The sequence below is a fragment of the Pseudomonas sp. F01002 genome (assembly GCF_004402115.1).
Classification (GTDB): Bacteria; Pseudomonadota; Gammaproteobacteria; order Pseudomonadales; family Pseudomonadaceae; genus Aquipseudomonas; species Aquipseudomonas frigoris.
Genome location: NZ_SOPU01000018.1, coordinates 675823 through 719021, shown reverse-complemented (window position 1 = coordinate 719021; position 43199 = coordinate 675823). Strand labels below are relative to the sequence as shown.

General features: G+C 59.2%; 40 protein-coding genes and 1 pseudogene. 18 read left to right on the top strand and 23 right to left on the bottom strand.

Annotated elements, in window-relative coordinates; all coding sequences use genetic code 11:
- Positions 1-17 precede the first annotated feature (17 nt).
- The 4 genes from E3W21_RS17205 to zur are packed head-to-tail and all read right to left on the bottom strand — an operon-like array spanning position 18 to position 2820.
- Positions 18-734, bottom strand: coding sequence for a PA5502 family lipoprotein (locus E3W21_RS17205; RefSeq protein ID WP_134421167.1), 717 nt, complete (start codon positions 732-734; stop codon positions 18-20).
- A 37-nt stretch (positions 735-771) separates the two neighbouring features.
- Positions 772-1560, bottom strand: coding sequence for a zinc ABC transporter permease subunit ZnuB (znuB, locus tag E3W21_RS17200; protein WP_056738429.1), 789 nt, complete (start codon positions 1558-1560; stop codon positions 772-774).
- A complete protein-coding gene (gene znuC / locus E3W21_RS17195; RefSeq protein ID WP_129439657.1) occupies positions 1553-2338 on the bottom strand; it encodes a zinc ABC transporter ATP-binding protein ZnuC in 786 nt (261 codons plus the stop codon). The genes znuB and znuC overlap by 8 nt, the downstream gene beginning before the upstream one ends.
- Positions 2338-2820, bottom strand: coding sequence for a zinc uptake transcriptional repressor Zur (gene zur / locus E3W21_RS17190; RefSeq protein WP_129439659.1), 483 nt, complete (start codon positions 2818-2820; stop codon positions 2338-2340). Before zur ends, znuC begins: the two co-directional genes overlap by 1 nt.
- A 66-nt stretch (positions 2821-2886) precedes the next feature.
- Here zur and E3W21_RS17185 point away from each other — a divergent pair, with 66 nt between their 5' ends.
- Positions 2887-3807, top strand: coding sequence for a zinc ABC transporter substrate-binding protein (locus E3W21_RS17185; RefSeq protein WP_134421165.1), 921 nt, complete (start codon positions 2887-2889; stop codon positions 3805-3807).
- 89 nt (positions 3808-3896) lie between these two features.
- On the opposite strand, the gene E3W21_RS17180 is transcribed toward E3W21_RS17185, so the two are convergent.
- Positions 3897-4847, bottom strand: coding sequence for a homoserine kinase (locus tag E3W21_RS17180; RefSeq protein WP_134421163.1), 951 nt, complete (start codon positions 4845-4847; stop codon positions 3897-3899).
- 58 nt (positions 4848-4905) lie between these two features.
- A complete protein-coding gene (locus E3W21_RS17175; protein ID WP_134421161.1) occupies positions 4906-5196 on the bottom strand; it encodes a DUF2782 domain-containing protein in 291 nt (96 codons plus the stop codon).
- Between the two features lie 74 nt (positions 5197-5270).
- On the opposite strand from E3W21_RS17175, the gene polA reads away from it, so the two are divergent.
- Positions 5271-8042, top strand: a complete 2772-nt coding sequence (polA, locus tag E3W21_RS17170; RefSeq protein WP_134421159.1) for a DNA polymerase I — start codon at positions 5271-5273, stop codon at positions 8040-8042.
- Between the two features lie 290 nt (positions 8043-8332).
- On the opposite strand, the gene yihA is transcribed toward polA, so the two are convergent.
- Positions 8333-8974, bottom strand: a complete 642-nt coding sequence (gene yihA, locus E3W21_RS17165) for a ribosome biogenesis GTP-binding protein YihA/YsxC (RefSeq protein ID WP_129439666.1) — start codon at positions 8972-8974, stop codon at positions 8333-8335.
- Positions 8975-9165: 191 nt separating this feature from the next.
- On the opposite strand from yihA, the gene E3W21_RS17160 reads away from it, so the two are divergent.
- The 7 genes from E3W21_RS17160 to E3W21_RS17130 all read left to right on the top strand — a co-directional run bounded on the left by E3W21_RS17160 (position 9166) and on the right by E3W21_RS17130 (position 16502).
- Positions 9166-9456 (top strand): cytochrome c5 family protein, encoded by a 291-nt coding sequence (locus E3W21_RS17160; RefSeq protein WP_129439668.1) that lies wholly within the window; start codon positions 9166-9168, stop codon positions 9454-9456.
- A 46-nt stretch (positions 9457-9502) separates the two neighbouring features.
- Complete coding sequence (locus tag E3W21_RS17155) at positions 9503-10114, top strand: cytochrome c4 (protein ID WP_129439670.1); 612 nt, start codon at positions 9503-9505, stop codon at positions 10112-10114.
- 200 nt (positions 10115-10314) lie between these two features.
- Positions 10315-10956 carry a thiol:disulfide interchange protein DsbA/DsbL gene (locus tag E3W21_RS17150; RefSeq protein ID WP_134421157.1) on the top strand — a complete coding sequence of 214 codons (642 nt, stop codon included), beginning with the start codon at positions 10315-10317 and terminating at the stop codon, positions 10954-10956.
- Between the two features lie 14 nt (positions 10957-10970).
- The gene (locus tag E3W21_RS17145) at positions 10971-11849 is read left to right on the top strand and encodes an endonuclease/exonuclease/phosphatase family protein (RefSeq protein ID WP_033059783.1); all 879 of its coding nucleotides are present in this window, start codon (positions 10971-10973) and stop codon (positions 11847-11849) included.
- A complete protein-coding gene (locus E3W21_RS17140) occupies positions 11846-13930 on the top strand; it encodes a GGDEF domain-containing protein (protein ID WP_134421155.1) in 2085 nt (694 codons plus the stop codon). Before E3W21_RS17145 ends, E3W21_RS17140 begins: the two co-directional genes overlap by 4 nt.
- 103 nt (positions 13931-14033) lie before the next feature.
- Positions 14034-14813, top strand: a complete 780-nt coding sequence (locus tag E3W21_RS17135; RefSeq protein WP_134421153.1) for an N-acetylmuramoyl-L-alanine amidase — start codon at positions 14034-14036, stop codon at positions 14811-14813.
- A 75-nt stretch (positions 14814-14888) separates the two neighbouring features.
- The gene (locus tag E3W21_RS17130; RefSeq protein WP_134421151.1) at positions 14889-16502 is read left to right on the top strand and encodes an EAL domain-containing protein; all 1614 of its coding nucleotides are present in this window, start codon (positions 14889-14891) and stop codon (positions 16500-16502) included.
- 12 nt (positions 16503-16514) lie between these two features.
- On the opposite strand, the gene E3W21_RS17125 is transcribed toward E3W21_RS17130, so the two are convergent.
- Positions 16515-18305: a KinB sensor domain-containing domain gene (locus E3W21_RS17125; RefSeq protein ID WP_134421149.1), complete on the bottom strand. Its 1791-nt coding sequence runs from the start codon at positions 18303-18305 to the stop codon at positions 16515-16517.
- A gap of 10 nt (positions 18306-18315) precedes the next feature.
- Positions 18316-19662 (bottom strand): sigma-54-dependent response regulator transcription factor AlgB, encoded by a 1347-nt coding sequence (gene algB / locus E3W21_RS17120; RefSeq protein WP_134421147.1) that lies wholly within the window; start codon positions 19660-19662, stop codon positions 18316-18318.
- Positions 19663-20096: 434 nt separating this feature from the next.
- Between algB and E3W21_RS17115 the strand changes: the two genes are divergently transcribed.
- The 4 genes from E3W21_RS17115 to E3W21_RS17095 all read left to right on the top strand — a co-directional run bounded on the left by E3W21_RS17115 (position 20097) and on the right by E3W21_RS17095 (position 24173).
- On the top strand, positions 20097-20384 hold the full coding sequence (locus E3W21_RS17115; RefSeq protein ID WP_134421145.1) for a hypothetical protein: 288 nt from the start codon (positions 20097-20099) through the stop codon (positions 20382-20384).
- Between the two features lie 81 nt (positions 20385-20465).
- Positions 20466-20630: a DUF1328 domain-containing protein gene (locus E3W21_RS17110; protein WP_009041538.1), complete on the top strand. Its 165-nt coding sequence runs from the start codon at positions 20466-20468 to the stop codon at positions 20628-20630.
- Positions 20631-21409: 779 nt separating this feature from the next.
- Positions 21410-22741, top strand: a complete 1332-nt coding sequence (gene gltP, locus E3W21_RS17100; protein WP_134421143.1) for a glutamate/aspartate:proton symporter GltP — start codon at positions 21410-21412, stop codon at positions 22739-22741.
- Between the two features lie 202 nt (positions 22742-22943).
- Entirely contained in the window at positions 22944-24173 is a 1230-nt protein-coding gene (locus E3W21_RS17095; RefSeq protein ID WP_134421142.1) for a nucleoside recognition domain-containing protein, read from the top strand.
- 57 nt (positions 24174-24230) lie between these two features.
- Here E3W21_RS17095 and E3W21_RS17090 read toward each other — a convergent pair whose 3' ends face one another.
- The 10 genes and pseudogenes from E3W21_RS17090 to E3W21_RS17045 form a co-directional block, all read right to left on the bottom strand.
- Positions 24231-24857, bottom strand: a complete 627-nt coding sequence (locus E3W21_RS17090) for an ABC-type transport auxiliary lipoprotein family protein (protein WP_134421140.1) — start codon at positions 24855-24857, stop codon at positions 24231-24233.
- On the bottom strand, positions 24854-25792 hold the full coding sequence (locus tag E3W21_RS17085) for an MlaD family protein (RefSeq protein ID WP_134421138.1): 939 nt from the start codon (positions 25790-25792) through the stop codon (positions 24854-24856). The genes E3W21_RS17090 and E3W21_RS17085 overlap by 4 nt, the downstream gene beginning before the upstream one ends.
- Position 25793: 1 nt before the next feature.
- A complete protein-coding gene (locus tag E3W21_RS17080) occupies positions 25794-26597 on the bottom strand; it encodes an ABC transporter ATP-binding protein (RefSeq protein ID WP_134421136.1) in 804 nt (267 codons plus the stop codon).
- On the bottom strand, positions 26594-27742 hold the full coding sequence (locus tag E3W21_RS17075) for an ABC transporter permease (protein WP_134421134.1): 1149 nt from the start codon (positions 27740-27742) through the stop codon (positions 26594-26596). Before E3W21_RS17075 ends, E3W21_RS17080 begins: the two co-directional genes overlap by 4 nt.
- Positions 27743-27795: 53 nt before the next feature.
- Positions 27796-28827 (bottom strand): DUF5924 family protein, encoded by a 1032-nt coding sequence (locus tag E3W21_RS17070; protein ID WP_134421132.1) that lies wholly within the window; start codon positions 28825-28827, stop codon positions 27796-27798.
- 220 nt (positions 28828-29047) lie between these two features.
- Positions 29048-30436, bottom strand: a complete 1389-nt coding sequence (locus E3W21_RS17065) for a pitrilysin family protein (RefSeq protein ID WP_134421130.1) — start codon at positions 30434-30436, stop codon at positions 29048-29050.
- Positions 30437-30631: 195 nt separating this feature from the next.
- The gene (locus E3W21_RS17060; RefSeq protein ID WP_134421128.1) at positions 30632-32290 is read right to left on the bottom strand and encodes a Na/Pi cotransporter family protein; all 1659 of its coding nucleotides are present in this window, start codon (positions 32288-32290) and stop codon (positions 30632-30634) included.
- A 284-nt stretch (positions 32291-32574) separates the two neighbouring features.
- Positions 32575-33210, bottom strand: a complete 636-nt coding sequence (locus E3W21_RS17055) for a hypothetical protein (protein ID WP_256661574.1) — start codon at positions 33208-33210, stop codon at positions 32575-32577.
- Positions 33210-34367, bottom strand: coding sequence for a DUF2515 family protein (locus tag E3W21_RS17050; RefSeq protein WP_134421126.1), 1158 nt, complete (start codon positions 34365-34367; stop codon positions 33210-33212). The genes E3W21_RS17055 and E3W21_RS17050 overlap by 1 nt, the downstream gene beginning before the upstream one ends.
- Before the next feature lie 19 nt (positions 34368-34386).
- Positions 34387-34868, bottom strand: a pseudogene (locus E3W21_RS17045) (PAAR domain-containing protein); the annotation flags it as partial.
- A gap of 439 nt (positions 34869-35307) precedes the next feature.
- Here E3W21_RS17045 and E3W21_RS17040 point away from each other — a divergent pair.
- Entirely contained in the window at positions 35308-35589 is a 282-nt protein-coding gene (locus E3W21_RS17040; protein ID WP_134421124.1) for a DUF6124 family protein, read from the top strand.
- A 153-nt stretch (positions 35590-35742) separates the two neighbouring features.
- On the opposite strand, the gene E3W21_RS17035 is transcribed toward E3W21_RS17040, so the two are convergent.
- Positions 35743-36510, bottom strand: coding sequence for a TerC family protein (locus E3W21_RS17035; protein ID WP_046044900.1), 768 nt, complete (start codon positions 36508-36510; stop codon positions 35743-35745).
- An 85-nt stretch (positions 36511-36595) separates the two neighbouring features.
- The gene (locus E3W21_RS17030; RefSeq protein ID WP_134421122.1) at positions 36596-37903 is read right to left on the bottom strand and encodes a CitMHS family transporter; all 1308 of its coding nucleotides are present in this window, start codon (positions 37901-37903) and stop codon (positions 36596-36598) included.
- A gap of 319 nt (positions 37904-38222) precedes the next feature.
- Here E3W21_RS17030 and E3W21_RS17025 point away from each other — a divergent pair, with 319 nt between their 5' ends.
- Positions 38223-38624, top strand: coding sequence for a GFA family protein (locus E3W21_RS17025; protein ID WP_134421120.1), 402 nt, complete (start codon positions 38223-38225; stop codon positions 38622-38624).
- Between the two features lie 5 nt (positions 38625-38629).
- Here E3W21_RS17025 and E3W21_RS17020 read toward each other — a convergent pair whose 3' ends face one another.
- Complete coding sequence (locus E3W21_RS17020; RefSeq protein WP_134421118.1) at positions 38630-38956, bottom strand: DOPA 4,5-dioxygenase family protein; 327 nt, start codon at positions 38954-38956, stop codon at positions 38630-38632.
- An 82-nt stretch (positions 38957-39038) separates the two neighbouring features.
- Here E3W21_RS17020 and E3W21_RS17015 point away from each other — a divergent pair, with 82 nt between their 5' ends.
- Positions 39039-39704 carry an NAD(P)-dependent oxidoreductase gene (locus tag E3W21_RS17015; protein WP_134421116.1) on the top strand — a complete coding sequence of 222 codons (666 nt, stop codon included), beginning with the start codon at positions 39039-39041 and terminating at the stop codon, positions 39702-39704.
- Positions 39705-39809: 105 nt separating this feature from the next.
- Here the strand turns inward: E3W21_RS17015 and E3W21_RS17010 are convergent, their stop codons facing one another.
- The gene (locus tag E3W21_RS17010; RefSeq protein ID WP_095126794.1) at positions 39810-40760 is read right to left on the bottom strand and encodes a LysR family transcriptional regulator; all 951 of its coding nucleotides are present in this window, start codon (positions 40758-40760) and stop codon (positions 39810-39812) included.
- Between the two features lie 114 nt (positions 40761-40874).
- On the opposite strand from E3W21_RS17010, the gene betC reads away from it, so the two are divergent.
- Both betC and E3W21_RS17000 read left to right on the top strand, forming a co-directional pair.
- Positions 40875-42389 (top strand): choline-sulfatase, encoded by a 1515-nt coding sequence (gene betC / locus E3W21_RS17005; protein ID WP_134421114.1) that lies wholly within the window; start codon positions 40875-40877, stop codon positions 42387-42389.
- Between the two features lie 15 nt (positions 42390-42404).
- Positions 42405-43199 (top strand): glycine betaine ABC transporter substrate-binding protein (locus E3W21_RS17000; protein WP_256661573.1); only part of this gene is annotated, 795 nt, incomplete at its 3' end.

The following is a 43199-nucleotide window of genomic DNA, read 5'->3' as shown; positions in this document are numbered from 1 at the left end:
GCTTGCTCGCGATGCTTTTAGGGTTTGCGAGGACTCAGAACCATCTGCGCCGGCACGTTGCGCAGAATCTGCTTCTCCAGGTTCAGGTCAAAATCCGCATCGAGCTTCTTCACTCGCTTGGTCAGCAACGTGGTCAACCAAGGGAAGTCCTGGGTGCGTGGCGCCTGAATACTCACATCGCACTGGTAATTCACCACATCGGCGGCGATCGCATCCAGTTGACGACGAAGCTTGGTCATATCAGTCAGGTTCAACGCAACCGTGGTGCTTTCAGCCGTCGGATCAATGACTTTGGCCTGTGGCTTGGCTTCGGCAGCCATGAGCGCAGCTTCGGCTCTATCCAGCTCAGCTTTACGGGCATTAACGATGGCGTTGTTGACCCCACCGGTCAGCGCCGGAGCCTTGGGCATCAACGCCCGGGCCCGGGCCAGCGCCGTCGCGGCAGCATTCACATCACCTTTTTGCAGCACGATCTGACTGCGGCGCAGATAGGCTTCGGCCAGTTGCCGCTGGTATTGCACAAGGGATTGATCGTTGGGCGACTCGGCCTGCAAGGCGGCGAGTTGATCTTCGGCAGTCGCAAGCTCACTGCTGGCGAGGCTTTGTTCCAGCTGCGCGATGGCCGTGGCCCGTGCACCGGTAGCCTCGGTGGCCGCCGGTGGCGTGCTTTGGCAAGCGCCCAGTAGCAGCGAAAATGCAACAAGGAGCAGATAACGGGAGGCGAACGGCTTCATTCCTGCGACTCTCTATTTGCGCAAAAAACGAGCAAGTCTACACCCCTCGACGGGGCAGGACAAAACTCAGCAGAAACAGTGCGGCGGCCGTCACCACAATCGATGGGCCCGCCGGGGTGTCCTTGAACCACGACAGCGACAGCCCGCCACAGACCGCGAGCATGCCCAGCAGGCTCGCGCCCAGTGCCATCTGCTCCGGTGACCGGGCGTGACGTTGTGCCGCAGCCGCCGGGATGATCAGCAAGGACGTAATCAGCAACACACCGACGATTTTCATCGCCACAGCGATCACCACGGCGATCAACAACATCAGGGTCAAGCGCAACGCTGCCACCGGCAGACCTTCAACCCTGGCCAGTTCTTCATGCACCGTGATTGCCAGCAATGGCCGCCACAACGTCACCAGCAAGGCCAGAACGGCCGCGCTGCCGCCGAGTATCCAGGCCAGATCGGTCGGGCTGATCGCCAGCAAGTCGCCGAACAGATAAGCCATCAGGTCGATCCGCACTTCGTGCATGAAGCTTAGTACGACCAAGCCCAAAGAGAGCGTGCTCGGTGCGAGAATTCCCAAAAGCGTGTCGGACGCCAGCGGTTGGCGCTGTTGCAAGGTCACCAGCAACACCGCTAACAGCAGGCAGCCTACGGTGACCGCAACGGTCGGACTGACATCCAGCAGAAAACCCAGCGCCACGCCGAGTAGCGCGGCATGGGAAAGGGTGTCGCCGAAATAGGCCATGCGCCGCCAGACCACGAACGAACCCAGCGGGCCCGCGACCAATGCCAGGGCCAGACCTGCAAGCAGGGCGTAGAGCAGAAAATCAGCCATGCTTGCAGCTATCTCCGTGAACGTGGGTAGGGGCCGACGGGGCGGCGCTGACCACCGAGCCATGCAGGTCATGGGCGTGGTCGTGATGGTGGTGATAAATCGCCAGGCTTTGTGCGTTCTTTCCGAACAGCTCGACGAAAGCCGGATCACTGCTGACCTGCTCGGGATGCCCCGAGCAGCAAACGTGGCGGTTGAGGCAGACCACCTGGTCGGTGGTGCTCATCACCAGATGCAGGTCGTGGGACACCATCAACACGCCGCAACCGTGGCGGTCGCGCAATCGTGTAATCAGGCTGTAGAGCTCGGCCTGACCGGCCACATCGACGCCTTGCACAGGTTCATCGAGTACCAGCAATTCCGGCTCGCGCAGCAATGCCCGGGCCAGTAGCACCCGCTGCATTTCGCCTCCGGAAACACTTTGCACCGGGCTGTCGATCACCTGTTCGGCGCCGACTTCCTTGAGTGCCGCCAAGGCCATGGCGCGGTCCACGCCCGGCACCAGACGCAAAAAACGCAGCACCGACAGCGGCAGCGTCGGATCGACGTGAAGTTTTTGCGGCATGTAACCGACCCGCAGCTTCGGTTTGCGCCATACGCTGCCCCTGTCCGGCTTCAACAGACCGAGTACCGCGCGCACCAGCGTGGTCTTGCCGGCACCGTTAGGGCCGATCAGGGTGACGATCTGTCCGGGCTCGACGCTCAGCTCGATGTTATCCAGCACGTTTTGCCCGGCAAAGGTGACGGCAACCTGCTCGAGGCGGATCAGCGCGTTGCTCATCAAACCCCCTGGCAACCTGAGCAGAGGCCGACCACTTCAACGGTCTGGCCTTCCACGACAAATCCGACATCCTTGGCGCTGCCGATGATCGCGTCGCTGATGGATTTCTGTTCGAGCTCAATGGCGGCGTGGCATTCGCGGCAAATCAGGAACTGGCCCTGGTGGGCATGTTCCGGGTGATTGCAGCCGACGAAGGCGTTCAGCGAGGAGATGCGGTGTACCAGGCCGTTTTCCAGCAGAAAGTCCAGCGCACGGTACACGGTCGGCGGCGCCGCGCGGCGGCCGTCCTGCTCGCTGAGCACCGCGAGAATGTCATAGGCACCCAACGGTTTGTGGCTTTGCCATACCAGTTCCAGCACCCGCCGGCGCAAGGCGGTCAGGCGCAGGCCTTGACGTGCGCACAGAACATCGGCCTCAGACAATGCGCTATGGACGCAATGAGAGTGGTCGTGGGGACGGCTGGCAATCGGTGTTTTAGGCATGAGCGGCGACGAGTTTTGTGAGAGACGTTATTATGTTACCTGTTCTCGCCTCTTCGAGTGATCATCGTGTCCCGACTTTTTTCTATCTTTGTCGCATTTGTCGCCAGTTTTCTGCTGATGGGTTCAGCTCACGCCGAAGTCAAAGTTCTCACCAGTATCAAGCCTCTACAGCTGATTGCCGCTGCGGTGCAGGACGGTGTGGCGATTCCGGAAGTCTTACTGCCGCCCGGCGCCTCCCCGCATAACTATGCCTTGCGCCCATCCGACGTACGGAAGGTGCAATCGGTGGATCTGGTGTACTGGATCGGTCCGGGCATGGAAGGTTTCCTGCCCCGCGTGCTGAATGGTCGTACGCTGCCCAGCGTCGCCGTGCAGGATTTACCGGGCCTGAAACTGCGACATTTCGCCGAAGATAGCCACTCCCACGCCGAAGAAGCCGACGAGCATGATCACGATCACCGTCCCGGCAGTCTGGACGCGCACTTGTGGCTTTCGCCGGTCAACGCCCGCGTCATCGCCACAAAAATGGCCGCAGACCTGAGCGCAGCCGATCCGACCAATGCCACGCGTTATCAGAGCAACCTCAAGGCGTTCGATGAGCGTCTGGATGCAATGGATCTTCGCTTGAAAGCACGTCTGGCCGGCATCGCGGGCAAACCGTACTTCGTATTCCACGAGGCCTTCGACTACTTCGAAGACGCCTACGGCCTCAAGCACGCGGGCGTATTCAGCGTCGCCGCCGAGGTCCAGCCCGGTGCCCAGCACGTCGCGGCGATGCGCAATCGCTTGCAGGAAGTTGGCAAAACTTGCGTGTTCAGCGAACCGCCTCTGCGTCCGCGCCTGGCGGAAACCCTGGTGGCGGGTCTGCCCGTCAAGCTGGCGGAACTGGACGCGCTGGGCGGGTACACGCCAGCGACCGCTCAGGGGTATGAGCAGGTGCTGGAGAAATTGGGGAGTGATTTGGCGGGGTGCCTGGAGTCGTTGTAATTCGAAAATTGCGGCGCCCCATTCGCGAGCAAGCCCGCTCACACATGGACCGCATAAATCCTGTGGGAGCGGGCTTGCTCGCGAAGCTTTTAAAGGGCGAACGGCAGCGGCGTGCTGACCTTCTGCCGCTGCGCCAGTCGCTGCTGAAACTCCATCGGATCGTGAATCAGCACGTCCTGCCCGGCAAACGACTCGGCGGCGATCAACCGCGACAGCCAGAACCGCACACACGCTACCCGCAGCATGGTCGGCCACAACCCCGCCTCGGCCGCCGTGAACGGTCGCAGCGCTGCATAAGCGCCAAGCAATGCCCTCGCCCGCGGCCCGTCGATCAACCCGCTTTCGTCCGAACACCAGTCGTTCAAGGCGATCGCCACGTCGTAGAGCATCGGCCCCGAACAGGCGTTGTAGAAGTCGATCAACCCGGTCAGGTGAGTGCCTTCAAACATCGCGTTATCGCGGAACAGGTCGGCGTGGATGTTGGCTCGCGGCAGCGCCAGAATTTTCGTCTTCTGCTGTGTGATTTCGTCCAGAGCCCGTTGCAGCAGATCGCTTTGCTCGGCATTGAGGTGCGACAGCAACTGCGTGCCCTCTTCCAGCATCCAGTCCAGGCCGCGATCGGTCTTGCGCTTGATCATGTTGGCCTGGGTCGCCAGATGCAGATGGCCGAGCAACTCGCCCACCTGAGCGCAATGCTGCGCATTGGCTTCCTTGATGTGCTTGCCGGCCAGGCGTGGCTGCAACAGCGCAGGTTTGCCGGCCAGTTCGCGCAAGGCGACGCCGTCGGTGGTGCGCAAGGCATAAGGCACTGGCAGGTCGGCGTCATGCAGCACGTCGAGCAACTCGATGAAGAATGGCATTTCCTGAACCGGACCACGCTCAATCAGGGTCAGGACAAATTCGCCCTGCTCCAGGCTGATGAAGAAATTGGTGTTTTCGCTACCGGCGGCAATCCCCTGGAAATCAAGCAGGCGGCCGAGCCCGTAAGGGGCGAGAAAGGTTTCCAGCTCGGGCCGAGCCAGCGGGGTGAACACAGACATGTTTGAACTGCCAGTACGGGCGCCGCTGCTTGAGCCAGCGCCGATTGAAATTAAGAAGCTACTTCCACTCAAAAATCTTCCACGACGGAATCAGCATATCCGGCTGATCCGAGCGGATGTAGTTTGCATCGGTCCCGTCAGCGCGCACCAGAAAATACGGCGGCGCGCCCTTCGGCGTGACCTTGATCGCGTACAGGAAACCGTTTTGGCGGTACTCCTGGATGGTTTTGTCCCCTTCCGTGCGGATCGTGACTTCTGGCTCCGGTGTCGGTGCATCGTCCGCCGCCATGACGGCCAACGGAGCGGATGCAAACAACCCAGCCAGCAACAGGCGATTTAGTGTGCGCATGATAACCTTGTCCCTTTGTCGTCAACGGTCCCGCTATTCTAGCGCCGGACCCGCCGAAAAGGTTGATCCTGCTCATGAGCCAAGCCCCCCTCGTCCTGGTGGACGGTTCTTCTTACCTGTACCGCGCCTTTCACGCCCTGCCGCCGCTGACCACTTCCAAAGGTTTGCCGACCGGTGCGGTCAAAGGCGTGCTGAACATGCTCAAGAGTCTGCGCAAGCAGTACCCGGAAAGTCCGTTCGCCGTGGTGTTCGACGCCAAGGGTGGGACTTTTCGCGATGACATGTACGCCGAATACAAGGCCAACCGCCCGAGCATGCCCGACGATATGCGTGTTCAGATCGAGCCGCTGCACCAAAGCGTGATCGCCCTGGGCTTTCCACTGTTGTGCGTCGAAGGCGTCGAAGCCGATGATGTGATCGGCACCCTGGCCCGCAGCAGCGCGGCGGCCGACCGCCCGGTGGTGATCTCCACCGGCGACAAGGACATGGCGCAGCTGGTCGACGGCCACATTACCTTGGTCAATACCATGACCGGTAGCGCGCTGGACGTGGAGGGCGTGAAGGAGAAATTCGGCGTCGCTCCCGAGCAGATCATCGATTACCTGGCACTCATGGGCGATTCTTCCGACAACATTCCGGGCGTTCCGGGCATTGGCCCGAAGACCGCTTCCGGCCTGTTGGTCGGCGTGAACGGCGGCCTGACCGAGCTCTATGCACAGCTCGACATCGTCCCGACCCTGCCGATTCGCGGGGCCAAAACCCTGCCGGCCAAGCTCGAAGAGCACAAGGAGATGGCGTTTCTCTCCTATCAATTGGCAACCATCAAGATCGACGTGCCGCTGGATATCGGCCTCGACGACCTGCAAATGGGCAACCCGGATCACGACAAACTCGCCGAGCTCTATACCCTGCTGGAGTTCAAGAGCTGGTTCGAAGAGAACCAGCGCGACGCCAAGCGTTCCGGCCAGGAAGTCGCCGCTCCGGTGGCTGAAGAAGCGGCCGTCGATACCGAACTCAAGTACACCACCATCCTCACCCAGGCTGATTTCGACCTGTGGCTGAAGAAGCTCAACGACGCCAAGTTGATTGCCTTCGACACCGAAACCACCGGCATCGATGCGCAGCAGGCACAACTGGTGGGCCTGTCTTTCGCTGTACAAGCCAACGAAGCGGCCTACATCCCGCTGACCCATTCCTACATGGGCGTGCCGGATCAGCTCGATCGCGACACCGTGCTGCGCGCGCTGAAACCGATCCTGGAAGACCCGAGCAAACTCAAGGTTGGCCAGCACGCCAAGTTCGACATGAACATCCTGGCCAACTGCGCTATCGGTGGCGATCAGAGCTGCGGCATCACCGTGCAAGGCGTCGCTTTCGACACAATGCTCGAATCCTACGTGCTGGACTCCACCGCGACCCGCCACGACATGGACAGCCTGGCGCTCAAGTACCTGAATCACACCACTACCAGTTTTCAGGACATCGCCGGCAAGGGCGCCAAGCAGCTGACGTTCGATCAGATATCCCTGGAACTGGCTGGGCCTTACGCTGCCGAAGACGCCGACGTAACGCTGCGCCTGCATCAAACCCTGCTGGAAAAACTCAACGCCATCCCGAGCCTGAGCAAGGTCGTGAGCGAAATCGAAATGCCGTTGGTGCCGGTGCTGGCACGGATTGAACGCCAAGGCGCGCTGGTCGATGCCAACCTGCTGGGCATTCAGAGCGTCGAACTGGGCGAGAAAATGGTCGCCCTCGAGCGTGAGGCGTTCGCCATTGCCGGGGAAGAATTCAACCTCGGCTCGCCGAAGCAATTGGGCGTGATCCTGTACGAAAAACTCGGCCTGCCAATCCTCAGCAAAACCGCCAAGGGCCAGGCGTCCACCGCCGAAGCCGTGCTGGCGGAACTGGCTGAACAGGATTTCCCGCTGCCCAAAGTGCTGATGCAGTACCGCTCGATGAGCAAGCTGAAAAGTACCTACACCGATCGCCTGCCAGAGCAGATCAACCCGCGCACCGGGCGGATTCATACCTCTTACCACCAAGCCGTAACGGCGACCGGGCGTTTGTCGTCCAGCGATCCAAACCTGCAGAACATTCCGATCCGCACCGCTGAAGGGCGTCGGATTCGTCAGGCGTTCGTCGCGCCAAAAGGCTACAAGCTGCTGGCAGCGGACTATTCGCAAATCGAACTGCGAATCATGGCTCACCTGGCCAAGGACGAAGGTTTGCTGCACGCGTTCCGCAATGATCTGGACGTGCACAAGGCCACTGCCGCCGAAGTTTTCGGCGTTGAACTGGCAGCGGTCACCACTGATCAGCGTCGTAGCGCCAAGGCGATCAACTTCGGCTTGATCTACGGCATGAGCGCGTTTGGCCTGGCCAAACAGATTGGTGTTGATCGCAAGCAATCCCAGGCCTACATCGACCGTTACTTCGCCCGTTACCCAGGCGTGCTGGAATACATGGAGCGCACCCGTGCCCAGGCTGCCGAACAAGGTTTCGTCGAAACCATCTTCGGTCGTCGCTTGTACCTGCCGGAAATCAACGCGAAAAACCCGGCCCTGCGCAAAGGTGCCGAACGCACGGCGATCAACGCCCCGATGCAAGGCACCGCGGCGGACATCATCAAGAAAGCCATGATTGCCGTGGATAGCTGGCTGACAGCATCAGGCCTCGACGCCAAAGTCATCCTGCAGGTGCACGATGAATTGGTTCTGGAAGTGCGTGAAGATTTGGTCGACCAGGTCCGTGATGAAATTCGCGTGCACATGAGCGATGCAGCGAAGCTTGATGTGCCGCTGTTGGTCGAGGTTGGCGTAGGAAATAACTGGGATGAGGCTCACTGAGCCGTGTGAAAAGGCGTTTTCCGCTGCGGCATAGTGCCGCAGCAGAAAGGACGAAGGGCTCTTAGTTCGGAAAATTCGAGGGGCTATTCCAAAGGCTTTTTAAAAAATTATGAACTAATCTCCTGAATCGCCACTCAGAGTTACTGAATGGGTGGTGAAGCCCTTCGATGCTCCTAATGTTGTGTTAAGTGTTGGCAGATATCTGGACCCCGCCCTAGCGGTCCGGAACTTGAACCCCGGAACTTCCCCCTCCCCATAAGAAGTCCGGGGTTTTTTTTGCCCGCGGTTTATTAATCCGCGAGCTCGGCGCCCTTGTCCGCCAGTTCCATCCAGCCTGCCAGTACAGTGTAGGCGTCTTCTAGGCCCATGCGTTTTGGCGCCGAGAACAACTGGATGCTGATCGCATCTCCCCAACCCTTGCGGATGTCTGCCTGAACCTTGAGCAGGACGTTTTTCGCCGCGCCGTAGGTCAGCTTGTCGGCTTTGGTCAGCAAAATGTGCATCGGCATGCCGCTGGCGACAGCCCAGTCGAGCATCAGCAGGTCGAAGTCGGTCATTGGATGACGGATGTCCATCATCAAGATCAGACCCTTCAAACTCTCCCGACCACCCAGATAGGCTTCCAGGTGACGCTGCCAGTGCAGCTTCAACGGGATAGGCACTTTCGCGTAACCGTAACCCGGCAGGTCGACCAGACGACGATCATCGTCTAGCTTGAAGAAGTTCAAGAGCTGCGTGCGACCCGGAGTTTTCGAGGTCCGCGCAAGGCTGGCGTGCGTCAGGGTGTTCAGCGCACTGGACTTGCCGGCGTTGGAACGCCCGGCGAAGGCCACTTCAAAGCCTTCGTCGTCGGGACATTGATCGACTTTGGCAGCGCTGAGCATGAAGGTGGACTGTTGGCACAGGCCGAGGATGGGGTTCTTGAGTTGCATGGGATTTCCGATGTGGGCGGCGCCGGGAATGGACGCGGCGAGCAGTGTCGTTTCCGTTTCAGTGACGCCAGTATATAATGCCGCAGATTTTGTGTGCGCTTTGTCCCAGCGTAGGATGAAGTTCACGAGAGCGATTGACCTTGATTGCGCACTAGAACGCAGAACGCTCTCAACCCTGAAAAGGTCGTTTTATGACGAAATGGCTGCTAGCTGCCGGTGTCTTGATGCCGCTTTACAGCGCTCAGGCTACACAGGATCCGGAAGCTGTGTACAACCGTGTTTGTGGTGCCTGTCATTCCGGCCAACTACCCATGGCGCCCAAAAAGGGCGATCAGGATGCTTGGACGCCGAGGTTGGCGAAAGGTATGGAGACGCTGGTGCAACACGTGACCCAGGGTTTCAAGGCGATGCCGCCGCGTGGTTTGTGCATGGACTGCAGTGCCGAGGATTACCAAGCAATCATCCAGTGGATGAGCGAGTGATCCCGGTCCATAACTCTTTAACCCTTAGCCGTAGTTGGATTAGCTGATGAACAAATTGATCGTGAGTCTGCTGTTGACCGTGGGGATCTCCGGCATTGCCCATGCTGCAGGTGATGCGACTGCTGGTCAGGCGAAAGCCGCAGTATGTGGCGCCTGTCATGGCCCGGATGGCAACAGTATGGCGCCTAACTTTCCGAAACTGGCAGGCCAGGGCGAGCGTTATCTGAACAAGCAGCTACACGACATCAAGTCCGGCAAACGCACGGTACTGGAAATGACCGGCCTGCTGACCAACCTGAGCGATCAGGATCTGGCCGATATCGCCGCCTACTTCGCCAGCCAGAAAGGCAGCGTTGGCGCCGCCGACCCGAAAGTCGTTTCTCGCGGTGAAGCATTGTTCCGCGGCGGCGATCTGGCCAAGGGCCTGCCAGCCTGCACCGGTTGCCACTCGCCAAATGGCGCGGGCAACGCAGCCGCCGGCTTCCCGCACCTGGGCGGCCAGCACGCTCAGTATGTAGCCAAGCAACTGACCGACTTCCGCAAGGAAGAAGGCGGTCGCAGCAACGATGGCGACACCAAAACCATGCAGACCATTGCAAAAAGGCTGAGCGACGAAGATATCGCAGCAGTGTCCAGCTACATTCAAGGCCTGCACTAAGGCCGGCGAATCGGGCGTCGCGCGAGGCTTACATCTCCTGCAACGTTAACGCTCTATTAATCCGTCGCAGCAAGTATAAAAAGGGTGGCTTAGGCCGCCCTTTTTTGTGGCCGCTGCCGTTACACTACAGAACTCAAGCCCGCCAGTACCTGTCTGAAAACAGGTCGCGCGAGGCGACCAAAATTGTCCAGGAGTAAAGCATGCGTAATCTGATCATCAGCGCCGCACTCGTCGCTGCCAGCCTGTTCGGCATGACCGCCCAAGCGGCTGAAGCACCCGCAGCGCCTTATGTCGAATTGAGCAATCCCGTCCCGGTAGCGGTGCCTGGCAAGATCGAAGTGGTGGAGCTGTTCTGGTACGGCTGCCCGCACTGCTACGCTTTCGAACCCGTGATCAATCCATGGGTTGAGAAACTGCCTTCCGACGTGAACTTCGTCCGCATTCCGGCCATGTTCGGCGGCCCGTGGAACGCACACGGCCAGATGTTCCTGACCCTTGAAGCCATGGGCGTCGAAAACAAGGTTCACGCTGCGGTGTTCAACGCAATTCAGAAAGAACACAAGAAGCTGGTCGACAAGAATGAAATGGCAGACTTCCTGGCCACTCAGGGCGTAGACAAGGACAAGTTCCTGGCCACCTTCGACTCCTTCGCCATCAAGGGCCAGATCGTCAAGGCCACTGACCTGGCCAAAAAGTACGAAATCTCCGGCGTTCCGACCATGATCGTCAACGGCAAGTATCGCTTCGACGTGGGCTCTGCCGGCGGCGCCGAGCAAGCATTGCAACTGGCCGACAAGCTGATCGACAAAGAGCGAGCGGCTAGCAAGGCTGCTGCCAACTAAGCGCGGCGACTGCCATGCGCCGCTGGGGTACTGAACGCGTCGTTGGCCTGCATGATCCGCGGGTCAACGAGCATCATCTGGAGTCGACGGGCCTGCCCGCAGACAGTCGTCTGCGCTTGCTCAGTTTCAATATCCAGGTTGGCATCAGTACCGAGCGCTATCACCACTACCTGACCCGAGGCTGGCAGCATCTGTTGCCGCACACCGGGCGTGCCGACAATCTGCAAAAGATCGGCAATCTGCTGGGCGACTTCGATCTGGTCGCCTTGCAGGAAGCCGATGGCGGCAGCTTGCGATCAGGCTACGTCAACCAGGTCGAACACCTGGCCCAGCTCGGCGCATTCCCCTACTGGTATCAACAACTCAATCGCAATCTCGGACGCCTCGGCCAGCACAGCAATGGTGTGCTCAGCCGCCTGCGTCCGTGGGCGATTGAAGATCATCCGCTACCGGGGCCCAAGGGTCGCGGGGCGATTCTGGTGCGCTTTGGCGAAGGTCCTGAGGCGCTGGTGGTGGTCATGATGCACCTGGCATTGGGCGCTCGCGCCCGCAGCATGCAACTGGCTTACATCCGCGAGTTGATCGGCGGCTATAAACACCAGGTGCTGATGGGCGACATGAATACCCATGCCAGTGACTTGCTGCAAAACTCCCCGTTGCGTGACCTCGGCCTGCTCGCGCCGCAACTGGAAGCGACGTTCCCTAGCTGGCGCCCGCAGCGCTGTCTGGACCATATTCTGCTGAGCCCCACCCTGACCCTTGAAAAGGTCGAGGTGCTGGCACAACCCATTTCCGATCACCTGCCGGTCGCGGTAGAGATTCGTCTGCCGGGTTCGCTCACGGCCGATGCATTGCCCGCGTTGAGTCCTGCCCCTCGCGGATCCCATGAATGAGCGACGAAGCACAGCGCTGGAAAGAAAAATACCTCAAAAGCATCGAACAACAGGAAAAGCTCGAACGTCGATGGGACGCCCGGCTCGATCTGCTGCGTCGTGGCCTGGTGCGCAGCACGCTGGCAGCCGAGGGCACCGACCGCGTCGTTGACCAATGCATGAAGGAAATGCGTGAAGTCGTGCGCACCGACGACATGGACGCCGGCCTGGCCGCCCTGCTTCCGCGGCTGGAAAAAGCCGTGCTTGACTCCGAACAACGCCGGGAAACCCGGGTTAATCAGACCAGCGCTGCATTGACCGCGCTGGTCTCGCAGCTGCAAACATTACCGCTGCCCCGCGAAGTAAGCCGGCCGCTGAAAAACTTCGCCAAGCATCTGGAGGCAAGAGTCGGGCAGGCGCGCGAAATTCCGTTGCTGCTCAGCGAACTGAGCGGCCTGCAAGGCAAAGCCCTGAATCAGCTTGAAAACCCGGCAGAACCCGGTCGCCTTGGTTTGCTGCAGCGACTGTTTGGTAGCCGTGAAGCGGATGAAGCGGCATCACAGATTGCCTCCGGCACCTTCCCGACAACCGCCCCGCAGCCAGCCGAAGCGGTTGCTGTGCCTCATGCCGAGACACCACAGGTAACCGTCGATCTCGCGCCAGAGATCGATAAGCCGCAAGTGGCGGTCGCACAAGTTGCCGCGCCCGCTACTGCATCCGAGCCAACGACGATCGAGGCTCCACCCGCAGCAGCGCCTTCTCCTGCAGTTGTAGCGTTTGTCCCGCCGGTGCTTGAGCCGGAGCGAGCACCCGCCCAGACTCCAGAGACGCAACCGCAACCGCAACCGGACATAGAACATCCAGAAGAACCCGCTCCATCAATCATCGAGCCAGAAATACAGGCTCAACCGGCTATCAATCCCGACGAACTGACCCCGGTGGTCTATCTCGACAGCCTGCCGTTGCCCCCGGCCCTGGCCGAAGTGTTGGCAGCCGTAGACACTGAACAATCCGAGCCGGATGTCCTCTACGCCCTGCCGGACTCACCCGAGCCGTCCTACAGCTCGGTGGCCAAGCATATCGAAGACACGCTACTGGGCCTGCTCGACGACCTGACGCTGCCCGAGCGTCATCGTCCGCAAGCCGAAGCGATGCGTGATCGCCTGCAAAACGGTTTGAATTGGTACGAACTGCTGCCAATCCTCGACGATCTGGCAACCTTGATGCTGGCAATCACCGACAGTGGCCAGCATGAATTCGAAGCCTACTTGCAACAGCTAAACGAACGCCTCGAGTCGTTCCAAAGCAACTTGCAAGCCGCCAGCGAAGGCCATGCCGACAACCGTTCCGCCGCACGTGAGATGGACACGCAGATCCGCGAGCAGGTCGACGGCTTGCAGAGCAGCATGCAGGAAGCCGCCGACCTGGACGATCTCAAGCACGTCCTGGAAAACCATCTGGAAGGCCTGCTCGGCACCATGGACCAGCACCAGAAACAGCGTGACGAGCGCGAGCAGGAAGTCGCAGCCCGCCTCCATGGTCTGGCCGAACGCGTTGCGCACATGGAGCAGGAAGCCCTGGGCTACCGCGAGCATCTTGAAGAGCAGCGTCAGAAGGCGTTGATCGACCCGCTGACCGGTCTGCCTAACCGGGCCGCCTGGAGCGAACGGCTGGATCACGAAATCAACCAATGGCAGCAACACGACAACACCCTGTTGCTGGCAATGCTCGACCTCGACCATTTCAAACGCATTAACGATAACTATGGCCACCTGGCGGGCGACAAAGTACTGAAAATCATTGCCAGCGTGCTACGCAAGCGCCTGCGTGGGACGGATTTCATCGCCCGGTTCGGCGGTGAGGAGTTTGTCCTGTTGATGCCAGACACAGTGCCAGCTGCTGGTGCGAAACTGCTGGAAAAGCTGCGCGCCTCGATCGAAGCCTGCCCTTTCCACTTCAAGGGCGAGCCAGTAACCATCACCATTTCCATGGGCCTGACTGCATTCAAACCCGGCGAACATAGCGATCTGGTCCTTAAAAGAGCCGATCAGGCTCTATATCGCGCGAAACATGCCGGCCGTAACCAAGTGGCACTGGGCTGACGGTCAATTGTTCCATTTTGTTTAAAACTTCGCGTCGGCCTTCTGCGCGCAAGACAGTACGTTACACTGTTGCATTACTGTCCTGCGTGTATTGCCTTCTGCCATGAAATACTTAGCTCTCATCGTGTCGCTGATTCTGTTGGCCGGTTGTGCCAGCGGCCCCCGGTTCGACACCCGTCACCCTTCAGCCAATTACGACAGCCGCATTCAGTTCGTGGTGGTGCACTACACCAACGCTTCACTGGAACGCTCGCTGCAACTGCTGACCCACGGCGACGTCAGCAGCCACTATCTGATTGGCGACGACAAGGGCGCCACCATCTACAAGCTGATGGATGAAAACCTCCGAGCCTGGCACGCCGGGGAAAGCGAATGGCAGGGCCGGACCTGGTTGAACTCCAGCTCCATCGGTATCGAAATCGTCAATCCGGGTTTTAAAGACACCCCTACCGGGCGCCTTTGGTACCCCTACAGCGAAGACCAGGTCCAGTCCCTGATCGTCCTGCTCAAGGACATCAGCAAGCGTTACGCCATCAATCCCCGCAGCATCATCGGCCACAGCGACATCGCCCCGCTGCGCAAGCTTGATCCGGGGCCGCTGTTCCCCTGGAAGCGTCTGGCTGCCGAAGGCCTGGGAATCTGGCCGAACGAGCAGGCCGTAACGCGTCAACTAGCACAGTTCGAAGTACAACTGCCAACCATCAGCTGGTTTCAGGCACAGCTGGCCCGCGCGGGTTATCCCACGCCGCAAACCGGCGAACTGGATGTTGCGACACGTCATGTGATTGCGGCCTTCCAGATGCATTTCCGACCGTCACGTTTCGACGGCACCCCGGATGCGCAAACCGCGGCGCTTATACAAGTCTTGAACCAGACAAAATAATGACGCCCGCCCGACGGTCAGGGCTTTTTTCCAATCAGCAGCTATAACTCATTGGTAATTCTTCGGATATTCCCTATGCCTGCTGCTCGAGAGACACTACGTAGTTGGTTCTTTCGCCCTTGGTTTTTGGCGATACTAGCTGCTGCCTTGAGCGCGACACTCCTGATGGCCGGCAGCCTGTTCGTGGCCATGCATCAAGTCGAGCAGAGCGAAAGCGAAGAAATGAATGCCCAGGGCGAGCGCTTCCTTGCTCGTCTGGAGCAACTTTTCGGGCAGTTGCGTGAAAGCCTCGACGACCTGGAAGCCCAGCCGTTACGCGGCTGCGATGACGAAATGATCGCGACCTTGCAACAGGTCAGCTTCAATTATCGCTTCGTTTACGAAGCCGCTTATATGGACGCCTCGCGGATCTGTTCCAACCGCCCCCGCCAGGAAGGGCTGTCGATGATAAGGCCGCCAGACATCAAGGGGCCGACCTACAGCTACTGGCTGAACACCACCACCGAACCCGATGAAAACCGCGCCGCGCTGATGCTCGGACGCGGCAATTTTCGTGTCGCGACGTCTCGCGGGCATTTGACCGACATGGTCGACTTGCCACCGGGAAGCAGCCTGCTGGTGGTGCTCGACCACGGTACGCGCGCGATTCCGGTGCTGGGTGTCTCGCAGGTCTGGCCACCAACCGAACCCTGGCCCCCGAAAAACCTCGACGCGCTACAAGTGACGCATACCCGCTTGATTTACCGCATGCCCACCAACAATCCGGAATACCAATTGGTGCTGATCAGCCCGCGCACCGGTATGCATGTACCCGCAGTCTGGTGGTGGTTGCTGCCGGCCAGCCTGGCACTCGCCTTATGCGTGGGTTTTCTGGTGCTTTTGCTGGTGCGCCAGCGACAGTCGCTGGACGCCGAACTGAGTGGCGCCATACGACGAGGCGAATTGCAGGTGCTGTATCAACCGATCTTCGACCTCGACAGCCGTAACTGTGTCGGGGCAGAAGCCTTGCTGCGCTGGCGAAGGCCGGACGGCACCCTGACCAGCCCCGACCTGTTTATTCCGATGGCGGAGAACACCGGCCAGATCCGCCAGATGACCGACTTCGTCCTGCAACGCCTGCTTGAGCAGCTAGGTCAATTGTTGCGAGCCAATCCGCAACTTTACATCTCGGTCAACCTGGCGGCCTGCGACGTCATGGTGCCGCGTATCGGTCAGGTAATGGCGCGACTGCTGACCTTGCACCGCGTCGCGGCAAAGCAAATTGCCTTTGAGGTCACCGAACGGGGATTGATCGATGTCGTGGTAGCCCGGGAAAACCTGCAAGCCTTGCGGGACGTCGGGCATCAGGTGCTGATTGATGACTTTGGCACCGGCTATTGCAGCCTCGCCTATCTGCAAACCCTGCCAGTCGATTGCCTGAAAATCGACAAGGCGTTTATCGATGCGCTGGGTCATGACGCTGCAAGTAGCGGTGTCGCCCCGCACATCATTCACATGGCCCAGGCCCTGAAACTCAAAGTGATTGCCGAAGGCATCGAACTTGAATCCCAGGCGGCGCTCCTGAGCAGTGAAGGCGTGAAGTTCGGTCAGGGTTGGCTATTCGCCCATGCGTTGAGTGCGGTGCAGTTCATCGAGCTGATTACCCGTGGTCGCCGATTGGCTGCCCGACGTCTCGATGACGAAGCCTGAAGCCGCTGCGGCTTAAACCGACAGCGCCATATAGAACTGAGTACCCTGCCCTGGCCGCGAATAAACACCCATCCGACCGCCGTGCAACTGCACGATTTCCTTACACAGTGCCAGACCGAGTCCGGCACCGCCCTTCTTGCGACCGACCTGTACAAAGGGTTCGAAAATCCGCCCCTGCTGACCATAGGCAATGCCTTCGCCGTTGTCCTCGACGCTGATAATCACTCGTTCCCCATGGCGTCGAGCCTGCAAACGTATTTGCCCGCCGGAAGTGGTGTGGCGCAATGCGTTGTCGATCAGGTTATCGAGCACCCGGTCCAGCTGCGGCTGATCGGCCTGCAATCGCGGTAATGGCCCTTGCACTTCCACCAGCAGGTCGATGCCCTGCTCTTCTGCAGGGCCGGCAAAACGTGCCCGGGCCTGCTCCAGCAAATCCTCGATGGCGCACGGCGCCAACGTGAGCTTCTGCAATCCGTTCTGGTAGCGGGAGAAGTTCAGCAGGTCGTTGATCAACTGCATCAAGCGCTGCATCTCTTCATTCACGGTGTCCAGCAGGTCAGCTTCACGCGAGTCCTTGGCAAAGTGGGCGCGCTCGCGGAACAGGCCGAATGCCATGTGCATCCCGGTGACCGGCGTTCGCAATTCATGGGAGGCGCGCAGCACGAACTCGCTGCGCACCCGCTCAAACGCCCGCTGTTCGGTGACGTCATGCAGCACCATTACGGCGCCGAGAATATGACCTTGTGTATGGCTGACCGGCGTCAGGCTAAAGGTCAGCAACCGAGACTCACCGTCGACCTCGATACTCAGGTCCTCAGGCGCCCGCTCCAGGGTGCCGCCGCGCAGCACCAGATGCAGCTGATCATCGAGCTCGGGACGCTCAAGCGCCGTACCCAGACCTTGACCGAGACGATCACTGTCCCAACCCAACTGACGCTGCGCTACTGGGTTGAGGTGTTCCAAACGACCATCGCGGTCAATCATCAACAGCCCATCGTCGATGCTGTCGAGCACGGCCTGCAAACGCTGCTGGCCTGCGAGCAGTTCATCGACATTGGTGGCCTGATGCTCGCGCAGGGCCTCGGCCATGATCCCGAAGCGCTTGGTCAGCTGGTTCATTTCCACGGCCGAGGAAATCGGTAGCGTCACTTCGAAATTGCCTTGGCCGATGTTGTCCGCCGCCTGGGCCAGGGCCTCGATCGGCTCACCAAAACGTCGAGCGATAGCGTGGGCGGTCACGAAGCCGATGATCAGCACCGCCAGCCCCACCAGCCCGAGCAGACCGGCAACCAGCAGCGCCCTCTCCCGAGTCTGCCGTTCGGTGGCATTGATGTTATCCAGCGCACGCTGTTGCTCGACGATCAAACCATTGCGCAGCGCATTGAATTTTTCGGTGAGTTCTTTGTTGCCACTCAACACCTGTGTCGAGTCACGTGACAGGTCGTACGCCTGCAGAAAGCTCAGGTAGTCAGTTTTTGCCTGTTCGAAACCATGCTGGCGCTCATCGCCAGCTTGGGCATGGACAATGCCGTCATCAAGCAACTGAAAATAGTGCTGCTTGGACGCCTCGAACGCTGGAGGATCCGGCTTCTCGCTTAGCATGATCATCAGCTGATCGCCCAAGGTCTGACGCAATTTCAGTCCCAGGTCGAGCGTGACGAAATTATTGCGAATCAGCGCTTCCTGGGAACTCGCCATCTGCATCACGCTGACCAGCCCGAGCAACAGCCCCAGCAGCGCCACGGTGATCAGTGCGGAAATACTCAGAAACAGCCGCGTGCGCAACTTCATCGCCAGTCTCATCGCAGACAGCTCACAAGTTGTACTGCTTGCGTTTTCGGTACAACGTCGAGGCATCGATACCCAGGGTCTTGGCGGCCTGGTCCAGCGTATCTGCAGTGGCGAGGACCGCTCCGATGTGGGCTTTTTCCAATTCATCCAGACTCAGCGCAGCGCCGATGCGAGGAGCGTTGTTGACCGGGGTTTCAGCCATGCCCAAGTGAATGATCTCGACCCGTTCCTGTGGACAAATGATGCTTGCCCGCTCCACAACGTTGCGCAGTTCGCGAATGTTCCCCGGCCAGCGGTAGCCGAGCAGCGCTTCACGGGCTTCGTCGCTGAAGCCCCGAGCCGGGCGCGCGTATTCCTTGACGAAACGGGCCAGAAAGCGATCGGCCAGGGTCAGAATATCCTCCCTGCGCTCGCGCAGTGGCGGCAGGTGCAAGGTGATGACGTTCAGGCGGTAGAGCAGGTCTTCGCGGAAACGGCCATCGCGGACCATGTCTTCGAGGTTCTGGTTAGTGGCCGCGAGGATGCGCACATCGGCGCGGCGGGTGACCGGGTCGCCCACCCGTTCGTATTCTTTATCCTGGATGAAACGCAGCAGTTTAGGTTGCAAAACCAGCGGAAAATCGCCGATCTCGTCCAGAAACAGCGTCCCACCGTCGGCCTGATTGACACGACCCAGAGTACTTTCGCTGGCCCCGGTGAACGCGCCACGGCTGTGGCCGAAGAGCTCGCTTTCCATGAGTTCGGCGGTCAGGGACGGGCAGTTGATCGTGATGCAGGATTTCTTCGCGCGCTTGCTCCAGCCGTGAATGGCCTGGGACAGTTCGCCTTTACCGGTGCCGGACTCGCCGAGAATCAAAATATTGGCATCGGTGCTGGCCACCTGGCGGGCGGTTTCGAGCACGACTTTCATCGCCGGGCTGTGAGAGTCGAGGCCATCCTTGGGTTTGCGCACTTCGCCTTCAAGGGCTTCCAGACGTGCCGACAGTTGCCGCACTTCCAGCTGCTTGGCGGTGGCCAGGCGCAATTGGTCGGGGCTGCAAGGCTTGACCAGATAGTCGGCGGCCCCGGCCTGAATGGCATCCACGGCAGTGTCCACGGCCGAATGAGCGGTGACGATCACCACCCTCATCCACGGCGCCTGAATGCGCATTTGGGCCAGCACATCGAGGCCATTGTCTTCACCCAGACGCAGGTCGAGGAAGCACAGGTCGAAGACTTGGCGCTGAAGCAATGCATCAGCCTGAGCGGCGCTGTTGGCGGTAGCGACGCTGTAGCCTTCATCTTCGAGGCAATAACGGAAAGTACGCAGGATGGCGGACTCATCGTCCACCAGCAGAATGCGGCCTTGATGCTCAGTGGCTGATTCCATTTTCCTACGCTCCTTAATGAATGATCTTGGTTAGTCCCGGAAAAATCGGGCAAGTTGCATGGTTGATTCTGGTCGATTCCAGCCACAGCAGCGTAGCTCTCTCCTCACCCTACGGCTAATCGCCTGATTTTGTTGTTTTTTTATCAGATAGCCGGTTCGCAGGCGATTGCCGGTGTCCCCTTGTGACATCCACGCCCTCCTCGCAATTCAAAAATATTGAAAGTTCCTACGAGTCCATCGTGCATTACGCACGACTTCAAAAGGACCATCGTGCAGGATGCGTCCGATCCGAATTCGACATCATTCGTAACTAATTGATTTTATTGATTTTTATTATCATGAAAAGCTGGCATGCAGGCTGCAATGGTCTGAGTAACCAGGGCATTTAGACGCCGCCCCAACCAAGATCACCACCGTGTGGGAGGAGCTTCAGGATGAGTCGCCAACGTGCCGCCCAGTTGCGTATCTCGCCACTGCATCTCCAGCAAGTTCTGTTTGCTGTTCTGGCGCTATTAATCACCTTGATCGGCGGCCAGCAGTTTCAGCGTTGGGAGCAGAGCCAGCAGCAAGAAGCGCCACGCTTGTCGATTCAGCACCCGACTCAAACCCATTTCAGTGCGGCCAGCAGTAACCAGGCTGACAGCCCCCCAATGCGAATGATGGACGTCGACCAGGCTCAGCCTGCAGATGAGATGCCTCGCCAGGAACGTTGGGTGTTCTAAACACATGAACTTGGCGCGTTCGATGCGCCGGGAAAAGCACCACAAGCAACATCTCTAAATAGAAGCGTAAGGAGAATCACCATGTTGAGCTGGGCAATCACATTCTTGATCATTGCCATCATCGCTGCGGTACTGGGCTTCGGTGGTATCGCGGGCACCGCCACGGGTATCGCCAAGATTCTCTTTGTCGTGTTCCTGGTGATGTTCATTGTTTCCTTCTTCTTTGGCCGTCGCGGTCGAGGGTGAATATGAGCGTTTTGTTAAAGACACTGGCAGCCGCCCTGCTTCTGGGCGGCAGTGCCATGGAAGAAAGATCCACACTGGTACTGAATTCGTAACATGAAAGAAGCAACATGGCTTCTTTCCACTGCGCTACCCGAGGAAGGTAGACGCATGATCAAGGGGCCGGGACGTTCTGCCTGTTTCAGGGGCGGAGTGACCTACGGGTACAGGGAGTGCCTGCGCAAGGGCCGAGTCAGGCAGAAGCTGCGACGCAAGTTCGCCGGTCACTCATAGATCGACGGACTTGCGAAGAGCTTCCTCAGCGCAAAGTCTTGTCTTAGAGCGTTCTGCTCGCCTCCTCCGCTAATTCCTCGCAAAACCATTTCGCGGTGTTTCTTGGTGACCGTATATCGAGAAAACTGCGCCTCAAAGACCGAGAATTTTCGCGCTTGAACGTAGGCTTTTTCCCTAGTTTTAGCCCACATTCCCTTGATCAAAAAACAACCAACCTCCTCTACGATGGCCGGTTCACGGCACTTATGCCTGCCGAAATGTCGTATTCGAACCGGTTGGGACGCGAGTTTCAGTTAAAAAAGCTCATGCCGATTCGGCATAGGGTAGGCGTTTACGGCATTAGACGTTGCTTCCTTGCATCTGAATAGTTGCGCCTTTTTTCGCCTGCCAGAGAGCCGATAACAAGCGCTCCGGGGCACCTTATACGGGGGCCGATGCACAAGACTTTTTCGCCACAAGCGTTCCAGTTCTTGCATCTGTCTGAGTCAAACGCAAGTAAGGGTAAAGATATGAAGAAGGCAAAGCTTAGCCTCGCCTGGCAGATCCTCATCGGTCTGGTATTGGGGATTGCAATCGGTGCGCTGCTCAACCATTTCAGTGCCGAAAAGGCCTGGTGGGTCAGCAACGTCCTGCAACCGGCAGGCGATATCTTTATCCGTCTGATCAAGATGATTGTGATCCCGATCGTGATCTCCTCCTTGATTGTCGGTATTGCAGGCGTCGGCGACGCGAAGAAGCTCGGGCGTATCGGCCTCAAGACCATTCTTTATTTCGAGATCGTTACCACCATCGCCATCGTGGTCGGTCTGGTGTTGGCCAACGTGTTCCATCCGGGCACCGGCATCGACATGAGCACCCTGGGTACCGTGGATATTTCCAAGTACCAGGCCACCGCCGCTGAGGTTCAGCATGAACATGCGTTCATCCAGACCATCCTCAACCTGATCCCGTCGAATATCTTCGCGGCCATGGCCCGCGGCGAGATGCTGCCGATCATCTTCTTCTCCGTATTGTTCGGTCTCGGTCTGTCGAGCCTGCAATCGGACCTGCGCGAGCCGCTGGTGAAGATGTTCCAGGGCATGTCGGAAAGCATGTTCAAAGTCACTCACATGATCATGAACTACGCCCCGATCGGCGTTTTCGCATTGATCGCGGTGACCGTGGCCAACTTCGGCTTCGCGTCCCTGCTGCCGCTGGCCAAACTGGTGATCCTGGTATACGTCGCCATCGCCTTCTTCGCCTTCGTGGTATTGGGCCTGATCGCTCGCCTGTTCGGCTTCTCGGTGATCAAGCTGATGCGCATCTTCAAGGATGAGCTGGTGCTGGCCTACTCCACCGCCAGCTCTGAAACCGTGCTGCCGCGTGTGATCGAGAAGATGGAAGCCTACGGCGCGCCGAAAGCCATTTGCAGCTTCGTGGTCCCGACCGGCTACTCGTTCAACCTCGACGGTTCGACCCTGTACCAGAGCATCGCGGCCATCTTCATTGCCCAGCTCTACGGCATTGATCTGTCGATCAGCCAGCAATTGCTGCTGGTGCTGACCCTGATGGTCACCTCCAAAGGCATCGCCGGCGTACCGGGTGTGTCCTTCGTGGTGCTGCTGGCCACCTTGGGCAGCGTGGGTATTCCACTCGAAGGCCTGGCGTTCATCGCCGGTGTCGACCGCATCATGGACATGGCCCGTACCGCACTGAACGTGATCGGCAATGCCTTGGCCGTATTGGTCATCTCCCGTTGGGAAGGCATGTACGACGACGCCAAGGGCCAGCGCTACTGGAACTCCCTGCCGCACTGGCGCAGCAAGGAAAAATTGCCAGTGGGCGAGATTTCCAGCAATTAAGCAGGTCCCTTGTGGGAGCGGGCTTGCTCGCGAAAGCGGTGTGTCATTCAGTAAATAGGTCGACTGACACTCCGTATTCGCGAGCAAGCTCGCTCCCACACTGGTCCGCGTATATCGCACAAACAAACCCCGGAGAAATCCGGGGTTTGTCGTTTCTGGCTACCCCGCTATCATTCGCCGCATTCTTCGGGGGATTTGACTGATGCTTAATGGCCTGTGGCTTGGCTTCTTCATCGTGGCTGCCGTTTCGGCACTGGCGCAATGGCTGATCGGCGGTAACGCCGGCATCTTCGCGGCGATGGTGGAAAGCATTTTCGCCATGGCCAAGTTATCCGTCGAGGTCATGGTCCTGCTGTTCGGCACCCTGACCCTCTGGCTGGGCTTTCTGCGGATTGCCGAGAAGGCCGGGATCGTCGAGTGGCTGGCCAAAGCGCTGGGCCCGTTGTTCCTGCGGCTGATGCCGGGAGTGCCGGCCGGGCACCCAGCCATCGGCCTGATCACGCTGAACTTCGCCGCCAACGGCCTGGGCCTGGACAACGCCGCCACGCCGATCGGCCTAAAGGCCATGAAAGCGCTGCAAGAGCTCAACCCCAGCGACACCATCGCCAGCAACGCGCAGATCCTCTTCCTGGTGCTCAACGCCTCCTCCCTGACCCTGCTGCCGGTGACGATCTTCATGTACCGCGCCCAGCAAGGTGCGCCCGATCCGACCCTGGTGTTCCTGCCAATCCTGCTCGCCACCAGTTGCTCGACATTGGTCGGGCTGCTGTCGGTGGCGTTCATGCAGCGTCTGCGCCTGTGGGACCCGGTGGTGCTCGCATACCTGATTCCCGGTGCCTTGGCCCTCGGTGCCTTCATGGCGCTGCTGGCGACGCTCTCAGCGACCGCTCTGGCCGGCCTGTCATCGATCCTCGGCAACCTGACACTGTTCGGGCTGATCATGTTGTTTCTGGTGATCGGCGCATTACGCAAAGTGAAGGTCTACGAAGCATTCGTCGAAGGCGCCAAAGAAGGCTTCGACGTGGCCAAGACCCTGCTGCCGTATCTGGTGGCAATGTTGTGTGCCGTCGGCGTGCTGCGGGCATCCGGCGCGCTGGACTTTGGCCTGGACGGGATTCGGCATCTGGTGGAATGGGCCGGTTGGGACACGCGCTTCGTCGATGCGCTGCCGACGGCCATGGTCAAGCCGTTCTCCGGCAGTGCCGCCCGGGCGATGCTGATCGAAACCATGAAAACGTCTGGCGTGGACAGCTTCCCGGCGCTGGTGGCGGCGACGATTCAGGGCAGTACCGAAACGACCTTCTATGTATTGGCGGTGTACTTCGGCGCGGTGGGGATCCAGCGGGCGCGGCATGCGGTAGGGTGTGCGTTGCTGGCGGAGTTTGCCGGCGTTCTCGGCGCGATCGGCGTCTGTTACTGGTTCTTTGGCTAACCACAAAACCCTTGTGGGAGCGAGCAAGCCCGCTCCCACATTGGGTTTGCGTTGGCCTCAAGGTCTGAGCGGTAGCGCGACTTTCTGCCCTTGCTCCACCGCCCAAGCCACCACCTGTGCCGTCAGTTGATCACTGGCCTGGCCAAACCCGGCCACCACCGCCGGCACCTTCGCATCGCTCAACGGCTGGCGCACTTCGAAGCGTCGGCTGGCGAGGATTCGCTGGTCATAACCGCGCACCAGCAACGCATCCAGACGCACGACGACGCTCGCGTTCGTTCCTTGGTATTCAGTCTGGAATGCCTGCAGGCTACCGCCCAGTTCAAGATCCGCCTGGAAGTTGCTGTCGTCGGTGCTCAGCAATGTCACCCGACCATCACGCTGGAAACCATCCAACAGACGATTGCGCAGCAACACCGGTGCCGGGTCGCTCCAGCGCGAAGCCTTGTAGCTGCTGATCAGGTCACCTTGAGGGATCACGGCGATCTTTGGGCTGTTCAAGGCTTCGCTGGCCTGCGGCTTGGTCAGACGCAACGACCAGCGCTGCGGCGTCCCGTGACTGGCCGATGCGCTGCTCTGGGCCGAAGGCAACCGATAGACATCGGACGGCTCGGACTTGGGCAGGATCGAGCAGGCGCTGAGCACAATGAAGCCGGCGAGGAGGGCGAGGTGAGTCAGCTTCATGGCGTGAACTCCTTGTTCTTGTCATTACCCAGCAAATAACCGGTGGGGTTGGCTTCCAGACGCTGGGAAATAGCCCGCAACGACGTCAGGGTGTCGCGCAGTTCACGCACCGCCGGAGCCAGACCATTGAGGCCTTGCATGCCGCTGTTGAGCGAATCCTGATTGGTCGTGAGCAGCGTGTTGATGGTCGCGCTGCTCTGCTCCAGCGACTTCATCGCCTGCTCGGCACTGCCGAACACCTGCTTGCCTTGATCATTGAGCATGCCATTAGCGTTGCGCATCAGCGCCGACGTCTGTTCCAGCATGGCGCCGGCCTGTTTGCCGACCGAGGCCAGTTGCTGCATCGCCTGGCGGATATCGCCGCGTTGGTCGGCGATGGTGCCGGTGGTTTGCTCCAGATGCTCAAGGGTATTGCTGATGCGCTCGACGTTGTCCGAGGAAAACATCTGGTTGGCGTTATGCATCAGCATGTTCACGCCAGCCATCAGGTCGCCGCTGTCGTTCAACAAGCGAGCGATAGGCGAGGGCGATGCAATAATCGTCGGTAATTCACCGTCCTTGCCCTTGAGCTTCGGACTCTGCGGTGTACCACCGCGGAGCTGAATGATCGAGGTGCCGGTGATCCCGGTCAGCGCCAATATGGCCCGGGTGTCCTCCTTGATCGGCGTATCACCACCCAGACGAATCCGTGCCAGCACCCGGCGCGGGTCTTTCGGGTCCAGGCGCAGGGTCACCACGTCGCCGACCTTGATCCCGCTGTACTGCACGGCGCTGCCCTTGGACAGGCCGCTGACGGCCTCGTTGAAGACGATTTCGTAATCCTTGAACTCGGTGTCGACGCTGGACTTGGCCAGCCACAAGCCGAAGAGCAGGGCGCCCGCCACCACAATCACGGTGAACAGGCCGATCAATACATGATGGGCTCGGGTTTCCATGTCAGACCTCCTTAAGCTGTTGAGCGGCGGTCAGCGCCGCGCGGCCGCGAGGGCCATGGAAGTATTCGTGAATCCACGGATCGTCGGTTTCCGACACCTTGTTGATCGCATCCGCCACCAGCACTTTCTTTTGCGCCAGCACCGCCACGCGGTCGGTGATGGTGTAGAGCGTGTCGAGGTCGTGGGTCACCAGAAAAACACTCAGGCCCAACGCATCGCGCAGGGTCAGGATCAATTGATCGAACGCGGCCGCGCCAATCGGATCGAGGCCAGCGGTGGGTTCGTCGAGAAACAGGATGTCCGGGTCCAGCGCCAGCGCCCGGGCCAGTGCCGCACGCTTGATCATGCCGCCGGACAGCGAAGCGGGGTACTTGTCGGCTGCCGACAGCGGCAACCCGGCCAAGGCCATTTTCACTGCCGCCAGGTGTTCGGCGTCCTCTCGGCTCAAACCGGCATGCTCGATCAGGGGCAGGGCGACGTTCTCGGTGACCGTCAGCGAAGAGAACAGGGCGCCTTTCTGGAACAGCACGCCGAAGCGCCGTTCGACCATCGAGCGCTCGTGTTCAGACAGCGTTGGCAGGTTTTTGCCGAAGACCTTCACCACCCCTTCGCTGGGCTGGCGCAAGCCGACGATGCTGCGCAACAGCACCGATTTACCGCTGCCGGAACCGCCGACCACGGCAAGAATTTCGCCCTTGTACAAATCCAGATCAAGGTTCTCATGCACGCTCTGGCGACCGAAGCGATTGCACAGCCCACGGACTTCGATCACCGCCTCAGAGGGCGCTCGGGGTAGTCGACTCACCAGCCCATCTCCATGAAAAACAGCGCGGCCACGGCGTCGAGCACGATCACCACGAAAATAGACTGGACCACGCTGGACGTGGTGTGCGCGCCGACGGACTCGGCGCTGCCGCTGACTTTGAAGCCTTCAAGACAGCCGATGGCGGCGATCAGGAACGCGAAGATCGGCGCTTTGACGATCCCCACCAAAAAGTGCTGAACACCGATGTCGGTTTGCAGCAGCGACAGGAACATCGCTGGCGAGATATCCAGCGCCACCGCGCAAACCACACCGCCGCCGACAATCCCCGAGAGCATCGCCAGAAAGGTCAGCATCGGCAGCGCGACCAGCAGGGCCAAGACTCGCGGCACCACCAGCAGCTCCATCGGGTCCAGGCCCAAGGTACGGATGGCGTCGATTTCTTCGTTGGCTTTCATCGAGCCGATCTGCGCGGTGAACGCACTGGCGGTGCGGCCGGCCATCAGGATCGCGGTCAGCAACACACCGAATTCGCGCAGGAAGGAGAACGCCACCAGGTCCACGGTGAAAATACTCGCGCCAAAACTCGCCAACACCGTCGCCCCGAGAAACGCCACCACGGCGCCCACCAAAAAGGTCAGCAGGGCGACGATGGGGGCGGCGTCGAGGCCGGTCTGTTCGATGTGCGCCACCATCGGCGTAATGCGCCAGCGCTTGGGGCGAAACAGATTGCGGGCGATGGTTTCCAGAATCAGGCCGACGAAACCCAGCAGTTGCAGGGTGTCCTGCCAGATCGCGTCGACCGCGCGGCCGATGCGGGTCAGCAGTTGAATGCCGACGCTGATTTCCGGTTCCTTGATCGGCACGCAGAAGTCGGTCAGCGAGCAATAGACGGTCTGCAACAAGGCACGGTCGGCAGAGGACAGTGTGCAATCGGGATGTTCGGCGGATCGGCCCAAACGCTCGGACCCCAGCAACTCCACCAGCAGCGACGCGCCGGCGGTGTCGAGCGCGCCGAGGCCATTGAGGTCGATGTGAGTGCTGTCGTCGTATTGGCCGCGGAGCTTTTCGCTCAGGTGCTTGAGATCGGCGTAATGGACAAGCGTCCAGTCACCCGTTACCCGCAACTGAGCAGGGGAGTGAGAGGTGTCCAGTCGGGCGCTACCGGCCATTGTGCTGCTGGTCATAAGCTCCGTGCTTTATCGGCTATTACGCAGCTCTACGTAATAGCACGAACGGGTTACTTTGCGGCAGTCGCAGGCTTGTTGTCCTTTACCACGAAGCGCAACACACCGATGACCTGGCCATCTTCGGTCAACACCCGAACTTGCCATTTACCTGCGGGGTTGCCGGGGAAATTCTGCTTGTGGGTCCAGGCCCGATAGCCTTCCTTACGCCCGCCGTGGATATCCAGCGGGATGCGGTCGACCTCTTTGCCGTTGAACTGCCACACGTGGTAGATCCGCTCATCCAGACCGCGCGGGGCGTTGATCGCGGTGTAGGCATATAGCCCGTCACCACGGATCTGGTCTGCGCTGACTTCTTCCAGACTCTTGCCAGGTGTGCGGTCCTGCATTTGCGTGCTGATGGCCACGTCGGTCATCCACAGCGTCGCCGGCGGAACCCACGAACGCAGCACCCAGCCAACGCCACCGATACCCACGGTGATGCTCAAAATCGCCAGCGCATTGCGCACGGTACGAATCGGGAAGATCGACGCCAGACTCGGGAACGACAGCACGACGGCGGTGCCCAGGGCCAGTTTGAAGCTCTGAGCGGTGGTCAGGTGCAGGATGACGGGCAGGGCGGTCAGCAGTGCAGCAAACAGCGTCAGTGTGTGCAGCGCCAGGAACGCCCAGCGCCGGGGGGCCAGCCATTTGTAGTAGAGCGGGTCGATGATGGAAATCAGCGCGGCGATGCCCAGCAGACCGGTGAAGAACAGCTGGCCGCTGTTCCAGGTGGTGGTGATAAAAAAGAACGGCAGGACGAAGAACAGGCTCTCCTGGTGGATCATCTGCGTGGCGTAACGCAGCAGAGGCTGGGGTATTTCGCGTTTGAAGATCCTGGCGAACAGCTTGGTGAGGCTGTTTTCCAGCATCAGCCAGATCCAGCTGACCAGCATGATGGTGGTGATCCAGGTCGCCAGACCTTGCTGGCGATCCACCAGAATGAAGCTGCCGACCCCGGAAATGAAACCACCGAGCGCAATGACCCCTGGGTAGCGCTTCATCAATTCCAGGATGCGCTGGACGTATAGGGTCAGAGTAGGCATTCGGCGGTTCGCAATAGTCGTGGGAAAAATCCCCGACAGGGTAACCGCCGTGGGTCGGCGTGGCGAGGGGCTGCGGTCCGATCACAAAACCCGTGTAGCAGCTGCCGAAGGCTGCGTTCGGCTGCGGAGCAGTCGTAAACCATTCAACCCGGTCCATCAGATATATCTGACGTAACGGATTTGCGACTGCTTCGCAGCCGAACGCAGCCTTCGGCAGCTGCTACACGGTTCGTGGTGCCCTTCGATGCAAGCGCCAACCCAGCAGCATCAATACGATGAGCCCCAACACCCCGCCAATCGCCCACATCAACTGGTCATCACTCATCAGCGGTTTCTCGATGCGTAAATACCCCGGTTGCATGAGCAACTCACGCATGGCCTTGTTCACTTCCTCCAGCGTCACCCCTTGCAGTTCCTTGGCCGGGTTGGCGAAACGGCCGTCCTCGTAGTCCCCAAGGGCACTCCAGTAATAATCGGCCAACGCGCTGTTGCCTTGCACGGCCCAGGCCTGGCGGGCAATGGCGGCCTGCTTGAGGCGGTTGAAGGTGTTGGCATTGAGACCGTCCCTGAGCAACCCAGCCTTCAGATCATCCAGCACCTTTTCGGCCTTGGACACGTCATCGCGCTCAAGGTCTGCGTTCAGGCTCATGAAGCCCACACCGCCAAACACCTCGCGCTCGGCCGAAGGCCCGTAGGACAAGCTATGAGTCAGGCGCAGCTGGCGGTAGAGCGCCCAGTCCAGATAGTCCTTGAGCAAGTCGAAGGTTTCGTCGTGCTGGTCTTCCAGCACCGGCTCTGGCACCAGCCAATGCAACTTGGCACTGCCGCCGACAAAACCGTGACTCAGGGTGCGCTCATGGGCAGCACTGGCCTGGATGGCCGGCAGGGGCGGGTGATCAGTCGGGTCGACCGCTTCAAGCGCGCCATAAGTCCGTTCCAGATAGGCCGGCAGCAAGCGCTCAAGGTCGCCGACGACGATCAGGGTCATGTTATTGGGCGCGTACCAGGCCTTTCGTACCGTCTCCACTTGTTCGCGGGTCAGGTGATCGACCTCAGGCCGCTCGGGGCATTTGAGGCCCAGTTCCACCGCCAGCTGATTACTCGCCGTGTGGCCAAGATCCTGGCGATCCAGCCAGCGTTGCAGGTGCGAGTAATGGCCGCCGTCCTCGCGCTCGACCACTTGTTTGGCGGCGTTGATGGCGTTGTCGTCGATTCGGGTCTGGGTCAGCAGCGCCAGCAGCAGGTCGAGGACCTTGCGCTGGTTTTTCGCCGGGGCTTCAATGACGAACGTCGTGTCGGCATTGCTGGTGTAAGCGTTCCACTCGCCACCCAAGGCCTGCATGCGCTCTTCCAGCCCGCCTTCGCCCGTGGCGTCGATGCCGCTGAACAGCAAGTGCTCAAGCAGGTGCGGCAGCTCCTTGTCGGCGCAGCTGAAATCATCGATGCCGACGCCGACCACCAGACGAATCGCCACATGCCCACGCTCGGTGCCGGGTTTGAGCAGCAATTGCAGGCCGTTGGGCAGCGTATAGCCCTCGACCTGAAAGCGATCCAGGGCAAATGAAGGGAATGAGCCAAGCAACAGACAGGCGAACAACAGACAACGCATAGCAAGCTTCCAGGCAACCAATCGGAGATCCGTGTCGTCAGCCAGGCCGCCTTCGCGAGCAGGCTCGCTCCCACAGGTGATCTGAGTCGGACACAATTTCCGAGTACACCGAGGATCCACTGTGGGAGCGAGCTTGCTCGCGAAGGCGGCCTTCATGCTGAATCAATGTTACTGACTGACCACTCTGCCAGACGTTCAAGGCGAATGCGTGATGTCAGCGAAATCGTCGACAGCCAGGGCGCCGGTGTCGGAAGTTTCCAGCACCACATACGCGCTGCTGCAAAACAGCGAATTCAGACGCTTCATGTCGGCAATCAACTCAAGATGCAACGAACTGGTCTCGATACTCTGCACGATCTTACGTTGCAATCGGCTGACGTGAGCATGGGCCAGGCGCCGTTCCTGTGCGCGAAAGCGACGTTTCTCACGCAATAACTGGCGGGCACTTTCCTTATCGGCACTGAGGAACACTGACAAGCCGAGGCGCAGGTTGGAAATCAACTGACTGTGCAGCCCCGCCAGTTCTTCCAGGCCAACCTCGGAAAAAGACCGGCGCTGCGAGGTTTTCTGCTGCTGAACCTTGCGCAGCATGCGTTCGATGACGTCGCTGGCGAGTTTAAGGTTGATCGCCAACTCGATGATTTCTGCCCAACGCCGGCTGTCCTGCTCGCTGAGGTCCTCGCGGGGCATTTGCGCCAGATAGAGCTTGATCGCACTGTAAAGCGATTCAACATCATCGGTCAGGCGCCGCATTTCCTGGGTAATGGCGGTTTGCTTTCCGTTCAGCACGTCGAGCATGGCCTCGAGCATGTTGTCGATCAGGTCGCCGATGCGCAGGGTTTCCCGGGCGGCATTGGCCAGCGCCAGACTGGGCGTGACCAGCGCTGTTGGATCAAGATGCCGCGGTTTGGCGGTGCCGTTGATTTCCGGCCGCTCCGGAAGCAGCCACGCGCAAAGCCTGGCCATCGCCCCGACACTGGGCAGCAAGATCAGGCAGCGCGCGGTGTTGTAGAGCAGGTGAAAGCCGATGACCATTTCCTGAGGGCTGAAGTCCAGGCTGTCGATCCAGTGCACTAACGGGTCGAGTACCGGGATGATCAGCAACAGGCCGATCAGTTTGTAGAGCAGGCTACCCAACGCCACCTGACGGCCAGCGGCGTTCTGCATGCTGGTGCTGAGGAAGGCAAGGATGCCGCTGCCGATGTTGGCGCCGATCACCAGGCCGATGGCCACAGGCAGGCTGATCACTGCGGCACCGGCCAGGGTCGCGGTCAGCAGGACGGCGGCCAGGCTGGAGTAGGAAACCATCGCAAACAGGGCGCCGACCAGGGCATCCAGCAAGATGTCGCCGGTGAGCGAGGCGAAAATCACTTTCACGCCTTGGGCTTGGGTAATCGGCGCGGCAGCCTCGACGATCAGTTGCAGCGCCAGGATGATCAGCCCCAGGCCGAGACTGACCCGGCCCATCTGTCCGACCCGGGTCTGTTTGCGCGACAGGAAGAAAATCACCCCAAGAAAGATCAGCAGCGGCGATAGCCACGACAGATCGAAGGTCAGCACCCGCGCCATCAGCGCGGTACCGACATCGGCCCCGAGCATCGTCGCCAGGGCCGGGGTCAGCGCCATCAGGCCCTGACCGACAAAGGAGGTGACGAGCATGGCGGTGGCGTTGCTGCTCTGGACCATCGCCGTCACGACGATCCCCGAGATGAACGCCAGCAAGCGCTTGGACATGTTCCGGCCAATCACGTGGCGCAAGTTTGAACCGTAGACCCGCAGGATGCCGGTTCGGACGATGTGCGTGCCCCAAATCAACAAGGCCACGGCAGATAACAAATTGAGCAGGGTGAGCATGCAGGCCCCCTGTGGTGGTAGCGCCCCAAAGGGGCAAGTTGACGGTGCCGCGCGTTCTTCTACGTTCTGTACTTAAGCTGTAGTTGGCTAACGGTCTGCGCGCCAGCATCGCACAGCTAAAGAAGCGATTGAAACAAAACTGTCATGAAAACAGGTTGATGCCGAGGTGAAAAAGGGGCCCATAGATCTCAGCCCCTCAGTTGAAAGGTTACGCGACCATAACCTGTGGCGAGGGAGCTTGCTCCCGCTGGGCTGCGCAGCAGCCCTAAAATCGGGGGGAGAACTCAATCGCTGAAATGATCCCTGCTCAGCCCTATGTCGATCAGATACCTGGCTGTTTCGGCGTCTCGCTCATCACAGCGGGCGTAGCATTTGATGTGCAGTAACAGACTGTATTTGTTGGGAATCAGAAGAATTACTCCATCAGCCTGATCAAACAGCTTGGCTTGTAACTGTCGTTTCTCTTCATCACTCGATACTTTTATCCAGTCGTTACCTTCAGCCAACTCAGGTGTCCAACCGGTCTTTTTGAACAGGGATTGCAGCTCGCCCAACAGTTTTGCTGTTTGGGCGAAAGGTAACGTCTCCACCATCGGAGACGTAGTGATGCCATCCACTTTTCCCTTGTTGTAACCCACAGCCCCGTAGATGGTTTGGGGCAAGGTAAAGCCATGTTCAGGATCATCAAACGTAATGACGACCGGACTGCTTATCCAGGTGGAGTCAACTTCGGGAGGTTCGCTTGGGTAAACCGCGGTTTGGCGCTCGACGGGGAAAGTAGAGTCTTTGACGACCTCGGCATATGCTTTGCCGACATGGGCATAGAGCGTGGCGGAACTGGACATGAAATACGCTATAGCACCCGCCAACAAGACAACTGACCCAGTCGCGATAATCAGCGCTCGACGTGAAAACTTCATCACTTGATCCCGCCTCCATTGGCAATGTCCGTAATCGATTGCTTCAACTGAGCACGAGTTGCGGGATTTTTAAGCAAATTGTCAAATTGACTGGCTGCACGTAATACGAACTCCATCCGCTGATCTTTGTCCGCAAGATTAGCCACAGGGTTCTTGGAAAATGAAACCTGCCTGCTATCAGGTGCTTTACATTGACTAGCCAGCGTTAATTGAATTTCTTCTGCCGCGCCGGACATCAACCCTGTTACCACAGACACATAGTTACCTGCGTGCGTGCTACGCATCAGCGCTGCGAAGTGGGTGTCCTCGTACATGGCTGGTTGCAAGATATTCAATTGTTCATGACGCGCCATCTGCCTTACGCTCTCGGCAATGTCGCCGCCATCAATGGCTTCAAAGGTCCGATATATCTCGCCTGCATCAACACCAAACTCCACCTTCCCTGCAATCGGCCACATCACATCTTTCAGAATGCCGCGACGGCTCTTCAAGCATTTCTCCATTTCCTTATAGCCCCGCACCATAAAAAATCGATGCAGCGGATAAACATCCAGAAACAGTGAGGTGTTACCGAGGGCAAGCATTTCATACACGTAGTCCAACTGCTGCTGAATAGCGGAACGGGAGCTGTCGCCGAAGGTAATATCATCAGTAGGAAGAGGATTGGCCGCTTTGGCTTTCGCTAATTCTTTCTCGATTTCTGGATCTGTCTTACTGAGCTTGAACCCAAACCCTTCGAAAATGGTTTCCGACTTACCCGTTCGCAATTTCTCTTGCGCAGCCTTCTGCGCCGCAATAGCCGTTTGCAACTTGGTGGCATGAATCAACCCACACCCCACCTGCTTCGAAGCAAACGCCGCCAACCCCGCCCACTGAAACCGGTTATCCGCCAGCCACAACTGCGCATACGCGGCGTTGATCTTGCGGTTGCGAGCTTGCGGGTCGGCAATCAGTACGCCGCCCGGTGCGACCCATTCTTCGGCTTCTTTCTGAAACCTGCGCCAGAGGCAGTTACAGGTTAGCAACGGCACTTCGACACGGGTTTTCGGGTTGGGACCGCCCTTGGTGGTTTCGCGTTTGCAGGCGGGCAGTTCGCAGGTGCTGTCCCAGAGTTTTTTCATGTCCAGGTCGTCTGGAGCGATGCATTGGCCGGTCATTTCATTCTTCCTTGAGGCGTCAGACAGTCCAGCGGACTACGGCGAGGTCGGGCTGTAAGGTGGCGACGCTTTGGGTCATGCCCAGGGCGTTGGTCTGGCCTTTGACGATGCGGCCTTCGGCGGTTTCGATTTCGTAGTCCTGTTCGGCAATCGGTTCGCCATTGCCGGCGCTGACGGCTTTGAATTCGACCAAGGGCTGACCAATGATCGGCAGGGGCGGAATGAATGGTGCGGCGGTGTGACCGCTGCCGATGATGACGTTGCCGGAGCCGCCGATCACCACGCCGCCATGGCTGGCGGTACTGTCGAGGGTCATGGCGTTCAGGCCGTTGACGAACACCGTTGAAGAGAATCCACCGCTGAGGGCCTGACCGCAGGTGCATTTGTCGCTGACCCGAGCGGCGGCGAGACCGTTGAAAAAGACATCGGGTGAGCCGCTGGCGATGGGGTTGGTGCCGTGCCTGGAAGCGGGCAGGTGGTGGGGTCCGTGAGGCGCGCGGCGAGCGGGGGACGCTAAACACCAGAACTCTGTGCGTCAACCTTTGGAAAGAGCTGTCGGCTAATTCTTCAACTGCGTTGATGTGATTCACGCGCTCTACGACACATGTTTAATGACACCCAGAGTTACTTCTCGGAGGCTACAACACCTTGCGTCGTTGCCTACGGTTACGCCAGAATCCGCCGGCTTGTGCGCCTTGGCCTGGGTCTCTATCGTTTCCCAGTCGCTGAAAAACAGTGATCGGGTTTGGTAGCCCGGAGTCTGGCGCATAGCCACTTCTTGCGGACGCTTATTCAGGTCGCAGCTTTATGGTGGCCATGCGCAGGGTCCCTTCGGGGGCGCCGGTTCCAGTACTCCGGTCTACCAACCTGTGTATGGCCGCCACCCTTCGTTTGGTAGCGAGAGTGATGGCTCCACGTAATCAGTACTGGAGTTCTATCTATGTTCAAGGTAACGCCCAACCCACCGGACACCGATCCGGTCCCCCACGACTTCCCGCCGCGCAAACCCAGCAGCATTTTCTTCATAGACCCCAAGGTCGATAACGAAACCTTACTCGCGCACGCCTGCGAATCGTTGGCGTCAGCCAGCGTAATGGCCAGTGATTTCGCAGGGTTTCTGGATGGCCCACAGCGCAGCACTCTGCTGGGGATTCAGCAAAGCATCATGCTGGGGGAATTGGCCGTGAATCGAGTGCTGGATAACCTCGATCCGCCAGGGTAATCACAGAGCAAAAAAAATGTGGGAGCGGCTTGCTCGCGATGAGGCCATCACATTCAACATTGATGTTGACTGACAGGCCTCTATCGCGAGCAAGCTCGCTCCCACAGGTTTTGCGCACTCACTGACTGACGTAGTCAGCGCAGCGCATTCGGGTTACTGACCCGGAATGTCCTTGCGCAGTTTCACCGGATCCTGCTGCTTGCGCTTTTTCGCCATCGCGGTGCGCATCTTGATGTTGATCGCTTCCACCGCCAGCGAGAACGCCATGGCGAAGTAGACGTAGCCTTTTGGCACGTGAACGTCGAGGGATTCAGCAATCAGCACAGTACCGACGATCAACAGGAACGATAGCGCCAGCATCTTCAGCGACGGGTGCTTGTCGATGAACTCGCTGATGGTGCCGGAAGCCCACATCATCACCAGCACGGCAACGACGATCGCCGCGACCATGACCGGTACGTGGGACACCATGCCCACAGCGGTGATAACCGAGTCCAGCGAGAACACGATGTCGATGATCGCGATCTGAATGATGGTGTAGAGGAAGTTGCCGCCCTTGCCGCCCGGCTCCTCATTGGTTTCGTCTTCACCTTCCAGCGCGTGGTACATCTCTTGCGAGCTCTTCCACAGCAGGAACAGACCACCGAAGAACAGGATCAGGTCACGCCCGGAAATACCCTGGCCGAACACTTCGAACAAGTCGGCGGTAAGGCGCATGACCCAAGTGATCGACAGCAGCAACAGAATCCGCGTGACCATGGCCAGTGCCAGGCCGAAAATCCGTGTGCGCGCCTGCATGTGCTTGGGCATGCGGCTGACCAGGATCGAAATCATGATGATGTTATCGATACCCAGAACGATTTCCAGGGCGGTCAGGGTGAAGAAGGCAACCCAGATTTCAGGGTTGGTCAGCCATTCCATGTGTATTCCTTTGTGGATGTGTTAAACCACGAAGGGCCCGGGCTTCAAACAACAAAGCCTGGACCCGTCATGGTGAGTCTTGGGCTTATAGAGTGCTGAACAGCGGAAAAGTCCCCATCAGCAAGGCGGCGATCAGTATGCACATGCAAACCAGCACTGCCCACTTCAGGGTAAAACGCTGGTGATCACCGAAGTCGATACCGGCCAGGGCCACCAACAGGTAGGTCGATGGTACCAGCGGGCTCAACAGGTGGACGGGCTGACCGACGATCGAGGCACGTGCCATTTCAACCGCGGTTATACCGTAATGGCTGGCGGCTTCCGCAAGTACCGGTAACACGCCGTAATAAAATGCATCGTTCGACATGAAGAACGTGAACGGCATGCTCACCAGTGCAGTGATCACCGCCAGGTACGGGCCGAGGAAGTCCGGGATGACCGCCAACAGGCTTTTCGACATCGCATCGACCATGCCGGTGCCCGACAGGATACCGGTGAAGATACCGGCCGCGAAGATCAAACCGACCACCGCCAGCACGCTACCGGCGTGAGCCGCGACGCGGTCCTTCTGCTGTTGCAGGCACGGATAGTTGACGATCATCGCGATGCTGAACGCCACCATGAACAGCACAGGCATCGGCAACAGACCGGCAACCAGGGTGCACATCAGGGCCAGGGTCAGGGCGCCGTTGAACCAGATCAAATTCGGACGACGGGCATCCGGGAATTGCGAAACGGTGATTTCACTGTGGTCTATTTCTTCGCCCACCAGGTGCAGCTCACCCAGGCGCGCACGCTCACGCTTGCCATAGAAGTAGGCAATCAAGAGGATTGCCACAACGCCGAAAGCCATCGCCGGAATCATCGGTACGAAAATATCGGACGGGTCCACATGCAGCGCACTGGCGGCGCGAGCGGTCGGGCCGCCCCAAGGCGTCATGTTCATCACGCCACCGGCGAGAATGATCAGGCCGGCCATGATCCGCGGGCTCATGCCGATGCGGGCGTAGAGCGGCAGCATAGCGGCTACGCAGATCATATAAGTGGTCGCGCCGTCACCATCGAGGGACACGACGAGCGCCAGTACGGCGGTGCCGACCGAAACTTTCAACGGGTCGCCCTTGACCAGTTTGAGGATCTTGCGCACGGCCGGGTCGAACAGGCCGGAGTCAATCATCAGGGCGAAGTACAGAATGGCGAACATCAGCATCACACCGGTCGGTGCGAGCTTGGTGATGCCTTCGAGCATCATCGGGCCGATCTTCGGCGCAAAACCACCGAACAGCGCGAACAGGATCGGGATGATGATCAGAGCGATCAGCGCGGAAAGGCGCTTGGTCATGATCAGGAACATGAACGTGATGACCATGGCAAAGCCAAGGAAAGTCAGCATGGGAATACTCCAGGCATAGCGCGGCTAGGGAATGGGCGAACCGGGTGGGTCAGCGCAGAACGGGAAGCACGAGGCGTATGGGCGGAGTGACAGCGAAGTGGCGGGTAGCAGAGGACATCAGGATCACCATTGTTGTTGTTAAATGGGCTGTGCGAGCGATAAAACACTGGCATTGGCCGACCGGTCTGTTGCCGGTAGTGGGGGCGATCCTAATCGGGGAAGCTTTCACCCAGCTTTCGCGGATGAAAGCATTGACCAGATGTGCAACCGGTCGTCGGGCGGGGTCAAAGTCCCTGAAAACAGGGCAGGAGGACAAAACATGGTCGAAATTCATACAGGCGGCTGCCATTGCGGAAATCTGCGCTATCAATTCAGTGGGCCTTTGCACGACATCGCCCACTGTCATTGTTCGATTTGCCGACGGGTCAGCGGCGGGATCGTGACCACCTGGATCACCGTGCCGGCATCCGCCTTTGAATGGGTGAAAGGGACACCCGCGCAGTACGACTCTTCAACAACCTGCGTGCGGTATTTCTGCGGCAACTGTGGGGCGCAACTGGCGCTGGTCTCGCACCTGAGCCCGGACAGCATCGACGTGACCATTGCCACCCTCGATCATCCCGAGCAGGCACCCGCCCAACGGCATATCTGGACGGACAACCGTCTGCCCTGGCTGCATCTGGATGAACATTTGCCCGGCGAAGCTGAGGAACAGTTGTAAACTGATCAAAAAATAGACAGATCCAGCGGCCGAACCGCGCCCATCCAGATGGCATACTCGGTGTGATCGAGCAGATCGTTCCCGGTGTCCGGGTGCAGGAACACCACCAAACCCTTGCGGTTGAGCGCAAGCCAGGGCAGCACGTCGCCGATGTATTGCGGCTCGAAAGCCAACTGGCAGCTCCAGTCCGGGTGTGGGCCCACCGGCCGTTCATGGACGCGCCCCATCCTCACTGGAAACAGTTGCGCCGCCTGCTCACACAAGGCTCGCGCCTGAGGAAGGGTGCTGGCGTCGAAATAAACATGGGCGTGGTAGCCCTTGATCCGCTGCATTTGAAACCCTCTGAACCGAGTCGAACCGGCGTTGTTTCCCACAGGTCACACGCCATATTGATAGAAAGAACGGAGCACGGCCATGAAAAATGCCGAAACCCCGGTGGTAAAAGTGGTGCTTTATGGTGCCATGAGTAGCTTGGGCAGTGCGCTGATGGCTGAAATGCTGCGGCGCCAACATGAAGTGATCGCGATTCTCGATGATTTGACGGCGCTCGCGCCGCGCCCGGGATTGCGGACCAAGACCGGTGATTTGTTCGACGCCAAGCGAGTCAAGCAGAGCGTCGCCGGGTGTTCGGCGGTGATCTGTCTCCTGGATGCACCCGGATTGCCGATGAACAGCGAGCACGTGGAAAAATTCATCGTGCCCGGCCCGGTCGAGCAAGTGCTGGCGGTGGATGCTCTGATCGATGGCATGCAGGCCTCAGGGATTGCCCGGCTGTTTCTGGTCGGAGATTTCGAGGTACTGGACGATCCGGAGATAGAAGATCGACTGCAACGCCACGCCGCCGAAGAAATCCGCGAGGCCCTGCAAAGTAGCACCTTGCACTGGACGCTGGTGAATGCGCCCCGCGGGGTGCCCGGGCTGACCATCGAACATTTCAGCCACGTCAGCAGCAGCCTGGAGCCGGGTCTCGCCGAACCGCTTGAACGGTTGATCCGGGTGGCCGTGGGGATTGCCGATGAGTTGCGGTTGAACCTGCATGTCGGCGAACACGTAACCTTCGTCGCGACTTCAGAGCCGTAAAGATCGCAGCCTGCGGCAGCTCCTACAGGGCTCCGCGTATCGGCATCGATCTTTGCCATGCGCGGCCCACTGTAGGAGCTGCCGCAGGCTGCGATCTTTTCGCTTCTAAACGGCAATCGACGGTAACGGTAAGCCGTTCAGCGATTGCGCACTGCTCGCCTGCTCGGCCATCAGCCAGTCCACAAACTGTTGAATCAGCGCACCACGCCTTTTTCGCTGGGGCAGGACCACGTAATAGCCGAGCCTGGAAATGACAGTTTCCGCAATCGGTCGACACAACAAACCTTGCGCCAGCAAGTTATCCACAAGGTGCCGCCACCCGATGGCCACGCCTTGGCCGCCAATCGCCGCTTGAATCAGCAGCGTGTAATTGTCGAAGCGCAATTGCCCAGGCGCAGGTGCCGAAGCGATCCCCAATTCCCGAAACACGCCGCTCCAGTCGAACCAGTTGCTGCTGTTTTCGCCTCGAAGGTGCAGCAGCGGGAACTCGAGCAATGACTGGGATGGCAAGGGCAGGGGACGATCCTTCAACAGCAGCGGGCTGCACACCGGAAAGACTTCTTCGCTGAACAGCCAATGGCTTTCGCCCTGCTTGAATCGGCCATCACCAAACAACACCGCCACATCAATATCGGTGCGCAGCATGTTGAGGCTGCGTTCGCTGGTGACCAGGCTGACATCCACCTGAGGATTGGCGGCATGGAAGCGGTGCAGGCGCGGCATCAGCCAATACGCGGCGAAGGCGAAATCGGTGGCGACCTGCAACACTTCATGTTGGTGCTGTGCACTGATCGCGCTCAATCCTGCATCGATGTTCTGCAATCCGAGCTGAACCTGCTCAAACAGGATCGTTCCGGCCTCGGTCAATTCGATGCCACGATAGATCCGGTCGAACAGCCGCGTCCCGAGTTGTTCTTCCAACCGTTTGATCTGCTGGCTGATGGCCGGTTGCGTGGTGCCGAGCTCTACCGCGGCAGCCGTGAAACTGCGCTGACGGGCCGCCGCTTCAAAGGCGCGAAGCAAATCCAGAGACAAATCACCAAGGGCGTCATACATAAGCTGTGCTTATCCTAGTCATTGCCGTGCATGGGCTTTACCACAAATTGCTTGGGCTACATGCTCGATCGCAGCACTCTCGCATAAATATTCACTATGGAATGCCGCGATCACATGAAGCGCAAGAATATTCTTTTCATCATGGCCGATCAGATGGCCGCGCCAATGTTGCCGTTCTACGGCCCTTCGCCCATCAAACTGCCCAATCTCAGCCGTCTCGCCGCCCAAGGCGTGGTGTTCGACGCCGCCTATTGCAACAGCCCACTGTGCGCGCCGTCGCGTTTTACCCTGGTCAGCGGTCAGTTGCCGAGCAAGATCGGCGCCTACGACAACGCGGCCGATTTCCCCGCCGACGTACCCACTTATGCCCACTACCTGCGTCGACTCGGCTACCGCACCGCGCTGTCGGGCAAGATGCATTTCTGTGGCCCGGATCAGCTACACGGCTATGAAGAACGCCTGACCAGCGATATCTACCCGGCCGATTACGGCTGGTCTGTGAACTGGGACGAACCAGACGTGCGTCCGACCTGGTTTCACAACATGTCTTCGGTGCTGCAAGCCGGGCCGTGCGTACGCACCAATCAACTGGATTTCGACGAAGAAGTGGTGTTCAAGGCCCAACAGTATTTGTTCGATCACATTCGTGAGGATGGCGATCAGCCGTTCTGCCTGACCGTTTCGATGACTCACCCACACGACCCGTACACCATTCCCAAGGCCTTCTGGGACATGTACGACGATGCCGATATCCGATTGCCCGAAACCCCGGCGCAGACCGAACTTGATCCACACTCGCAGCGTTTGCTCAAGGTTTACGACCTGTGGGACAAACCGCTGCCTGTGGATAAGATTCGCGATGCGCGCCGGGCGTACTTCGGTGCGTGCAGCTACGTCGACAGCAACGTCGGCAAACTCCTGCAAACACTCGAGGAAACCGGCCTGATCGACGACACCATCATTGTGTTCTCCGGCGACCACGGCGACATGCTCGGCGAGCGTGGTCTCTGGTACAAAATGCACTGGTACGAAATGGCCGCCCGCGTGCCGCTGTTGATCAGTGCGCCGGGGCAATTCGGCGCTGGCCGGGTCAGCGCGGCGGTCTCCACTGCCGATCTGTTGCCGACCTTCGTGGAACTGGCCGGCGGGTCGCTGGAGCCTGGGTTGCCGCTGGATGGCCGCTCACTGGTCTCGCACCTGCAAGGGCAGGGCGGTCATGACGAGGTCTTCGGCGAATACATGGCTGAAGGCACCATCAGCCCGTTGATGATGATTCGTCGCGGCGCCTACAAATTCATCTACAGCGAAGACGACCCTTGCCTACTCTTCGACGTACACAACGACCCGCGTGAACAGGAAGAGCTCAGCCAATCGCCGCAACATCGGCCGCTTTTCGATGAATTTCTCGCCGAAGCCCGTGCCAAATGGGATATCCCGGCGATCCACCAACAAGTGCTCGCCAGCCAACGGCGCCGACGTTTTGTCGCCGATGCGTTAACCATCGGCAAACTGAAGAGCTGGGATCACCAGCCGCTGGTGGACGCCAGTCAGCAGTACATGCGCAACCACATCGACCTCGACGATCTGGAGCGTAAAGCACGTTATCCACAACCCTGCCAAAACCAATAAGTTAAGGGGAATGCCATGCGTAGGTTATCCACAGCAATGACGGTCGGGCTTTTGGCTCTGGGCAGTGCATCGGCGTATGCCGATCAGAGTTGCGAGACGGTGAAAATGGCCGACCCTGGCTGGAGCGACATTGCCGCGACCAACGCCATCACCGGGTTTCTGCTGGACGGCATGGGCTACAAGGCCAAGGTCGACACGCTCGCAGTGCCGATCACCTTTGGCGGCTTGAAAGACGGTCAGGTCGACGTGTTTCTCGGTAACTGGATGCCGGCACAACAGGGTTTCTACGACAAGTTCGTGGCCACTGGCGATGTCACGCAACTGGCGAAGAACCTCGACGGCACCGAATTCACGCTCGCGGTCCCGGATTACGTCTGGGACGCGGGTGTGCATGACTTTTCCGACCTGAACAAATACGCCGACAAGTTCGACAAGAAGATCTACGGCATCGGCTCCGGCGCTCCCGCCAACATCTCCTTGCAGGAAATCATCAAGAAGAACGACTTTGACATGGGCCAGTGGAAACTGGTCGAGTCCAGTGAGCAGGCGATGCTGGCGGAAGTGTCTCGTGCGGTGAAAAAACAGAAGTTCGTGACCTTCCTCGGCTGGACCCCGCACCCGATGAACGTGCAACTGAAAATGCACTATCTGAAGGGCGGCGAGAAGTACTTCGGCGACACCGGCAGCGTCCACACCCTGACCCGCAAAGGTTATGCACAGGCCTGCCCGAACATCGGCAAACTGCTCACCAACCTGAGTTTCACCCAGGAAATGGAGAACAGCATCATGGCCGACGTGGTGAACAAGAAG

Coding starts and splice junctions, on each gene's coding strand:
- E3W21_RS17205 (WP_134421167.1), bottom strand. CDS start 734: ATGAAGCCGTTCGCCTCCCGTTATCTGCTCCTTGTTGCATTTTCGCTG.
- znuB (WP_056738429.1), bottom strand. CDS start 1,560: ATGGCTGATTTTCTGCTCTACGCCCTGCTTGCAGGTCTGGCCCTGGCA.
- znuC (WP_129439657.1), bottom strand. CDS start 2,338: ATGAGCAACGCGCTGATCCGCCTCGAGCAGGTTGCCGTCACCTTTGCC.
- zur (WP_129439659.1), bottom strand. CDS start 2,820: ATGCCTAAAACACCGATTGCCAGCCGTCCCCACGACCACTCTCATTGC.
- E3W21_RS17180 (WP_134421163.1), bottom strand. CDS start 4,847: ATGTCTGTGTTCACCCCGCTGGCTCGGCCCGAGCTGGAAACCTTTCTC.
- E3W21_RS17175 (WP_134421161.1), bottom strand. CDS start 5,196: ATGCGCACACTAAATCGCCTGTTGCTGGCTGGGTTGTTTGCATCCGCT.
- polA (WP_134421159.1), top strand. CDS start 5,271: ATGAGCCAAGCCCCCCTCGTCCTGGTGGACGGTTCTTCTTACCTGTAC.
- yihA (WP_129439666.1), bottom strand. CDS start 8,974: ATGCAACTCAAGAACCCCATCCTCGGCCTGTGCCAACAGTCCACCTTC.
- E3W21_RS17160 (WP_129439668.1), top strand. CDS start 9,166: ATGACGAAATGGCTGCTAGCTGCCGGTGTCTTGATGCCGCTTTACAGC.
- E3W21_RS17155 (WP_129439670.1), top strand. CDS start 9,503: ATGAACAAATTGATCGTGAGTCTGCTGTTGACCGTGGGGATCTCCGGC.
- E3W21_RS17150 (WP_134421157.1), top strand. CDS start 10,315: ATGCGTAATCTGATCATCAGCGCCGCACTCGTCGCTGCCAGCCTGTTC.
- E3W21_RS17145 (WP_033059783.1), top strand. CDS start 10,971: ATGCGCCGCTGGGGTACTGAACGCGTCGTTGGCCTGCATGATCCGCGG.
- E3W21_RS17140 (WP_134421155.1), top strand. CDS start 11,846: ATGAGCGACGAAGCACAGCGCTGGAAAGAAAAATACCTCAAAAGCATC.
- E3W21_RS17135 (WP_134421153.1), top strand. CDS start 14,034: ATGAAATACTTAGCTCTCATCGTGTCGCTGATTCTGTTGGCCGGTTGT.
- E3W21_RS17130 (WP_134421151.1), top strand. CDS start 14,889: ATGCCTGCTGCTCGAGAGACACTACGTAGTTGGTTCTTTCGCCCTTGG.
- E3W21_RS17125 (WP_134421149.1), bottom strand. CDS start 18,305: ATGAGACTGGCGATGAAGTTGCGCACGCGGCTGTTTCTGAGTATTTCC.
- algB (WP_134421147.1), bottom strand. CDS start 19,662: ATGGAATCAGCCACTGAGCATCAAGGCCGCATTCTGCTGGTGGACGAT.
- E3W21_RS17115 (WP_134421145.1), top strand. CDS start 20,097: ATGAGTCGCCAACGTGCCGCCCAGTTGCGTATCTCGCCACTGCATCTC.
- E3W21_RS17110 (WP_009041538.1), top strand. CDS start 20,466: ATGTTGAGCTGGGCAATCACATTCTTGATCATTGCCATCATCGCTGCG.
- gltP (WP_134421143.1), top strand. CDS start 21,410: ATGAAGAAGGCAAAGCTTAGCCTCGCCTGGCAGATCCTCATCGGTCTG.
- E3W21_RS17095 (WP_134421142.1), top strand. CDS start 22,944: ATGCTTAATGGCCTGTGGCTTGGCTTCTTCATCGTGGCTGCCGTTTCG.
- E3W21_RS17090 (WP_134421140.1), bottom strand. CDS start 24,857: ATGAAGCTGACTCACCTCGCCCTCCTCGCCGGCTTCATTGTGCTCAGC.
- E3W21_RS17085 (WP_134421138.1), bottom strand. CDS start 25,792: ATGGAAACCCGAGCCCATCATGTATTGATCGGCCTGTTCACCGTGATT.
- E3W21_RS17075 (WP_134421134.1), bottom strand. CDS start 27,742: ATGACCAGCAGCACAATGGCCGGTAGCGCCCGACTGGACACCTCTCAC.
- E3W21_RS17070 (WP_134421132.1), bottom strand. CDS start 28,827: ATGCCTACTCTGACCCTATACGTCCAGCGCATCCTGGAATTGATGAAG.
- E3W21_RS17065 (WP_134421130.1), bottom strand. CDS start 30,436: ATGCGTTGTCTGTTGTTCGCCTGTCTGTTGCTTGGCTCATTCCCTTCA.
- E3W21_RS17060 (WP_134421128.1), bottom strand. CDS start 32,290: ATGCTCACCCTGCTCAATTTGTTATCTGCCGTGGCCTTGTTGATTTGG.
- E3W21_RS17055 (WP_256661574.1), bottom strand. CDS start 33,210: ATGAAGTTTTCACGTCGAGCGCTGATTATCGCGACTGGGTCAGTTGTC.
- E3W21_RS17050 (WP_134421126.1), bottom strand. CDS start 34,367: ATGACCGGCCAATGCATCGCTCCAGACGACCTGGACATGAAAAAACTC.
- E3W21_RS17040 (WP_134421124.1), top strand. CDS start 35,308: ATGTTCAAGGTAACGCCCAACCCACCGGACACCGATCCGGTCCCCCAC.
- E3W21_RS17035 (WP_046044900.1), bottom strand. CDS start 36,510: ATGGAATGGCTGACCAACCCTGAAATCTGGGTTGCCTTCTTCACCCTG.
- E3W21_RS17030 (WP_134421122.1), bottom strand. CDS start 37,903: ATGCTGACTTTCCTTGGCTTTGCCATGGTCATCACGTTCATGTTCCTG.
- E3W21_RS17025 (WP_134421120.1), top strand. CDS start 38,223: ATGGTCGAAATTCATACAGGCGGCTGCCATTGCGGAAATCTGCGCTAT.
- E3W21_RS17020 (WP_134421118.1), bottom strand. CDS start 38,956: ATGCAGCGGATCAAGGGCTACCACGCCCATGTTTATTTCGACGCCAGC.
- E3W21_RS17015 (WP_134421116.1), top strand. CDS start 39,039: ATGAAAAATGCCGAAACCCCGGTGGTAAAAGTGGTGCTTTATGGTGCC.
- E3W21_RS17010 (WP_095126794.1), bottom strand. CDS start 40,760: ATGTATGACGCCCTTGGTGATTTGTCTCTGGATTTGCTTCGCGCCTTT.
- betC (WP_134421114.1), top strand. CDS start 40,875: ATGAAGCGCAAGAATATTCTTTTCATCATGGCCGATCAGATGGCCGCG.